At 66.2% G+C, this 56,333-nt stretch carries 55 protein-coding genes (1 of these 55 running past the window's edge); 22 read left to right on the forward strand and 33 right to left on the reverse strand.

Translation table 11 applies throughout. From position 1 onward, the window contains the following. The 5 genes from GZ67_RS0110475 to GZ67_RS0110495 all read right to left on the reverse strand — a co-directional run. Positions 1–795, reverse strand: a 795-nt coding sequence (locus tag GZ67_RS0110475) for an ROK family protein (RefSeq protein ID WP_029273882.1), incomplete at its 3' end; no start/stop codon positions are given. After that, positions 792–1,475 (reverse strand): N-acetylmannosamine-6-phosphate 2-epimerase, encoded by a 684-nt coding sequence (locus GZ67_RS0110480; RefSeq protein ID WP_029264016.1) that lies wholly within the window; start codon positions 1,473–1,475, stop codon positions 792–794. The genes GZ67_RS0110475 and GZ67_RS0110480, both read right to left, overlap by 4 nt. Continuing rightward, a complete protein-coding gene (locus GZ67_RS0110485) occupies positions 1,472–2,338 on the reverse strand; it encodes a carbohydrate ABC transporter permease (RefSeq protein ID WP_051662473.1) in 867 nt (288 codons plus the stop codon). Before GZ67_RS0110485 ends, GZ67_RS0110480 begins: the two co-directional genes overlap by 4 nt. Then, positions 2,325–3,296 carry a carbohydrate ABC transporter permease gene (locus GZ67_RS0110490; RefSeq protein WP_231481774.1) on the reverse strand — a complete coding sequence of 324 codons (972 nt, stop codon included), beginning with the start codon at positions 3,294–3,296 and terminating at the stop codon, positions 2,325–2,327. The genes GZ67_RS0110485 and GZ67_RS0110490 overlap by 14 nt, the downstream gene beginning before the upstream one ends. Before the next feature lie 10 nt (positions 3,297–3,306). Continuing rightward, positions 3,307–4,596, reverse strand: coding sequence for an ABC transporter substrate-binding protein (locus GZ67_RS0110495; protein WP_029264013.1), 1,290 nt, complete (start codon positions 4,594–4,596; stop codon positions 3,307–3,309). 138 nt (positions 4,597–4,734) lie between these two features. On the opposite strand from GZ67_RS0110495, the gene GZ67_RS20560 reads away from it, so the two are divergent. Both GZ67_RS20560 and GZ67_RS0110505 read left to right on the forward strand, forming a co-directional pair. Continuing rightward, positions 4,735–5,451, forward strand: a complete 717-nt coding sequence (locus GZ67_RS20560) for a GntR family transcriptional regulator (protein ID WP_029273885.1) — start codon at positions 4,735–4,737, stop codon at positions 5,449–5,451. Between the two features lie 59 nt (positions 5,452–5,510). Further along, positions 5,511–7,013, forward strand: a complete 1,503-nt coding sequence (locus GZ67_RS0110505) for a DUF4127 family protein (protein WP_051662474.1) — start codon at positions 5,511–5,513, stop codon at positions 7,011–7,013. 52 nt (positions 7,014–7,065) lie between these two features. Here the strand turns inward: GZ67_RS0110505 and map are convergent, their stop codons facing one another. Beyond that, the gene (map, locus tag GZ67_RS0110510; protein ID WP_029264010.1) at positions 7,066–7,839 is read right to left on the reverse strand and encodes a type I methionyl aminopeptidase; all 774 of its coding nucleotides are present in this window, start codon (positions 7,837–7,839) and stop codon (positions 7,066–7,068) included. 68 nt (positions 7,840–7,907) lie between these two features. Between map and GZ67_RS0110515 the strand changes: the two genes are divergently transcribed. From GZ67_RS0110515 to GZ67_RS0110530, 4 genes are all read left to right on the forward strand, one after another. Continuing rightward, positions 7,908–8,186, forward strand: coding sequence for a helix-turn-helix domain-containing protein (locus GZ67_RS0110515; protein WP_029264009.1), 279 nt, complete (start codon positions 7,908–7,910; stop codon positions 8,184–8,186). A gap of 135 nt (positions 8,187–8,321) precedes the next feature. Then, the gene (locus GZ67_RS20155) at positions 8,322–10,028 is read left to right on the forward strand and encodes a glycosyltransferase family A protein (RefSeq protein WP_051662475.1); all 1,707 of its coding nucleotides are present in this window, start codon (positions 8,322–8,324) and stop codon (positions 10,026–10,028) included. Between the two features lie 65 nt (positions 10,029–10,093). Then, positions 10,094–10,582: a DUF2975 domain-containing protein gene (locus GZ67_RS0110525; RefSeq protein ID WP_029273887.1), complete on the forward strand. Its 489-nt coding sequence runs from the start codon at positions 10,094–10,096 to the stop codon at positions 10,580–10,582. After that, positions 10,582–10,794 carry a helix-turn-helix domain-containing protein gene (locus GZ67_RS0110530; protein WP_029264006.1) on the forward strand — a complete coding sequence of 71 codons (213 nt, stop codon included), beginning with the start codon at positions 10,582–10,584 and terminating at the stop codon, positions 10,792–10,794. Before GZ67_RS0110525 ends, GZ67_RS0110530 begins: the two co-directional genes overlap by 1 nt. A 109-nt stretch (positions 10,795–10,903) precedes the next feature. Here the strand turns inward: GZ67_RS0110530 and panB are convergent, their stop codons facing one another. From panB to GZ67_RS0110570, 8 genes are all read right to left on the reverse strand, one after another. Next, the gene (gene panB, locus GZ67_RS0110535; protein WP_029264005.1) at positions 10,904–11,773 is read right to left on the reverse strand and encodes a 3-methyl-2-oxobutanoate hydroxymethyltransferase; all 870 of its coding nucleotides are present in this window, start codon (positions 11,771–11,773) and stop codon (positions 10,904–10,906) included. Next, a complete protein-coding gene (gene panD / locus GZ67_RS0110540; RefSeq protein ID WP_029264004.1) occupies positions 11,770–12,162 on the reverse strand; it encodes an aspartate 1-decarboxylase in 393 nt (130 codons plus the stop codon). Before panD ends, panB begins: the two co-directional genes overlap by 4 nt. Continuing rightward, positions 12,162–13,088, reverse strand: coding sequence for a pantoate--beta-alanine ligase (gene panC, locus GZ67_RS0110545; protein ID WP_051662476.1), 927 nt, complete (start codon positions 13,086–13,088; stop codon positions 12,162–12,164). Before panC ends, panD begins: the two co-directional genes overlap by 1 nt. Continuing rightward, positions 13,085–13,972 (reverse strand): DUF2520 domain-containing protein, encoded by an 888-nt coding sequence (locus tag GZ67_RS0110550; RefSeq protein ID WP_081859966.1) that lies wholly within the window; start codon positions 13,970–13,972, stop codon positions 13,085–13,087. The genes panC and GZ67_RS0110550 overlap by 4 nt, the downstream gene beginning before the upstream one ends. Positions 13,973–14,161: 189 nt before the next feature. Further along, positions 14,162–15,580 (reverse strand): MFS transporter, encoded by a 1,419-nt coding sequence (locus GZ67_RS0110555; RefSeq protein WP_029264001.1) that lies wholly within the window; start codon positions 15,578–15,580, stop codon positions 14,162–14,164. Positions 15,581–15,691: 111 nt separating this feature from the next. Then, positions 15,692–16,258, reverse strand: coding sequence for a TetR/AcrR family transcriptional regulator (locus GZ67_RS0110560; protein WP_029264000.1), 567 nt, complete (start codon positions 16,256–16,258; stop codon positions 15,692–15,694). 49 nt (positions 16,259–16,307) lie between these two features. Next, positions 16,308–16,706, reverse strand: coding sequence for a hypothetical protein (locus GZ67_RS0110565; protein ID WP_029263999.1), 399 nt, complete (start codon positions 16,704–16,706; stop codon positions 16,308–16,310). A gap of 137 nt (positions 16,707–16,843) precedes the next feature. Continuing rightward, positions 16,844–17,146 (reverse strand): ArsR/SmtB family transcription factor, encoded by a 303-nt coding sequence (locus tag GZ67_RS0110570; protein WP_029263998.1) that lies wholly within the window; start codon positions 17,144–17,146, stop codon positions 16,844–16,846. Between the two features lie 82 nt (positions 17,147–17,228). On the opposite strand from GZ67_RS0110570, the gene GZ67_RS0110575 reads away from it, so the two are divergent. After that, positions 17,229–18,470, forward strand: a complete 1,242-nt coding sequence (locus GZ67_RS0110575) for an MFS transporter (protein ID WP_029263997.1) — start codon at positions 17,229–17,231, stop codon at positions 18,468–18,470. A 40-nt stretch (positions 18,471–18,510) separates the two neighbouring features. On the opposite strand, the gene GZ67_RS0110580 is transcribed toward GZ67_RS0110575, so the two are convergent. The 3 genes from GZ67_RS0110580 to GZ67_RS0110590 all read right to left on the reverse strand — a co-directional run bounded on the left by GZ67_RS0110580 (position 18,511) and on the right by GZ67_RS0110590 (position 20,173). Next, the gene (locus GZ67_RS0110580; protein ID WP_029263996.1) at positions 18,511–18,924 is read right to left on the reverse strand and encodes a hypothetical protein; all 414 of its coding nucleotides are present in this window, start codon (positions 18,922–18,924) and stop codon (positions 18,511–18,513) included. 105 nt (positions 18,925–19,029) lie between these two features. Continuing rightward, positions 19,030–19,536 (reverse strand): hypothetical protein, encoded by a 507-nt coding sequence (locus GZ67_RS0110585; protein WP_029263995.1) that lies wholly within the window; start codon positions 19,534–19,536, stop codon positions 19,030–19,032. A gap of 121 nt (positions 19,537–19,657) precedes the next feature. Next, positions 19,658–20,173, reverse strand: a complete 516-nt coding sequence (locus GZ67_RS0110590) for a hypothetical protein (RefSeq protein WP_029263994.1) — start codon at positions 20,171–20,173, stop codon at positions 19,658–19,660. Between the two features lie 141 nt (positions 20,174–20,314). On the opposite strand from GZ67_RS0110590, the gene GZ67_RS0110595 reads away from it, so the two are divergent. The 4 genes from GZ67_RS0110595 to tcmP all read left to right on the forward strand — a co-directional run bounded on the left by GZ67_RS0110595 (position 20,315) and on the right by tcmP (position 26,651). Beyond that, positions 20,315–21,817: a SulP family inorganic anion transporter gene (locus GZ67_RS0110595; protein ID WP_029263993.1), complete on the forward strand. Its 1,503-nt coding sequence runs from the start codon at positions 20,315–20,317 to the stop codon at positions 21,815–21,817. An 89-nt stretch (positions 21,818–21,906) separates the two neighbouring features. After that, complete coding sequence (locus tag GZ67_RS0110600; protein ID WP_168380853.1) at positions 21,907–23,859, forward strand: SIR2 family protein; 1,953 nt, start codon at positions 21,907–21,909, stop codon at positions 23,857–23,859. A 523-nt stretch (positions 23,860–24,382) separates the two neighbouring features. Further along, positions 24,383–25,237 (forward strand): bacteriophage abortive infection AbiH family protein, encoded by an 855-nt coding sequence (locus tag GZ67_RS20160; RefSeq protein ID WP_029263991.1) that lies wholly within the window; start codon positions 24,383–24,385, stop codon positions 25,235–25,237. 181 nt (positions 25,238–25,418) lie between these two features. Next, positions 25,419–26,651 carry a three-Cys-motif partner protein TcmP gene (gene tcmP / locus GZ67_RS0110615; RefSeq protein WP_029263990.1) on the forward strand — a complete coding sequence of 411 codons (1,233 nt, stop codon included), beginning with the start codon at positions 25,419–25,421 and terminating at the stop codon, positions 26,649–26,651. Here the strand turns inward: tcmP and GZ67_RS0110620 are convergent. Then, entirely contained in the window at positions 26,648–27,406 is a 759-nt protein-coding gene (locus GZ67_RS0110620; protein ID WP_029263989.1) for a DUF5131 family protein, read from the reverse strand. The two genes, tcmP and GZ67_RS0110620, sit on opposite strands and share 4 nt — an antisense overlap. Before the next feature lie 69 nt (positions 27,407–27,475). Between GZ67_RS0110620 and GZ67_RS19775 the strand changes: the two genes are divergently transcribed. Further along, entirely contained in the window at positions 27,476–27,796 is a 321-nt protein-coding gene (locus GZ67_RS19775) for a hypothetical protein (protein ID WP_197021085.1), read from the forward strand. Positions 27,797–27,924: 128 nt separating this feature from the next. On the opposite strand, the gene GZ67_RS0110630 is transcribed toward GZ67_RS19775, so the two are convergent. The 5 genes from GZ67_RS0110630 to GZ67_RS0110650 are packed head-to-tail and all read right to left on the reverse strand — an operon-like array spanning position 27,925 to position 41,534. After that, the gene (locus GZ67_RS0110630; RefSeq protein WP_029263987.1) at positions 27,925–30,888 is read right to left on the reverse strand and encodes a DEAD/DEAH box helicase; all 2,964 of its coding nucleotides are present in this window, start codon (positions 30,886–30,888) and stop codon (positions 27,925–27,927) included. After that, a complete protein-coding gene (locus GZ67_RS0110635; RefSeq protein WP_051662479.1) occupies positions 30,885–31,688 on the reverse strand; it encodes a Hachiman antiphage defense system protein HamA in 804 nt (267 codons plus the stop codon). Before GZ67_RS0110635 ends, GZ67_RS0110630 begins: the two co-directional genes overlap by 4 nt. A gap of 41 nt (positions 31,689–31,729) precedes the next feature. Then, positions 31,730–35,116 carry a DUF499 domain-containing protein gene (locus GZ67_RS0110640; protein ID WP_029263985.1) on the reverse strand — a complete coding sequence of 1,129 codons (3,387 nt, stop codon included), beginning with the start codon at positions 35,114–35,116 and terminating at the stop codon, positions 31,730–31,732. Between the two features lie 3 nt (positions 35,117–35,119). Beyond that, positions 35,120–37,903, reverse strand: coding sequence for a DUF1156 domain-containing protein (locus tag GZ67_RS0110645; protein ID WP_029273891.1), 2,784 nt, complete (start codon positions 37,901–37,903; stop codon positions 35,120–35,122). A 43-nt stretch (positions 37,904–37,946) separates the two neighbouring features. After that, positions 37,947–41,534 carry a helicase-related protein gene (locus tag GZ67_RS0110650; protein WP_231481775.1) on the reverse strand — a complete coding sequence of 1,196 codons (3,588 nt, stop codon included), beginning with the start codon at positions 41,532–41,534 and terminating at the stop codon, positions 37,947–37,949. Positions 41,535–41,923: 389 nt separating this feature from the next. Here GZ67_RS0110650 and GZ67_RS0110655 point away from each other — a divergent pair, with 389 nt between their 5' ends. Continuing rightward, positions 41,924–42,241 carry a hypothetical protein gene (locus GZ67_RS0110655; RefSeq protein WP_136025680.1) on the forward strand — a complete coding sequence of 106 codons (318 nt, stop codon included), beginning with the start codon at positions 41,924–41,926 and terminating at the stop codon, positions 42,239–42,241. 38 nt (positions 42,242–42,279) lie between these two features. On the opposite strand, the gene GZ67_RS0110660 is transcribed toward GZ67_RS0110655, so the two are convergent. Further along, entirely contained in the window at positions 42,280–42,894 is a 615-nt protein-coding gene (locus GZ67_RS0110660; protein WP_029263981.1) for a MerR family transcriptional regulator, read from the reverse strand. A 71-nt stretch (positions 42,895–42,965) separates the two neighbouring features. Here GZ67_RS0110660 and GZ67_RS0110665 point away from each other — a divergent pair, with 71 nt between their 5' ends. The 5 genes from GZ67_RS0110665 (at position 42,966) to GZ67_RS0110685 (ending at position 45,740) form a co-directional block, all read left to right on the forward strand. Continuing rightward, positions 42,966–43,472, forward strand: coding sequence for a DUF4188 domain-containing protein (locus GZ67_RS0110665; RefSeq protein ID WP_029263980.1), 507 nt, complete (start codon positions 42,966–42,968; stop codon positions 43,470–43,472). Between the two features lie 142 nt (positions 43,473–43,614). After that, positions 43,615–44,148 (forward strand): DUF5067 domain-containing protein, encoded by a 534-nt coding sequence (locus GZ67_RS0110670; protein ID WP_197021084.1) that lies wholly within the window; start codon positions 43,615–43,617, stop codon positions 44,146–44,148. 120 nt (positions 44,149–44,268) lie between these two features. Next, a complete protein-coding gene (locus GZ67_RS0110675) occupies positions 44,269–44,697 on the forward strand; it encodes a phosphatase domain-containing protein (RefSeq protein ID WP_029263978.1) in 429 nt (142 codons plus the stop codon). A 570-nt stretch (positions 44,698–45,267) separates the two neighbouring features. Continuing rightward, positions 45,268–45,480: a hypothetical protein gene (locus GZ67_RS0110680; protein ID WP_136025682.1), complete on the forward strand. Its 213-nt coding sequence runs from the start codon at positions 45,268–45,270 to the stop codon at positions 45,478–45,480. Between the two features lie 74 nt (positions 45,481–45,554). Further along, a complete protein-coding gene (locus GZ67_RS0110685) occupies positions 45,555–45,740 on the forward strand; it encodes a hypothetical protein (protein WP_029263976.1) in 186 nt (61 codons plus the stop codon). Positions 45,741–45,773: 33 nt separating this feature from the next. Here the strand turns inward: GZ67_RS0110685 and GZ67_RS0110690 are convergent, their stop codons facing one another. Further along, positions 45,774–46,343, reverse strand: a complete 570-nt coding sequence (locus GZ67_RS0110690) for a TetR/AcrR family transcriptional regulator (protein WP_029263975.1) — start codon at positions 46,341–46,343, stop codon at positions 45,774–45,776. A gap of 75 nt (positions 46,344–46,418) precedes the next feature. Here GZ67_RS0110690 and GZ67_RS0110695 point away from each other — a divergent pair, with 75 nt between their 5' ends. Beyond that, positions 46,419–47,420, forward strand: coding sequence for an SDR family NAD(P)-dependent oxidoreductase (locus GZ67_RS0110695; protein WP_029263974.1), 1,002 nt, complete (start codon positions 46,419–46,421; stop codon positions 47,418–47,420). A gap of 120 nt (positions 47,421–47,540) precedes the next feature. Here GZ67_RS0110695 and GZ67_RS0110700 read toward each other — a convergent pair whose 3' ends face one another. Both GZ67_RS0110700 and GZ67_RS0110705 read right to left on the reverse strand, forming a co-directional pair. After that, on the reverse strand, positions 47,541–47,834 hold the full coding sequence (locus GZ67_RS0110700; protein WP_136025684.1) for a hypothetical protein: 294 nt from the start codon (positions 47,832–47,834) through the stop codon (positions 47,541–47,543). Positions 47,835–47,955: 121 nt separating this feature from the next. Then, on the reverse strand, positions 47,956–48,276 hold the full coding sequence (locus tag GZ67_RS0110705) for a hypothetical protein (protein ID WP_136025686.1): 321 nt from the start codon (positions 48,274–48,276) through the stop codon (positions 47,956–47,958). A 68-nt stretch (positions 48,277–48,344) separates the two neighbouring features. Between GZ67_RS0110705 and GZ67_RS0110710 the strand changes: the two genes are divergently transcribed. Next, on the forward strand, positions 48,345–48,728 hold the full coding sequence (locus GZ67_RS0110710; protein ID WP_029263971.1) for a VOC family protein: 384 nt from the start codon (positions 48,345–48,347) through the stop codon (positions 48,726–48,728). A 15-nt stretch (positions 48,729–48,743) separates the two neighbouring features. On the opposite strand, the gene GZ67_RS0110715 is transcribed toward GZ67_RS0110710, so the two are convergent. After that, positions 48,744–51,392 carry a hypothetical protein gene (locus GZ67_RS0110715; RefSeq protein ID WP_029263970.1) on the reverse strand — a complete coding sequence of 883 codons (2,649 nt, stop codon included), beginning with the start codon at positions 51,390–51,392 and terminating at the stop codon, positions 48,744–48,746. Between the two features lie 75 nt (positions 51,393–51,467). Here GZ67_RS0110715 and GZ67_RS0110720 point away from each other — a divergent pair, with 75 nt between their 5' ends. Further along, positions 51,468–52,298 carry an alpha/beta fold hydrolase gene (locus GZ67_RS0110720; protein WP_051662481.1) on the forward strand — a complete coding sequence of 277 codons (831 nt, stop codon included), beginning with the start codon at positions 51,468–51,470 and terminating at the stop codon, positions 52,296–52,298. On the opposite strand, the gene GZ67_RS0110725 is transcribed toward GZ67_RS0110720, so the two are convergent. The 5 genes from GZ67_RS0110725 to GZ67_RS0110745 all read right to left on the reverse strand — a co-directional run bounded on the left by GZ67_RS0110725 (position 52,281) and on the right by GZ67_RS0110745 (position 55,772). Continuing rightward, a complete protein-coding gene (locus tag GZ67_RS0110725) occupies positions 52,281–53,204 on the reverse strand; it encodes a hypothetical protein (RefSeq protein WP_051662482.1) in 924 nt (307 codons plus the stop codon). The two genes, GZ67_RS0110720 and GZ67_RS0110725, sit on opposite strands and share 18 nt — an antisense overlap. A 96-nt stretch (positions 53,205–53,300) precedes the next feature. Continuing rightward, a complete protein-coding gene (locus tag GZ67_RS20565; RefSeq protein WP_156027153.1) occupies positions 53,301–53,459 on the reverse strand; it encodes a hypothetical protein in 159 nt (52 codons plus the stop codon). A gap of 35 nt (positions 53,460–53,494) precedes the next feature. Next, a complete protein-coding gene (locus GZ67_RS0110735) occupies positions 53,495–54,265 on the reverse strand; it encodes a 3-keto-5-aminohexanoate cleavage protein (protein ID WP_231481776.1) in 771 nt (256 codons plus the stop codon). Further along, entirely contained in the window at positions 54,262–54,489 is a 228-nt protein-coding gene (locus GZ67_RS0110740; RefSeq protein WP_029263966.1) for a DUF2188 domain-containing protein, read from the reverse strand. The genes GZ67_RS0110735 and GZ67_RS0110740 overlap by 4 nt, the downstream gene beginning before the upstream one ends. 95 nt (positions 54,490–54,584) lie before the next feature. After that, on the reverse strand, positions 54,585–55,772 hold the full coding sequence (locus tag GZ67_RS0110745) for a MalY/PatB family protein (protein WP_029263965.1): 1,188 nt from the start codon (positions 55,770–55,772) through the stop codon (positions 54,585–54,587). A 242-nt stretch (positions 55,773–56,014) separates the two neighbouring features. On the opposite strand from GZ67_RS0110745, the gene GZ67_RS0110750 reads away from it, so the two are divergent. After that, positions 56,015–56,333, forward strand: partial view of a LacI family DNA-binding transcriptional regulator gene (locus GZ67_RS0110750; RefSeq protein WP_029263964.1) — the 5' portion only. The gene runs 704 nt beyond the window's last position; 319 of the gene's 1,023 nt are visible here — the first part of the coding sequence; it begins with the start codon at positions 56,015–56,017; its stop codon lies off the right edge, out of view.

A 56,333-nucleotide genomic window follows, 5' to 3' on the forward strand; every position in this document is an offset into this window, starting at 1 on the left:
CACCTCGGCCAGATAGGTCTCGCCGATCTCGGCGACCCCGCCGCCGACCACGATCACCTCGAGGTCGAGGGCGGCATTGGCGCTCGCGAGGGCGCGCCCGAGATGGTGCGCACCGTCGCGGATCACCCGTTCCGCCCGGGCGTCTCCGCGCAGAGCCGACGCGTGCACCTCGCGCAGCGGGAGGCGCACCCCGGTCTCCTCGAAGAACGTCTGCTCCAGAGCGGGGCCGGAGGCCACGGCCTCCACGTGGCCGAAGCCACCGCAGGGGCAGCGGCGCTCGGCGAGGTTCGGGGGCAGCGAGATCTCCATGTGTCCGATCGACCCCGCGGTGCCGGTGACCCCGCGACGCAGTCCGTCCGCGAGAACGACGGCGCCCCCGATCCCGGTGCCGACCGCGACCATCAGCATCGCGTCCGCGCCCGCTCCGGCGCCCCGCTCGGCCTCGGCCACCGCGGCGGCATGCACGTCGTTGACCACCGCGACCGGGGCGCCGACCGCATCTGCGAGGGCACTCCGCAGCGGGAATCCGACCCAGCCGCTGATCGCATCCGTGGCCGAGGTGATCGTGCCGTCCGGCCCGACCACACCCGCGGTGCCGACTCCGACCGCGTCCACCGGATCGCCACCGCGCACCGCGCGCACGGCATCCGCCGCCGCCTGCACGATGGTGGGACCACCCGCGCGAGACGGTGTCGCGAGGGTGCGCACCTCGGTGGCCCTCTCGAGCCGATCGCCGTCGCGCGCGAACCCGGCGACCGCGATCTTCGTGCCGCCGATGTCGACGCCGATGATCATGCCGGGCTCCGCACCGCCGGCGTCACCGCGACGAAGCGCCGGGTGATCGCGATCGGGTCGGTGATCGCCCCGCCGACCACCACGGCGAGCGCGCCGGCATCGAACGCCTGACGGACCTGCTCGGTGGTCTGGTACCGCCCCTCGGCGATGGTGGGGATGCCGGCGGCGACGAGATCCGCGACCAGCTGCAGATCCGGCCCCTCGCCCCGCGCCGAGTGCGGCGTGTATCCCGAGAGGGTCGTGCCGACCACGGCCGCTCCGGCTTCCCGAGCGCGCATCCCCTCGTCGAGGGTGGAGACGTCGGCCATCACCGGACGCCCGGTCGCCTCCGCGATCTCGCGCAGCAGGTCGAACCTGTCGCCCAGCTGCTCCACGGTGGCATCCACCGCGATGATGTCGGCTCCCGCCTCCGCGAGGCCGAGCGCCAGCGCGACGTCGGGGGTGATCACGTTGCGGACCCCGTTGTGCACCTTGTGTAGGCCGATGATCGGAGCATCCGTCGCCGCCCGCATCCGGCGGATGTCGTCGGGACCGTTCAGGCGCAGGCCGCTGGCGCCTCCGAGCAGCGCGGATTCGGCGAGCGCGGCGATCACCTCCGTGTCGCGCACCGGGCTTCCCGACTGTGCCTGCACCGAGGCGATCAGGCGTCCGGTGAGGAGTTCGAGGGGGTCGTGGATCATTTGAGAGCTCCTGCGCTGGCGCCACCGATGAAGAACTTCTGACCGATCAGGAAGATCACCACGGCCGGAAGTGTGAACATGACGCAGGCGGCCATCAGCGGCCCCCACGCCACGTCATTCTCACCGAAGAAGGCGTACAGACCGATCGAAAGCGTATAGGTGGACTCGTCGTTCAGATAGATGAGCGGGTTGAGGAAGTCGGTCCACGCCCACACGAACTGGAAGATCGCCGCCGTCACGATGGCGGGCCGCGCCAACGGCAGCACGATCGTCGCGTAGGTGCGGAACTCGGAGGCGCCGTCCAGGCGGGCGGCCTCGATCAGCTCGTCCGGCACCGCGAGCAGGAACTGCCGGATCATGAAGATGAAGAACGGCGTGCCGAGGAACGCGGGGACGATCAGCGGCAGATACGTGTTGGTCGCCTCCAGCCCGTTCCACACCAGGAACAGCGGGATGAGGGTGACCTGCGGCGGGAGCATCATGGTGGCCAGCACCAGGATGAGCAGCGGGCGGGAGCCGCGCCAGCGCACCTTGGCCAGCGCATAGGCCACGAGCGGGCACGAGATGACCGTGCCGAGGATGCTCATCCCCGACACGAACAGGGTGTTCCCGAGATAACGCCACACCGGGATCTGCTCGAACGCCTCGGCGAAGTTGTCCATCGTCCAGTCGGTCGGCAGCAACGACGGCGGCGAGGAGAACACGTCGCCCGGCGTCTTGAACGCGGTCGACAGCATCACGAGCAGCGGAAAAAGGAACAGCAGCGCGAGCAGCGCGACCGAGACCTGCTGCCGGACACGGCGCATCGTCCGGCGCACCCGCCGGGGACGCTTGCGGATGACGGCGACGTCAGCGTGTGCCATCGTGCACCCACTTCCTCGAGGTCGCGAGCACGATCAGGCTCACGACCAGCGTGATGATGAACAGGGTCCAGGCCATGGCCGACGCGTAGCCCATCTTCAGGAACACGAACGCGTTCTGATACAGGTACATCGCGTACGACAGCATCGACTGCCCCGGCCCGGAGCCGGCCTGATTCAGCCGCTCCTGGGAGAGGATGTACGGCTGCGTGAAGATCTGCAGGAATCCGATGATGCTCACGATCACCTGGAACAGGGTCACCGGCGAGACGGTGGGCCAGGTCACACTGGTGAAGCGGCGCCACATGCCCGCGCCATCCAGTTCGGCCGCCTCGTACAGCTCCTTCGGGACCTCCTGGAGGGCGGCGAGGTAGATGATCATCGTTCCGCCGACGGTCCACAGCGACATCAGGATGATGGCGGGCTTGGTCCATTCGGGCTCCTGCAGCCAGGCCGGTCCCTCGATGCCGAACCAGGACAGGAAGTAGTTCACGAAGCCGTACTGGGCGTTGAGCAGCCAGCGCCACAGGTAGCCGCCGACGACGACGGGCACGATCGAGGGCAGGTAGACGAGCGCGCGGTAGAGCGGCTGACCCCGCACCGGGGTGTTCAGCAGGTGCGCACCCGCGAGGGCGATGCCGATCGCGAGCGGAACACCGAAGACGGTGAGGACGGCGGTGTTCGCGAGCGACTTCCAGAAGACGCCGTCGTTGAACATCTGCACGTAGTTCGCCAGCCCCACCCACTCCGGGGACTGGAACAGGTTGAAGTCGGTGAAGCTGTAGTACGCGGACGCCGCGATCGGGTAGGCGAAGAGGAACAGGAACCCGACGATGAACGGCGACGCGAACGCGAGGCCGATCAGGGTCGACCGGCGGGTGCGACGCCGCCGCGGGGCGCGCCCGCCGGGCCCGGCAGGAGCATTCTCCTGCCGGACCCGGCGCGCTGTTGCAGTGGTCACGGAGCCTCGATCACTTCGTGGAGTAGTTGGCCATGCGCTCCTCGACCGTCGCGATCGCCTCTTCGGGGGTCGCCGTGAGACGGACGACCTCATCGAAGGCGGTGGCGAGGTCGGTGGCGTACTCGGCGCTGTACGGAAGGCTCGCGAGCGCCTTCGCGTTCGGGGAGGATGCCGCGTCGGCCCACACGCCGAAGTCCTGCAGGCTGTCGAAGGCGGCGCTGCCGGCGAGCGACGTGCGTCCGGGCAGGTTGCCGAGCGCGACGGCGAACTTCTCCATCGGCTCCTCGCTGACGAGGTAGGCGAGGAACGTGGCCGCCTCCTCCTTGTGCTTCGAGTTCGCGGGGATGAAGAGCGTGCTGGCGGTGACCTGCGTGCTGTTCTCGAGCTCCGGCGAAGCGGCCGGGATCGCCGTGACACCCCACTCGAAGTCCGGGGCGATCTTGGCCGCGGAGGCCGAACGCCATTCACCGTCGATGATCATCGCGACCTTGCCGCTGAAGAACGGGTCCTGCGCCGAGAGGTACTCTCCCTGGCCCGAGACGAAGGTCGCCATGGCCTGGGCGCCGACCGGCTCGATCACGTTGTCCTGGTACCACTGCAGGGCTTCGAGGTTGCCGTCTTCGGCGGGGGTGGGGCCGTCCTCGCCGTCCCAGCTGCCGCCGAACGCGTAGCCGAGGGTGGTCAGGGTCGTGCTGTCGTTGGCCGAGCCGAGGCCGAGCTGCGTGATCTTCCCGGATCCGTCGACCACGGTGAGCTTCTCGATCGCGGCCGCGAGCTCGTCCATGGTGGTCGGCGGCGTGACGCCGGCTTCCTCCAGCAGCTGCGTGTTGTAGAGCAGCTGGAAGCTGTGGGTGGCGATCGGCAGCGAGTAGATCTTGCCGTCGTACGTCATCTGCTCCATGGCGCTGGGGATGAAGTCGTCGATCTCGATGCCCTCGGCCGCGATCGCGTCGTCAAGAGGGGCGAGGATGCCCTTCGAGGCCCAGGCGCCGACCGTGTTGCCGAAGTTGTCGGAGATGTCGAACGATCCGTTCGATGACGACATCGAGGTCAGCTGCTTCTGGGTGTCGGGGCTGGAGACGCCCTTGACCACGATCTCGTCCTGGCTGCCGTTGAAGTCGGCGATGATCTCTTCGAGCGCCTTCGCCTCTTCACCGCCCCAGAGGTACGAGAACGTGATCTCGGTCGGGCCGTCGGCGTCGCCGCCGCCTGCACCGCATCCGGTGAGGGCGACGACAGTGGCTGTGGTCAGGGCACCGGCGATCAGGGCGCGCCGGCGCATGTGCTGCTTCGTGTGCATGGGAGTTCTCCGCTCATCATTGACCTTGCAAAAGGATTGGAATAGACCAATTCGGAACCGCTGAGAACAGACATTGACACATCCGCGGGTGATCGTCAAGATTGGGTTAGTCCAAATGGGCAGACCGGAGGGGTGGGCATGTCGTCGATCGAAGGCGTGACGAAGCACGAGCGGGTGCGACGGCATCTGGAAGAGGTCATCCAGCAGGGGCTCGCCCCGCACGAGAAGCTGCCGACCGAGCGCGACCTCGCCGAGTCGCTCGAGGTGAACCGGCAGACCGTGCGGCGTGCCCTCGACGAGCTGGAGCGCGACGGCCTGGTCTACCGCCTGCAGGGGGCCGGCACGTTCGTGAGCGCCTCGCGCATCAGCAAGACCTTCGAGCTCACCTCGTTCTCGGAAGACATGCACACGCGCAACATGCGGCCCGGTTCGCTGTCGGTCGACGTCGGCACGGCATCCGCAGGGCAGACCGCCGGGTACGCGCTGAACCTCAGCCCGCAGTCACCCGTCGTCCGCATCCGCCGGGTGCGCACGGCCGACGACATCCCGATCTGCCTCGAGGTCTGCTCGATCGCCGCCGACGCGGTGCCGGGCCTCGAAGACGGCATCGTCGGAGACTCGCTGTACGAGGATCTGCGCTCGCGGTTCGGTATCTCCGCGGTCCGCGCCGACCAGGAGATCCATGCGGTCGTGCTCGACGAGGAGCAGGCCGACGCACTGCAGACGCCGCCGTTCTCGCCCGCCTTCCTCGTCAAGCGCACCACCTACGACGCGCGCAGCCGCCCGATCGAGTACGCCGAGTCGGTGTACCGGGGCGACCGCTACTCGTATCTGGTCTCGATCTCGCGCCCCTGAACCCTTTCCCGAATCGCCACCCGAACTCCCCGAAGTCCCCCGACGAAAGGCACTCCCCCGTGTCCGACACGACTCTGCGCCCGCGCATCGCTCTGCTCCCGCTCGACGACCGACCGGTGAACGTGCGGCTTCCCGGCGACGTCGCCGCGGTCGCCGGAGTGATCCTCGACGTGCCGCCGGCCGAGATCCTGCCCTCGTACCGCGTCGCCGGAGACGCGACCGCGCTCGGCGCCTGGCTGCTCGACCGCGTCGCCGACCCGGCCACGGTGCATGTGGTGGTGTCGGTCGACATGCTGCTCTACGGCGGGCTGATCGCCAGCCGCACGAGCGCCGACACGACGCGCGAGGTGCTGGAGCGTCTCGACGTGCTGCGCGAGGTGCGCCGCCGTCGGCCGGAGCTGCCGATCTCGGCCGTCTCGCTCGTGACGCGGGCGAGCAACTCATACTCGGCGGCCGAGGAGCCGGAGTACTGGCGGGAGCACGGCAAGGAGATCCATGCGCTCGGCGGCGACGCGCACCGGCTGCTCTACGAGGCCGACGTGCTGCCGCTGTCGGAGCTGACGCCGGTGCCGGCCGAGATCGTGTCCGACTACTCGGCACGGCGGCTGCGCAATCACATCGTGAACCTGTCGACGCTCGCGCTCGTCGAGGATGCGACGCTCGACTTCCTGGCGATCACCGCCGATGACACCGCGCCGTTCGCCGCGGGCAGTGCCGAACAGGTGTGGCTGCGGCACTGGATGCGGATGCTGCCGTCGGGCCGCGATGTGCTGATGTACCCGGGTGCCGACGAGGTGGGCGCGGCGCTGGTTGCCCGGGCGCTGGCCGCGAACGCCGGCGTGACCGCCTCGTTCTCGGTCGCGTGCGCGGACGCCGAGGGCATGACCCGCATCCCGCCGTACGAGAACATGTCGCTCGCGGCTTCCGCGAGCCGGCAGATCCGCGCGGCCGGGGCCGCGGAGGTCTCCGAAGGCGGCGACGTGACCCTGGTGCTGCACGCGCCCGATCCCGACCGACACGACATGTTCCGCGGCCGGCCGGATCAGGTGGACGAGGATGCCGTGGCCGGCACGGTCGCGTTGATCGGGGAGCGGCTGGACGCGGGCGAGCACGTGGCCCTCGCCGACGTCCGCTACCCCAACGGCGCCGACGAGGCACTCGTGCGGGCGCTCGCCGAGGCGGGGCTGCTCGGGCGACTCGAGGCTTTCGGCGGATGGAACACGGCCGGCAACACACTCGGCAGCGTGGTCGCCGTCGCGGCGGCCGGAGTGGTGGGCCGGGCGACGGGCACGTTCGATGACCGCGCCGCCCGCATCGCCCTGCTCACGCGACTCCTCGACGACTTCGCGTACCAGGCGGTCGTGCGCACCGACTCCGGGCCCGCGCTGTTCCCCGACGTCTACCCGATGGCCGACGACGGCCGGGTCGCGACGGCGGAGCGGGTCATCCGCGAGGAGTTGACGGCGCTGCTGGAGTCGACGCTCCCCGCGGAGGACGTGCGCATCCAGGAGCTGACCCTGCCGTGGCGACGATCGTTCGAGATCGGGCTCGTGCTGAGCTAGCCCGGCGCGTCATGCGGCGCGATCCGTCGGCAGCGTCAGGATCTCGGCCGCGTCACGATCTCGGCAGCGTCAAGATCTCCGCCCCGTCCGCGGTGATCGCGATCGTGTGCTCGGTGTGCGCGGAGCGGCATCCGGTGGCGCTCCGCAGGGTCCAGCCGTCGTCGTCGGTGCGCAGCACGTCGGTGTCGGCCATGACCCAGGGCTCGAGCGCGAGCAGGAGTCCGGGGCGCAGCGTATAGCCACGGCCCGGCCGCCCGTCGTTCGCGATATGAGGATCCTGGTGCATGGTCGAGCCGATGCCGTGGCCGCCGAATTCGAGGTTGATGGGGTAGCCGGCGTCGTGCAGGACTGTGCCGATCGCGTGCGAAAGGTCGCCGATGCGGGCCCCGGGTCGAGCGGCGGCGATGCCCGCGGCGAGCGCCCGCTCGGTCGCCTCGATCATCGCGAGGTCTTCCACCGCCGGGGTGCCGCCGACCACGAAGCTGATGGCCGCGTCGGCCGAGATGCCGCGCAGGGTCACGGCCAGGTCGAGCGTGAGCAGGTCTCCTGGCCGAAGGGCGTAGTCGTGGGGCATGCCGTGCAGCACGGCGTCGTTCACGGCCGTGCACAGGTAGTGGCCAAACGGGCCGCTGCCGAACGAGGGGGCGTAGTCGACGTAGCAGGATTCGGCCCCGGCATCCTCGATCAGCCGCTTCGCCCACCGGTCGAGGTCGAGCAGATTCACACCGACTGCGGCGCGGGCTTTCAACGCCTGCAGGATGTCGCCGACGAGCGCGCCGGTCGCCCGCGCCCGCGTGAGCTCGTCGGCGTTCAGGATCTCGATCATGGGTCCTCTTCCGTCGTGACCAATAACTATCCCGGTAATACTATCCCGGTATTAGTATGGGCATCATGATGGTCCGGATGCCGCTCACCCCCGCCGAGCTCGAGCGCGGCGAGCGCCTCGGCGCCCTGCTGCGGCGCGCGCGCGGGGAACGGTCGATGCTGAGCGTCGCACTGGATGCCGGCATCTCCCCCGAGACCCTGCGCAAGATCGAGTCGGGACGCGTCGCCACCCCCGCGTTCTCGACGATCGCGGCGATCGCCGGCGTGCTCGAGCTCTCGCTGGATGCGGTGTGGGCCGAGGTCGACCCGCGCACGGCCGAGACCACGGCTCGACGCATCGCCTCCTGAATTCGAGGAGCGTCTCGCCCCGCTCTGCCTGCGCGCCGCGCGAACTTCTGCACACGCCCGGCCGAAACGCAAGCCTGGTGCCCCCCACAGGAAGGCGTGTTTAGCTCGAGGAACAGTCGACGTGGGGGAGACGTTTTGTCGCAGAGCATTCAGCCGGAGAGCAACAGCAGCGGGAACAGCATCCGCGTGAGCGTGGTGGTTCCGGTGTTCCGGCCGGGCGCATCGTTCGATGACCTCATCGCATCGCTCGATCACCAGACCCTCGACCCCGCCGCGTTCGAGGTGCTGCTGTGCGACGACGGCTCGGGCGAGCCGACCGGTGAACGCTTGGCCGCCATCGCGCGCACGCGCCCGAACGTGCGGGTGCTGTCACTGGAGCACTCCGGATGGCCGGGGATGCCGCGCAACCACGGCGTCGATGCCGCCCGCGGCACGTACGTGCAGTTCGTCGACCAGGACGACTACCTGTTCGACGGCGCGCTCGAGAAGCTGTGCGACTACGCGGATGCGAACGCGTCCGACGTCGTCGTCGGCAAGGAGGTGGGGATCGGCCGCCCGCTTCCGAGCAAGATCTTCCGCCGCGACATCCCCCGGGCGACGCTGGGCACCGATCCGCTGCTCGAGATGCTCACGCCGCACAAGATGTTCCGCACGGCATTCCTGCGGGCGAACGGCATCCGCTTCCCGGAGGGGCGCGTGCGGCTGGAGGATCACCTGTTCGTGATGCAGGCCTACTTCGCCGCGTCGACCATCTCAATCCTCGCGAGCGTGCCCTGCTACGCGTGGGTGAAGCAGCCGGGCAGCGCCAGTTCCGCCCGGATCGAGCCGGAGACGTACTTCCCGCATTTGGAGACCGTGCTCGACATCGTCGAGGCGCACACCGAGCCGGGACGACTGCGCGACCGGCTCCTGCGGCACTGGTTCCGCGGGAAGATCCTCAAGCGCATCGCGGGGCGCCGCATGGTCAAGTACCCCGACGATTATCGCGACCGCCTGCTGGACGTGGTCGTCCCCCTGACGCAGAGGCGGTTCGGCCCTGGTGTGGATGCCGGCCTCAGCTTCGCGCACCGCATCCGCGCGGCGTTGCTCCGCGCCGATCGCCGTGACGACCTGGTGCGTCTGGCCGCGTTCGAGTCGGGACTGCAGTGCCGCGCCACGGTCACCGCCGCGCACTGGTCGCGGGGCGGCGGGCTGCACCTCACCGTTCGCGTCGACATCACGCAGGACGGGAAGGATGCGCTGGTGTTCGAGACGTTCGCCGCGGATCCGTCGGCCCCCGCCGCACAGGATGCCGCCGGGCCTGCGACCGGCGCGAAGTCTTCCGGCGCCAAGAAGTCGATTCGGCTGACGTCACTGCCGCTGTCGTCTCTCGACGGGTTGCCGGCGAATCTCCTGGCGGTGGATCGCGAGCTGCGCAACGATCGCATCGAGCTGATCCTCCGCGACGGCACCGACACCGGCACCCGCACCGGCACCGGCACCGGCACCGGCACGGACACCGGGACCGAGCGCATCCTCTCCGGCCGCCGACCACGTGACCTCTCCGCCGTCGCCGTCTCGATCGATCCGGTTCGCGCGTTCGAGCGGACGGACGATTCCCGAGGCGGCCCGCTCAGCGTCAAGGTCCGCCGGGCGGGGTGGACATTCGACGTTCCCCTGGAGGCCGATGCCGCGGTGCTCGCTCGCATCGGCCGTTCGCCGATCCTCGCGGGGCGCGCCTGCACGCTCACGGCAGGCGAGGGCGGCACGGTGGAGCTGCATCGCGAGTGGCCGGGCGGCGGACTCAAGGACGCCGCGGGCCGCACGGTGCGCAGCATCCGTCGCACCCTCCGGCGGCATTGACCGCCGTATTGCCCCATCGAACGAATAACGATAGATTCCTGTTGTTCTTCGATGAAGGAGTGGGCATGGGGAAGACGACGATCGTCGTTCTGCGCATCGTGATCGCGGTGGCGCTGCTGGGTTCGCTGGTGGTGCAGGCACTCATCGTGCCGCTGCTGTGGCTCGACCTCGCCGAGGATGAGCTGTGGGGCCGGATCGTGCTGGTGTCGATCGTGGTGCTGGGCGTGGGAACACTGCAGGTGTTCGGGGTGTGCGTGTGGATGCTGCTCACGCGGGTGCGGCGCGGATCGATCTTCGCGGAGTCGTCGTTCCGGTACGTGAACGTCATCATCGGGGTGATCCTGGTGGCCGCCGCCCTCACGTGGATCTTGGCCGCGCTGCTCGCGCCGGGGTCGACGGCGCCGGGCGTCGTGGCGCTGATCGGCGGCGCCGGGGTCGTGCTCGCCGGGATGGCGCTGCTCGTGGTCGTCATGAAGGCGCTGCTGCGGCAGGCGATCGACCGCGAGGCCGAGGCGCGAGCGCTGCGCTCCGAACTCGACGACGAGGTGATCTGATGCCCGTGGTGGTCGACATCGACGTGATGATGGCGCGGAGGAAGATGAGCGTCGGGGAGCTGGCCGAGCGCATCGGCATCACGCCGACCAACCTCGCCGTCTTGAAGAACGGCCGCGCGAAGGCGGTGCGCTTCACGACGCTGGACGCGCTCTGCGCGGTCCTGGAGTGCCAGCCAGGCGATCTGCTGCGCTGGGAGCCCGACGCGGGTTGACGCACTTCGCATCGGTGGCGTTGAGCGAAAACGGAGACGCATCGCGCTACACGCGGCGCGCCGCGGACCGACACGCCGTCGGATGCCGTGAGCGTCTCCGTTTCGGCCGTCAGCGCCCCGCGAGCAGCTCCCCCAGCCGCGCCGCTTCCCCCTCCGGCATCCCGTACCCGTGCTCGACCGCGGGATACGAGCCGCCGCGCACCTCCGTCGCATAGGCCTCGACACCCGCGACCGCGGCCGCCCGCAACTCCGCGTAGCGCTTGACGAACTTGGCCGCGCCGCCGTCGTAGAGCCCGAGCAGGTCATGGAACACGAGCACCTGCCCGTCGGCATCCGCTCCGGCTCCGATCCCGATCACGGGGATGTCGAGCAGAGGCACGAGTGCGGCGGTGACCTCCGACGGCACCGCCTCGACCACGAGCATCGAGCACCCCGCCGCCTGCAGGGCGAGGGCGTCGTCGATCACGGCGAGCGCCGCCTCGGCCGTGCGGCCCTGTGCGCGGTAGCCGCCGAGCGCCGTGGCCGTCTGCGGAGTGAGCCCGACGTGTCCGACCACCGGGATACCCGCCTGCACGAGAGCCCGCGCCCGATCGACGGTCGTGCCGCCGCGCTCGATCTTCACCAGGTCGCAGCCGGCTTCCTTGATGAAGCGCTGCGCGGTGGCGATCGCGAGCTCGTCCGAGGCCTCGTATGACCCGAACGGCAGGTCGCCGACCAGCAGCGGAACGGTCAGCCCGCGGCGCACGGCCTTCGTCAGCATCAGCATCTCGTCGACCGTGACCGGCACGGTGCTGTCGTAGCCGAGCACGGTCATCGCGGCGGAATCCCCCACGAGCACGATGTCGACGCCGGCAGCCTCGACGATCTGCGCACTCGGGTGGTCGTAGGCGGTGACCATGACGATCGGCTCGCCGGCATCCTTCTTGGCAGCCAGCGAGGCGAGCGTGACGCGCTTGCGCGGGGCGGCGTGGGCATTCATGCGCGAGCCTCCGTCAACAGTCGGTCGACGGCGCCATCGACCTGGATGATCGCGTTGTCCCGGTCGACGTGCACCACCACCGGCTCGTAGCTCTCGAGGTCTTCACGCGAGTAGTCGGCGTAGGAGATGACGATGATCGTGTCGCCCGTGTGCACGAGGCGGGCCGCAGCCCCGTTGACCTGGATGACGCCTGATCCGCGCTCACCGGTCAGCGTGTACGTCTCGAAGCGAGCGCCATTATCGACGTCGACGACCTGCACCTGCTCGTGCGGAAGGATGTCGGCGGCCTCGAGCAGGAGGGGGTCGATCGTGATCGAGCCCACGTAGTGCAGATCGCTGGCGGTGACGGTCGCGCGGTGGATCTTCGACTTCAGCATCGTGCGTCGCATCAGGCGTCGCCCTTCGGTTCGGTGGCCTGCGGTCCGACGGCACCCGGATCAGCGGCATCCGGGTCGGCGGCATCCGAATCGGGGGCGGACAGCACATGGTTGTCGATCAGCCGCGCCGCGCCGACGTGCGCAGCGACCGCGAGCAGCGCATCCCGCTCGACACGCATGACCGGCTCCAGAGTCTCGGCATCGCGGAGCTCCAGGTATTCGGGCGAGATCCCGGCGGCATCGAGCACATGCCGGGCGGCGGCCAGGATCAACGGGGCCCCGCGCTCCCCCGCCGCGAACGCCGCGGCCGCCGCATCCAGTGCCCGGTTCAACGCGGTCGCCTGCAGCCGTGCGGCATCGTCGAGGTACACGTTGCGCGAGCTCATGGCGAGTCCGTCGGCCTCTCGCACGATCGGACACGCGACGATCCGCACGTCCAGGTCGAGATCGCGCACGACGCGGCGGACGACGAGCACCTGCTGCGCATCCTTCTGCCCGAAGTACGCGGCATCCGGTCGGACGATCCCGAACAGCTTCGCGACGACCGTGGCGACGCCGTCGAAGTGGTGCGCTCCGCGGCTCGCGCCGTCGAGCACGTCGGTGAGGCCCGCGACGTGGATGTTCGTCGCGAACCCCTCGGGGTAGATCTCGGATGCCGCGGGGGCGAAGAGGATGTCGACGTCCTCAGCCTCGGCCAGCCCAGCGTCGCGGGCCTCATCGCGCGGGTAGGAGCTGAGGTCTTCGTTCGCGCCGAACTGGGTCGGGTTGACGAAGAGCGAGACGACCACGAGGTCGGATGCCGCGCGCGCGGCCCGCATGAGAGAGAGGTGTCCGTCGTGGAACGCACCCATCGTGGGGACGAGCCCGACCGTGCCGTTCGCGAGCCGAGCCTCACGGACGGCCGCACGCACCTCGGGGATCGTGCGGAGGATTCTCATGCGGAAGGCTCCTTCGGGGCGGCGGTCGTTTCGCTGGCCGGCTCACCGGTCGGCTCACCGGTCATTTGTCGGGAGAAAGAACGGATGTCGGGTGAAACAGCCGCGTTTCTCCCTGCATCCGTACTTCCTCCCGACATCCGTACCGGGTCGTCGGCGCGAGAGGCGATCGCCTGAGTCGCGGCGGCGAGGGCGTCGAACAGTTCCTGAAGGTCGAGCTCTCCGGCGGCCGACCTCTGCCGGGCGACCGTCTCCCCGTCGCCGCGGGCGATCGGTCCGGTGAGGGCTTCCTGCGCGCCGGCATCCGTCCAGTTCTCGACCGTCTGCCGGACGAGCGGGGCGAAGAGTTCGCGAGCTTCGCCCGAGAGGATGCCGGCGGCCGCGGCGAGCTGCTCCGCCGCATCGAGCACCGTGAGCACGAAGTTCGAGGCGAACGAGGCGGCCGCGTGATAAGCCGGGCGGTCGGCGTCGGCAACGGCGAACGGCCGCGCCCCGAGCGCGCGGGCCAGCTGTTCGGCGACCGCGCGGGCGTCGTCGGTGCGGCCGTCGACTGCGGCGCCGATGCCGTGGAACACGTCGGGCGTCTCTGCTCCGGTGAAGGTCTGCAGGGGGTGGAGGCTGAAGTCGACGTCGTCGAGCGAGGTGGCACCGGAGACGTGTCCGACGAGGCGCGCGTGCGGTCGAGCGACGAACGCGACGGCCGGGATCGCGGAGTCGGGAACGCAGAGCAGGGCGATGTCGGCGTTCGGCATCGACTGATCGCGGCGGAGGGGGCCGAGGACGTCGAACCCCGCCGTGCGCAGGGAGCGCGCGAGCACGCGTCCGAGACGACCGGCGCCGACGATGGCGATGGTCGTTCCTGGCGCGAGGGTGGTGGGGGTCTGCATGTCGATTCTCCGGCCCAATGGGGCGGTCCGGATGCCAGAAGTATCCGCCCATCGCGGCATCCGCTCCAAATCTGGGAGCAGAATGACAATTCGATTGCGGTGTTTACTTGTCATTCTCGGGATGATCTGCCGCTACGACGTGGCACATCGCTCTCGCGCCAATACGGGTGGGCCCGCACATCCGGGACCTCAGTCGCGACGCCAGACCGCGACGATCCCCGCGCCGACGACCGCCAGTCCCGCTGCCCCGAGGAAGAGCCAGGAGAATCCGCCAGTGACCGCCTCCGCAGACGACGCACCCTCTGCCGACAGCGCGGCGGTGCGCAGGCCGGCGACCGTGCCGAGCACGGCCAGTCCGATCGCGCCGCCGATCTGCTGGCTGGTGTTGACGAGTCCGCCGGCGAGTCCGGCCTCTGCACCTTCGACGCCGTCGACCGCGAGCTGGGTGGTCGCCACGACCGCGCCGCCGAGTCCGACCCCGATCAGGATGGTCGGGCCGAGCAGGTGCGTGAGGAACGCGGCATCCGCCGGGGATGCGGCGAGCCAGAGGAGCCCCGCGGCCAGGACGAGCAGGGCCCCGATCAGCACCGGCCGTGTGCCGACGCGGGCGATCACGGCGGGCACACCGCCGGCGACGATCACGAGCACACCGGCGAGGGGCAGCTGCGTGAGGCCTGCGGTGAGGGCGTCGTAGCCGAGCACGGCCTGCATGTAGACCGAGAGGGCGAAGAAGAGGGCGACCATGGTGGCGCCGCCGAGCAGCATGACGATGTTGCCGAGGGCGAGATTGCGGTTGCGGAACACGCGGAGCGGGACGAGGGGCTCGGCAGCGCGACGCTCGATCGCCACGAAGGCGACGCCGAGGATCAGCGCGAGGGCGAGCAGGCCCAGCGGGAGCGGGTGCACGAAGCCGACCTGCTCGACTGCGCTGAGAGCGCCGACAAGGGCGACCAGTGATGCGGTGACCGTCACGGCGCCGGCGGCATCCAGGCGTCCGGGAGTTCGGATGCCGTCACGGGTGATGAGCAGCGGGATGGCGATGAGCACGAGCGCACCGACGGGCACGTTCACGAAGAACACCGACTGCCAGCCGAGGGTCGCCGTGAGCACTCCGCCGAGCAGCACCCCCGCGGCCGACCCGATGCCGGCGACCGCTCCCCACACTCCCAGCGCCGTGGTGCGCTCGGCGTCGTCCGGGAACAGCTGGGTCAGCAGCGCGAGGGCGGCGGGGGCGAGGAGCGCAGCCGAGACGCCCTGCAGGGCGCGGGCGGCGAGGAGCATCTCGCTCGAGACGGAGAGCCCGGCGAGGGCGGATGCCGCCACGAATCCGGCCGTTCCGATCAGGAACACCCGGCGGTGTCCGTAGCGGTCGGCGAGGCGTCCGCCGAGGAGGAGCAGTCCACCGAACGCGAGCACATAGGCGGTGATGACCCAGGCGAGGGCGGCGGTGTCCATGCCGAGCTGCCGGCCGAGGACGGGGAGGGCGATGTTCACGATCGAGGCGTCGAGCACCACGAGGAACTGCGCGAGCGCGAGGACGCTGAGGGCCAGCCACCGGCGCGTACTGCGCGGCGCGGCGAGCGCCGGGAGGGAAGTGAGGGTGGTCATGACGTGCTCCGTTTCTGGTTTCTTGTCCGTGCTGTTTCGAGGCCGGTTGGATGAGTGACTACTCACTCACTCTTGCGGGCATGAAGAAGGGCTGACGCCCCGTGGGGTGGATCAATCGGGGTGCGTGATCCCCTTGGTCAACAGGGCGACCCAGTCCCCCGGGCGTCCGTCGAGCTGCGTCATGACGATCAGATGGCAGAGCTGCCCGTAGGCGATGAAGCGCTGCACGTCGTCGTCGCTCGCCCGCGAGCGGGTCTTCGCGAACGTGGTGACGCGTTCGAGTCCCGCGCGCAGCGCCTCCCCGATCGCGGGGATCTCGGCGACCGACTGCGCGTGCACCTGCAGCATCAGCAGCTTCCGGTCGGAGATGAGGTGCCCGTAGGCGTCGCCCATCGCGTCGAGCACGCCTTCGGGCGAGGTGTCGGCGGCAGCATCCGCTCCCTCTTCGAGAGCGGAGACGATCGCGTCGAAGCAGGCCTCGAGCGCCACGACGAACAGCGCCTCCTTGCCGGAGTACAGCTTGAAGACGTAGGCCGGGGAGATCTTGGCCTCGCGGGCCACGTCGGCGACGGTCGTGCCGTGGTAGCCGCTGCGCGCGAACGCCGCCAGCGCCGCCGCGGCCACGAGGGGCCGGCGAGCGTCGGCCGTGGAGAGGATCGAACTGCGGGTCGCGGACATATGAGTGACTGTACACTCACTCTGCCGAGAGCCACAAGGGGCGGGCCAGTCAGGTCGATGCCGGGACCGGTCGAGTCCTGATCACCGAGTTCAGGGAGAAGGCCGACAGCGTCAGCGCCACGAGAGCGCCGACGAGCGCGAGTGGCGGGTTCGACACGGTGAAGACGCCGACGGACGTGGTGACGCCCTGAATGAAGAACAGCACGGCGAGGAGGATTCCGCCCCCTCGTGTGCTCGTCATCTTCCACCAGGGTCGAGGAGCGTCGGATTCTCCTGCGCCGCGGAAGGTTCGAGCCGCCACCACGACAGCTGCCACGAGGGCCAGGACTCCCCACGCGAACCCGAGGTCGAGGTTGACGGCCGCGAGCGGAATGGTCGTGAGCGTGAGCCCGATGGCGACGACGAGCACATACCCGAGCTTGGCGGACGGTTCCTTGATACGCATCATGCCCCTCCTGGTCTGCTCATCCCCAGACACCAACGTACTAACGCTCTACCTTGCGCTGCCAGAGATGGACCGAAGTCGGCGCCGAGGTCGGAGGAAGGGCTGATCGCGTGCGGCACTGAGGTCCCGGAGCGCGCCGGTCAGCGCAGCACGGAGTCCAACAGCCCGGGGAAGAGCGCGTCGAGGTCGTCGCGACGCAGCGTCAGCATCCGTCGCCGGCCGTTGGGCTCGTTGCGGATGACGCCGGCGTCGCGCAGCACCTTCATGAAGTGCGACTTTGTCGACTTCGGGAGGTTCGGGTCGGTGGCGTGGCAGGTGGCCATGTCGAGGGGGCCGTCGGCGAGCTGGCGCGTGATGGCGAGGCGCTCGGGGTCGCTGAGCGCGAAGAGCACGTCGGTGAGTTGGATCTCGGAGCGCTCCGGGTGCGGAAGATCGCCAGGCATGGTTCGAGAATAGTTGAACAATCGACGGATGGCGAGTACGCTCCGATAGTTCGATGATTCTCGAACCATAAGAGGAGTCGCCATGACCAGCACCGAGCCGATCGTCCGCCCGTCGGTCGCTGAGCGAGCGAAGCGAGACGAAGCGCCCGGGGCCGTCCCCCGTGCACGGTTCGGGTTCGTGCTCGCGATCGTGGCGCAGATCCTGATGATGGTCGGGGCGAGCGCGCCGTCGCCGTTCTACCCGGTGCTCGCGCAGGACATCGGGTTCGAGGCGATCGTGATCAGCGCCGTGTTCGCGGTCTACGCGGTGGCGCTGCTGCTGACCCTCCTCACCGCCGGGTCGCTCTCGGACCACGTCGGCCGTCGTCCGGTCGTCATCGCCGGGTTCCTGCTGCTGGCGGGGAGCATGTTCCTGTTCTGGCACGCGGATGCCGTCGCGATGCTGTTCCTCGCGCGCATCCTGCAGGGTGTCGCGAGTGGCCTGCTGATCTCGGCGCTGTCGGCGACGGTGCTCGACTTCGCGCCGGGCGGGCGCGCGGGGGTCGCGGCGCTGTGGAACGCGCTGAGCCCGGGGATCGGACTCGCGCTCGGAGCGCTCCTGTCGGCCGTGGTGCTCGACGTCAGCGGCGAGGCGCTGCTCGATGTGTTCGCGCCGTTGAGCTCGGCGTACGTCCTGCTCGCGGCGCTGTTCTTCCTCGTGCCCGAGACGGCTTCGCGCAAGCCCGGGGTGTGGGCGTCGCTGAGCTTCCGGCTGTCGATCCCGCCCGCGATTCGGGCCGACTTCTGGCGCGGGGCTCCGGCCGTGATCGCGGGGTGGGCGACCGGCGGGCTGTTCCTGTCGCTGGGTGCGAACATCGTGCGGGGTGAGCTCGGCGGCGAGGCGCACGTGTGGCAGGGGCTCGGGGTCGTGCTGCTCGCCGGCGTCGGCGCCGTGACGGCGTTCGTGCTGCGGAAGATCGCGGCGTCGTCGATGGTGCTGTTCGGCACGTCGGCGCTCGCGGTCGGCACTCTGCTGTCACTGATCGCGCTGGGGGTCGGGTCGCTGCCGTTCTACCTCGTCGCGGCCGCGGTCACCGGAATGGGCTTCGGCACCGCGTTCTCGGGAGTGGTCGCCTCACTCGCCCCACGGATCCCGGCGACGCAGCGCGCCGACACCTTCGCCGTGATCTACCTGCTGGCGTACCTGGCGTTCGGGGTGCCGGCCGTGATCGCCGGAGCGCTGGTCGGTGTGGTCGGGCTCGAGGCCGTGTGCGTCGGATACGGGGTCGTGGTGATCGCGCTGGCGGGGGTCGCGTTCGGGCTGCGAGTGCGGGCGGGGCGGTAGGTGAGATGGCGGTCAACCCGAGGTGATCGATTGGCTCCCGTCACCGGGCGTTGAGCTCCGCTTCATACTCGGCAGCGGATTCAAGAATCTCCCACTCCTCGACGAAGCTGTCCCACTCACGCAGGTACGGGCGGTCGACTGCAGAACCGTTTCGGCAGAGGACGTCGTCGTGCCAGTCATCGTTATAGGTGACCGAGATCGTGCAGGACCAAGCGTCCAGCCCTAGCTCTTCTCGAACCTGCTCATAGGACTCCTCAGCAGCCTGGTCTACCTCTGACTGGCTGGGCTCTTCCGAGCCTCCGTAGCGCTGGTCTTCGACGAGCTGTTCGTAGCCTGGCTGGGCGTCCTCCTCGAATCCCCCGAAACGTGGATTCCCATCCGCCGAGCAGCCCACCATCACCAGCGACGCCCCGAGCATCGCGAACACCGCAAACAACTTCTTCGAAATCGACATGGAACTCCCCAGCCCAGTGCGCGTACCCCTAACGCTGACAGTAGCGGGTGCCGTCCTATCGGGATAGCGTATTCGCACGATCAACCCGGGTTGATCGCTCTCCCGCTATGCGCGGGCGAGCAGTCCTTCGGCGTCGCGAACCCAGGCGACGTTCGAACTGTCGCGGAACGACATCCCGACGACGCGGCGCTTCCTCGACTTCGTCACCGGGCGGATCTCCTCGTCGAACGAGCGCAATCGTGAGGCGAACGTCCAGCCATAGGCCTGCGGACTCTCCTCGAGGTAGTAGGCACCGGGCGGCAGAATCGTGAGCCGCACCGGAGTCCGCTCCACCTCGTCGGCGCCCGTCACGCGGACGACGACGTCGTAGATCGCCTGCTCGGAGGAGTTCACGATGACGACCCCGTAGAACTCTCGTTTACTGATCCGGGTCGCCACCCATGCGAACACCTTGCTCGCCTGCGATTGCACCTCGCGCGCTGCCGCGGCGGCGTCCCGCTTCGCTTCGATGCCGAACAGACGGGCTGCATTCTTCGCGCCGAAGACGGCGGCGATGAGGGCTCCGATGGCGGTGAGTGCGGTGACGACGTCTGCGACGGATCCGAGCTGCATGCCGTCACTGTATGGACAGCTTCCGGCGACGTAACGACGACGGGCGGGCTCCCCTCAAGGGAATACCGGTGTACTCGTCCGGCCGTCGGGTGGACAGGCCACGAGGTGCTGGATGCCGCCGTCAGGGCCCCGTCATCGGGTTGGTCGAGATGTCGATGACCCCGAGCGGGAACGGACTGAAGTACGTCCACGAGCCGGAGGAGAAGTGCTCGAGCGGGGTCAGCTGGAACCACACGTGCGACACGACGAGTGCGATGGCGACGAGCAGGCCGGCTCCCTGGATCGCGCGTTCCATCGTCCGCAGGGCCGCGCGCGCGTCGACTGCCTTGGTGACGCGGCCGAGCGCGATCAGGACGATCAGTGCGATGCCGACGTAGACGAACACGCTGGGGTGGAGCGACAACGAGACGCAGAGCGGAGCCTGCTCGACCGACCGGCCGTCGGCGTCGATGAACCCGCCGTTGGCGTCGATGCCGCCCGGGCAGATGCCCTTGCTGCCGCTCATGAAGACCGAGTACACGACTCCGGCGACGACGGCCCAGATGAGCATCTTGCGGATGCCCGCGATCACCACGGCGCCGGGCAGCCCGGAGACGGCGGTGTCGGCCAGCGGGGCCGGAGGCGGTGTGAGTGACACGGAGGGCTCCTTCGAGGTCGGTCCTCTTCATCATGTCGGAGGAGTCCGCGGGAAGGAAGGGCGGAGGAGCCCCGCATCCGCAGCATCCGCTCTACGCTGGAACGTCTGCCTCATCTCGAGGCGCCTTCCCCTGGAGCATCCATGTCTGCAACGACGATCGACGATCGTGCCCGGTACCGGGCGAATCCCACGGTGCTTCAGGCGCTGAAGAATCCGCGAATGCTGACTCGCGAGGTGCTAGCCGGGCTCGTCGTGGGGCTCGCGCTGATCCCCGAGGCGATCGCGTTCTCGGTGATCGCGGGGGTCGACCCGAAGGTGGGGCTGTTCTCGTCGTTCATCATGGCGGTGTCCATCGCGTTCCTCGGCGGGCGTCCCGCGATGGTGACCGCTGCGACCGGAGCCGTGGCGCTCGTGATTGCGCCCGTCGCGCCGACATATGGGCTCGACTACTTCATCGCGACGGTCATCCTCGCCGGCATCTTCCAGGTGATCCTCGGGGTGATCGGCGTCGCGAAGCTCATGCGCTTCATCCCCCGCAGCGTCATGGTCGGGTTCGTGAACGCGCTGGCGATCTTCGTGTTCAGCTCGCAGTATCCGCAGCTGGTCGACGTGCCGTGGCTGGTGTATCCGCTGGTCGCGCTCGGGATCGTCGTGATGATCCTGATGCCGAAGATCACCAAGATCGTGCCGGCACCGCTCGTGTCGGTGGTCATCGTGACGGGCGTCGTGCTCGCATTCGGCATCACCGTGCCCACGGTCGGCGACCAGGGCGAGCTGCCGAAGAGCCTGCCGGAGCTGTTCATCCCGAACGTTCCGCTCACGTGGGAGACGTTCACGATCATCGCGCCGTTCGCGCTCGGGGTCGCGCTGGTCGGGCTAATGGAGTCGCTGCTCACCGCGAAGCTCGTCGACGAGATCACCGACACCCACTCGCGCAAGAGTCGCGAGGCGTGGGGGCAGGGCGTCTCGAACGTGCTGTCGGGGATCTTCGGCGGCATGGGCGGCTGCGCCGTGATCGGTCAGACCATGATCAACGTGAAGGCCTCGGGTGCGCGGACCCGCATCTCGACGTTCTGCGCCGGCATCTTCCTGTTCCTGCTGGTGGTCGTGTTCGGAGATTTCGTCGGGACGATCCCGATGGCAGCTCTCGTGGCCGTGATGATCATGGTCGCGATCGGGGCGTTCGACTGGCACAGCGTGCGTCCGTCGACTTTGAAGCGGATGCCGAAGAGCGAGACCTTCGTGATGGTGGCGACGGTTGTTCTTGTCTTGCTGACGCACAACCTGGCGGTCGGAGTGGTCGGCGGGGTGCTGGTCGCGTCGGTGCTGTTCGTGCGGCGGGTGGCGCACTTCGTGACAGTGACGCGCGTGCTCGGTGAGGCGGGTGACGTCGTGACGTACGTCGTGGAGGGGGAGCTGTTCTTCGCGTCAAGCAACGACCTGACGACGCTGTTCTCGTACTCCGACGATCCGGAGCGGGTTGTGGTGGATCTGTCGGGGTCGCATATCTGGGATGCGTCGACCGTTGCCGCGTTGGATGCGATCGAGACGAAGTATCAGGCGTCGGGGAAGACGGTGGAGATCGTCGGGATGAATGAGAGCAGTTCGCGGATGCGCGGGCGGTTGACGGGTGGGTTCGATTAATGATCAGACCCGCCGTGATGCGCCGGTCGCCCCAGGGAGTGACCAACACGTATCGAACAAGACATCTCGCGAGCTGCCAAGATCGCATCATGACAACGAGCGTCGATACCGCTGCCCACGTCTTCGTCATTAAGGGAGACACGCGCCGCTTCGAGTGCGACGCTTACCTTTGGTCATCTGACAAACGCCTCCGACCTGGCGGGAACTGGATCAATGCAGGGGCAGACGTCGAAGCGCGACTCGATCCGATCGTCAGAGCGGACTACCAGGCTGAGAAGCGATTCACCCTCCCAGTGAATCTTCTCGACGAGGACTCGCGCGAGCCCCGTCTCGTACTGACGGCTGTGCCGTTCGAAGGAGTAAAAAACCCGGCAGACATCATCCCGAGGGTGAGAGAGTACTTCAAAGTGGCGTCCCACGATGCGAGAAAGCGTCGCCGCGCCGGCGGAAAACGACCCAGCGATGTTCCGCTACTCGCAGTGCCTCTTTTCGGCGCCGGAGGCGGTGGTGGAGGATCCGTTCGGGGTGAGCTGTTCAAGGTGCTCCATTCTGAAAGCATTATCGCGTCGGAGCAGTACTGCGTAGATGTCGCGATTGTTCTCCGCGACGTTCGGGACTACGACCTTGCGCAGTCGATCAGGCGCGGCCATGGTCGCGCCTGGCCCTCACTGGACGACGATCATCTGGTAGCGGCTCAACGTTTAGGGAGGGAAGCGCTGGCTCAGAGGTTGGTGCCATTCATGGGTTCCGGCATTAGCGTGACGGCAGGCGCTCCGATGTGGAAGGAACTCATTGAAGAGATCGCTCGTCGAGCCGGGTTAGATCCGGAGACCGCCGCCGACCTGGCCAGGAATCATGATGTCCTCGACCAAGCCGCGTACTTGCGACACATCTTCGAACAGAAGTTCCCGACTGACCCGAAGGCATTCACGCAAAGCGTCATCGATGCCGTGGACATGCCTCGCTACGGATTGGCCCCGGCATTGCTGGCATCGATCGACAGCGAGCAAGCGGTGACTCTCAACTACGATCGTCTGTTCGAAATGGCCGCCGAGGATGGTCAGGTACCTCGACGAGTAATTCCAGGGACCGGTACAGAACCCGAACGTTGGTTACTGAAGCTACACGGCTCGGTCACGGACCCCGACTCCATTGTGCTCACGCGAGATGACTATCTGAGTTTCAACGCCGAGCGCACGGCCTTGAGTTCCCTGGTAAAGGCGACGCTCATGACGCGTCGATTGCTCTTCGTCGGCTTCGGAGTCAACGATCCGCATTTTCATGAGATCGTCCATGATGTACGACGTTCCTTGCCCGGACGTTCCGAGCCGTTCGGCACAGTACTCACGCTGACCGACAGCTCGACGACACAGCGTCTCTGGCAGGGAGATCTTGAATTCATCGTGATGCCGTCTCCTCGCATCCTCGACGTATTCTTGGATGCCCTCTTAGCCTATGCCGCTTCCACGCACTCCTATCTGTTGGCGAGCGGGTACGCGGAGGTGCTTTCGCCTGCGGATACCGCACTCCGGCAGGCTCTGTTCGAGTTCCTATCCCGGCTGCCGAGCGAGGCTACGACGAGCAGCGCCTGGTCTCTGATCGGAGAACAACTATCAAGGTTGGGTTCCCCGTCAGTAGCGTCATCTTCTACGCTTTCTCTGGAAGCACGACAACTGGCCAAGAATATTCACGTGGAGGACGTACCCGAAGCTCCAGGTCTCAACGTGTGGTTTCGGGACGGCGAATGCGTGTATATCGGGGCGTCTGGAAACCTTCGAGCACGCATCAACGAGCACCTGTCTCGCAGCCGCGATTTGAGCCGCAGCACGTTGCGCTCGTGGGTCGCCGTTGAGATCCTTGGCCTCGAACGCGCATTCACGCGACAACGCCCCAGCCCGATCACTCCAGAGCAGGCGAATTGCGTCGCTGATTGGTTGATGCAGTGCGAGGTCGGCTGGGTTACTACAGACAGACGCCCGACTGCCACGCGGCTCAAGGACAGACTGCTCAGCGAGATGCGACCGCGGTTCAATCGAGGTTGACGTCGAGGTTGAACCGCGGCCGCGTTCTACCGATTGGTCCGACCTCAGCCCAGCGCAGCCTGGATCTGTCCGGCGAGCCTCGCGACGGCCCCCTTGCTCTTACCGCCGTCCTTGCACGACGTACGCACGGCCGAGAAGCTCCCAGCCGAGCAGCGTCTTCTTGGTCTGAAAGTCGATTTGGGTGCCGTCGGGGCTCTGCCCGAGGACCTTGCTCTTGTTTTCGGCGGGTACGCGCTGCACGCCAGCCGCGCGGTGGTCGCTGCGTCAGCATTCGAATGGAAAGGCCATCAGTAAAAGCCTCGCCGAAGATAGCGATGCGGAATGCCGGGACCTCAGGCGCTGACCTCGTGCTGGTTTCGTGGGGCGGCCGTCAGCGGCTAACAGGATGGGGTGCGACCAACCGCGGGTTGCGAGCATTCCGCTCGCGCAGCCCCGCGCGGTGATCGCCAGTTTGGGATGGAGCCTGAACTGGTTGATGCCGGCTGGACCGATACGTTTGCATGGTCAAGTGAGAGGTGGTCGTGTGTCCACGTTGTACGTCCTGGGCAATGGGTTCGATTTGAACCATGAGCTGCCAACCCGGTACGACCCGGACCTGAAGAACCTGGCGATCCAGGTAGAGCGGTTCCCCGGTGAATGGGAGAGCTACAGCTTCGATGCCGACCTGTGGTCTTCCGTCGAACAGCTGCTCGCCCACCCGGACGTGGACATCATCCTCGACCACTTGGGCAACTACTCGCCGGATCTCTCGTCTGATCGTGAGAGCGACCGCGACAGCGTCATCCACGAGGCGGAGCAGCTTCTCGAGTTCCCACTAGAGGAATTCGCTGAGAAAGCGGATCAGAAGCTCGAGACGACTAAACCCGAGGCTAAGTTCGTCCGCCTGTTCCGCCCAGACGACTACTTTCTTACGTTCAACTACACCCACACGCTTGAGTGGCTGTATGGCGTTCCCTCTTCGCATATCCTGCATCTGCACGGTGAGGTCGGCGTGAGCCAGCTCATCATCGGGTACGAACCCGGTGCCTTGCAGGGAATCGCGTCACTTGACCAGTGGGATGACGAGGCGAACTACGAGCATTATCGGTCACGAGCATACGACGCGGTCAAGAGGCGCTTGGCTGAATTCGAGAAGGTGTACCAGCACGAGGCGCTGAATGACTTCGTGGATCGGATCCCTCACGCACCGGAGCGGATCGTGGTTTTCGGTCACTCGCTCGGAAGCGTCGACAGGCCCTACTTCAAGAGCCTGGCGGGGCTGTTCCCGGACGCCCAGTGGACTATCTACGCGCATAGGGAGGGCGCGTTTGAAATCATACGCGCGGCCATGGACGACTACGGGTTGGATGTCCCGTACGACATTCATGTCCTTCGATAATCCATCAGACCCGCCATGATCTCGTACCCTCAGAGGCGGAAGTGCCCGGCAACCCTTTTGGCATGCCGCGACGAGGATAGTCGCGGCCACCGGAACTCGCCCGCCCTGTGTCGTGGATCCGCGCATGTGAAGTGGGATGCTTCTCGGTAAGGCAGTCTGCGGATGCTTGGGGGGAGGCGCGGTGACGGATCACGATGATTTCTGGACGAGCAAGCAATCGGCTGCGGTGCTGAAGCACGGGGTGTTGTCGAGCTACATCTATCCGTTCGCGACTATGACAGGCAGCCACGGGCGCACAGTTTGGTTCATTGATGCGTACGCTGGGCCAGGTCGTTACGCTCACCTCGATGGGCAGGGCGAGGGGGAGCCGGGCTCGCCGCTGATTGCGATGAACGCGATGCGAGACCTCGCCCAGATGTCATTACCTCGTACGTTGAAGTGTGCCTTCATCGAGCGTGACAAAGCCCATGTAGCGTCGTTGAGGGCTGTCGCAGCGGAACGCGCCCTCCCGAGCGAGCCTCTTATCGTTCACGGCGACGCCCGCGAAGAGCTCCCCGCACTCATCGCGAATGCGGCGGCAGACCCTGTGCTGACCTTCCTAGACCCCTACGGCACAGCGCTTCCATACGAGCTCTTGACGAACATCTTGCTTAAACGCCCTGTCAACGGGATGAACGAGGTCCTGTTGAACCTGCACATCACTTCTCTTGCCCGCATTGGAGCCTTGCTCGGACGTCAGGAGGTGTTGGCGACGGCCGACGCGAAAACTCTCGAGCGTCTGGATATGTTCTTGGGACACGATGAATGGCGTAGCATCTTCGCCCAGACCTATCGACGTAACGTCGAAGGGTCTGCGACGGCCGCAGCGCTCGAGGTGGCCGCCGACTATCGCGAGCGCGTCCGTCGTGACACGGGATACGACTCGTTTCCGATCGAGATTCGCCGCGCTGAAGCGCACGTACCCCTGTTCCAGCTCACGCTCTTCTACCGAAACGGTGTCGCAGCCTACAAGTTTGCGGACGCAGCCAGTATTGGTCACGCGCGATGGCGTGAATTCAACATGCGCGCAGAAGCCCGAGCAAACGGTATCCAGTACCAGGACGCTCTCTTGGCTGAGGACTACAGTGACGAGGTGTTCCAGGCTCGCTTCGACATCAGTGAGAAAGAGCTCCTGCAGCGACTCTGTAGTGAAGTTGAAAGAAACATCACCGGCCTGCTTGGGCAGCGCGCAACTCTCGTCCTCGACCAGGATGAGGACCTAAAGGCGATCTTCGGGGACACGCTCGGAATCGCAGGCGAAAAGCACCTACGTATCGCGTGGGACCAGGCTGCTGCGGGTGGGGTGGCGAAACCTCGGGACAAGCGCGCGAAGCTCTATGGCGCGCGAATCGAGCGGGCGGTGTTCAGCGCCTAGGCAGAGGCCCTGGGTGCGGGCGTCTGCGGCATCTCACTCCAGATCAGGCCGTCGAGCTCACGGCCACCCGCCTTCGGCGTCCGGCCGCCCCATTGCTTGTGGAAGAACGGGACGTCGGCATTACCGCAGAGGTCCCGAATCTCCCGCACCCAGTCTGGATCGAGAGGCCGTGCATTCGGCCCTGATTCTCCCCCGGTAATCACCCAGTCGATGCCGTCGAGGTTCAATGAGGCAAGCGATCCGATCAAGGGCTCGCAGGACAGGAAGCGCACGGCTGCAGGAACTTGTCGCAGGTGGTCCACGCGCGATAGATGATCCTCGTTCTCAACGCTCACGCCCAACCAAAGGTTGCTCGGCCAGTCCAGCTTGTCCGCGATCCGCGGCAACCGGGAAGCTCGCTTGGTGAGCACCTGATAGGTGTGCTGAGGTGTGTCCGCGATAACATCAAACACTCGTCGAACAAAGTCCAACGGAACCTTCGCGTGGAACAAGTCGCTCATAGAGTTTACGAACACAACCCGCCGGCCGCTCCACGTGTACGGCTGCACAAGCGCCGATTCGTGGACGGTAAGCGCGAAACCTGGGCCCGAAGTTCGGGGATCGCCATCGTTCTGATACTTCGCTGACCCCATCGCCTTCAGGCGCTTCGCCAAAGTCAACGCGTAGCAGTTGTCGCAGCCAGGGGACACTCGATCGCAACCGGTCGTCGGATTCCAGGTCACCTCGGTCCACTCGATGCCCGTCTTCTTCACCATCCGGCCACTCCTCTCGTACGAGATGTACGTTACGTGACTCGCGTTACGTAGATTACGTATAATCGTATCGTGGACGGTGTGGAACGCAAGACCCTGCGCGAGCTCTCTCGTGTCGTCTTCGGGCAGGACTACCGGCTTGAGCTCATGCTGGCGATATCTTCCGGTGAGGACCAGATCGTCACTCTCGGCGACCTAGCCAAGCAGTTGGGGCTGCCGCCGAGCAGCATCCAAGTGCCCTTTCGAGCTCTCATCACGGCGAACCTGCTATCGCCGTTGCCATCAGATGATTCGCGTCGGAAGTTCTACCAAGCCAACAGAAGCGCGGCATGGGAATGGGCTCGCGAACTTGAAACTCAGGCGTTGGCACGCGTTTCACTTCACCGTACGTAAGCGATTCTCTGCCTGCCGGATTCGACAGGTCCAGCACTCGATTGGTCAGACCGCGAGCTCGGATACCCACGAATGGAGATCCCACGCGGTGTAATAATCTGCCTGATCCTCACTGCTCAACCGCGTCATCACGCCGATCTTGGACTCCGCAGTCGGACATCAGCAGCTGTTCTCGCATAGACGAGGTCGCCCAACCTGGGTCGCCACGTAGCCTCGTTGCCGAGGAGCCTCCGTGCGGCCGCAACGGTCGAGGTCATGATGTCTACGGGGCCGTTGTCAATCTCTTCGCCGAGCTCAACTGCCGCACGGCGATGCCGGACTCCACGAGCCATCAGCTCGCGACCTGGCGTGGTACTAACTCCGAAGCGCAGGAAGTCCGGAAAGGCGACGACTGCGGGTGCCAGCGAGCCGCCCGTCTCCTCGAGCATCCGGCGAAGAATCGAGACCGCCTGCTCGATTAGCGTGAGCAGGTCGAACAGCACGACCTGCGCGTGCACGCGCAGGAGGACGTCTATGTCCAGCTCAGTCGCGGCTGCGATTTGAGTGAAGGAGCGGCCGGCGATCCAAGCAAGCACGATCCTGACGAGTGTGCCCTCGAGGTCCGGTTGCGTGGTTCCACGGAACGCTGTCTCCGCTTGCCGGGCGAAGCCGGGCTGGTCGAGCGACCATGAAACGAGCGCCTTGACGAGGTGCTCGTCGAGCGGCGAATCGATCTCGGTCCAGTTCTGAACCCGCGGGAATAGGTCGTCAACCACAGAGTCCACGAGTCGAGGCTTCGCTGCACTCTCTCGCACCCAGTCCAACCGGCCGGATGTGCGCATGGCAACGAGCTTCTCGGCACGTTGCTTAAACACTTCGACCAGGAGCGCCTTTTCAGTTTCGTTGCCTCTGGCAGCAGCAAATGTCTGTACGGCGAACTGCTGAGCGATCTGGATGAACTCGTCCGCACCAAGTTCGTCACGGATGAGCTCGATTAGCGAAGCGTCGACTCCGTCTGTCAACGATGAGAGCGCAGGAGATCGATCGAGGAGTTCATTGGAGAGCGCGATCTGTCTCTGGTTGAGCGCTGCTCGTAGCTGTTGAATGAGGTCGAGCAGAGCGCCAGCCAGAGGCTCACCAGCCTGTCCTTCGGCAACGGACTTCACTGACTCCCAGTCACCCGAGTTTGCGCAGATGACGAGTCCTCTGGTAGATGCTCCGGCGCGTCCCGCACGGCCAACCAAGTTCTTGATGTCGCGGGCGAGCATCGGCGTGGACGCGCCACCATCTGTGCTCCTGCGAACCGAGTACAGAACCATTGTGCGGATCGGCAGATTTACCCCTTCGGCCAACGTGCTCGTGCACATCACAAGCGGGACGTCACGCGCAGCAACCAACTCCTCGAGGACTTCACGCGTCTCTTGCGGCACATCGCCGTGATGGAGTACCGCGCCCACCTCGAGGGACCGGGACCCGACCCACGTGGGGCCGTACTCCGATGAGAGATAGGCAATCGCTTGGATACGCTTCTCGGAGTCACCCGCGTGGCTGAGAGGGGCGGGTAAGGGAAGCCCTGCGTCGAGTTGCTTGAGCAGTTCGTGCGCCAGCCCCATCACTCCGCGATTGCCGCCCTTCTCAGTGGCGAAGATCGCAACCGAGCCGAAGGTGAGCGCTTTGCGAGCGGCGGCGACGGCTTGGGTTTTGGTCGAATCGAACTTAAACGTGTTGAGGCGTCCTGTTGATCTGTTCAGGAACTGGAAGTCGGAGAGGCTGAGGAAGGAGGGGAGAACGTGCGCTGGTACGGACGTTGAGGGTTCGTAGAGCTCCATGCTGACGTCCCGATGCTGACCAGCCCCAGTTTGTCGTAGAGTGGCGTACTCGGCGATTGATGGTCGATACTCACTCCGCACGACCGTCGAATCATTCCCGCCAAGCCACGAGTTGATCTCTTCGACATTCGGCACGATGGCTGACAGGAAGATAACTCGCGGGGCCGGTGCTTGCGCGTTGAACCGGGAGAGCAAGAGTTCCAGACCGATTCCGCGGGATTCGCTGCCGAGGAGGTGGCCCTCATCGCATACAACGAGTGAGATCGTTGGCAGCAGCTCGGAGTGTGCGCCGAGAAGGCCAGTCATTGCCTCAGGTGTTGCAATGAACACCCGAACCGAGTCAAGGTCTTCGGCGTCTTCGACCCCGGGGACAGTTCCGCCGTAGATGGTACGCGTGTGCAGCCCCATACCCGATAAGTGCCTACCGACGGTGCCGCGGAGTTCCTTTGCGAGCGCCCTGTATGGGACCAGGAGCACCGCTCGACCATCTGGTGACTCGGCGAGTTGATTGAAGATCAAGGCTTCGGTGAGAGCAGTCTTACCTGCGCCGGTCGGCATTTGAAGCGAGTACGACTCATCACTGCTGAGCAGGCCAGCATCGATTGCTTCTATTTGCGAGGGGAAGAACTCCCACACTGGCAGACTCCGATCGAGGAACGACTCGACGAGTCGATCCCAGCGAGCAGCGCCACCGTCGGGGAGCACTGCTCGGAGATTCGCCGAGCGGAATCGTTCAAGCAGTGCAACGTGAAGGCGATGAGCCACCCATTCGTCGGGGCCTATCTCGAGCGCACGAGCCGTATCCTGGCGGGCTTCATCTACAGCGGCCTGCAGAACGTCAGATTGGCCTGTGCGAACAGCGGCAATCAGCGCCGCTATAGATTCGCTCGACGGGCGGACGGATCGGGTCAGCAAGTCGTATGCCGCTTGCTGAGCATCGAGGTGAAAGTGCGCGGGGTCGGCGTCGCGGGCTGTTATCGCAGCGGATGCGGGATAACCGCCGCTATAGAACGCGACCGCGGCGAAGAAGAGTGCGTCTGAGCGAGTTTCATTCCGGAGATCGCGGCTAACTGAAACAAGCCCTCGGCCTAGCGTCATCCATGCGCGGGGCTCCGCATGCCCGCTGCGCAGGACGTCGAACAGCTCGCCCACTAGCGAGTAGTACAGGTCGATGCTGCGATGACCGAGGTAGTCGAGTTGTTCGAGGTGTGCTGTAAGTGCGAAGTCCGCGATGGTATGACGCGTTTCCGCGTCAGCGATCCACCGTTCAAGAGAAGCCCTCATCCGGTGCTCACGCTTACCAGCGCTCTTTGGAAAATGTCCTCGTAGTAAGTCTTCAGATCGGGCACAGTGAGGATCACGACGGCGCGCTCCGTGCGCGACGGCAGCGCTACATCCCGCAACTCAGACTCAAGATCGAGACTGGCGCATAAGACAACTACAGCACGGAACTCTAGACTCGCCTGCGGATGGTCGATCGCCTCAATGAATCGATCGAGCATCTCAATCGTCACAGTGGTGAGGCCGGTGTCGAGCGCACGCTCCTTCAGCCACTCAAGTGTCTTGATCAGCCGTCCATCGCTGTCCTTTCTGGAATCTCTGATCGCGTCCGCCACCGGAGTTGACCCTCCGTGCGTGGACTTGGTCTTGACCTCCGAACAGATCAGTCGATCCTCAGCCGATGAGAGCGGCCAATACGGCAGCACCATCTGGACAACGTCGGACTTCGGAGCAGGCATCGTTCGATCCTGCTTGAGCCGCCACTTCTTGGGATCGAACAACTCGTTCGGATGTTCTCGAGCTGCCTGAAAGATGGAAGTAAGGATCTCACCAAAGTCGCCCGCCATGGTCGAGCCCCGGTCAGGCAGCCGTGCGGCGAGGATCTCGGCACGCGGCCGGCCGGCCGCGTGCGCCCGCGCATCAAGCACTGCGTCTGAAACATAGCAGCGGCGCACTGCGACACTGAGTTGGTCGGCGATAACTGAAGCGCTCTCCGCTGGGATCTCAAGGACCGCAACCTCTTGGTTGTCGATCGCGCGAATTAGGTTACTAAGCGCTCCATAGTCGAGGTCGAGCTCACGCACGAGGGTTCGCCGTCCATGCACGTGAACTGTGCAGCACGTCATTACACATTCTCGAAGCCGGAACTCGGATCGAACTTCAGCACGCGAGTGTTCTCGGAGATCGTGCGGACCTCGCTCTCGTCGAAGCCGGCGGCCTTGGTCGCCTGGATGTCGATCGTGATCTCGATCTTGGCCCCAGCCCCGACCAGACGGTCGATGATTTCTCGAGTCACGTTGCCGAAGTCTCTCGAGTACCGCGTGGAATCCACCTGAACCGAACCGAAGTAGCGGGCTGGCCCCCGAGCTGGGGCTGGAGCCTCAGGCGCGGGATCGTCATCCACCACATCTACCGAGACATCCGGCGTATCGAAGTCGACCGGCCCGATTGGTGTGGAGCCTTCAGCGTCACGCGCGGCGGCAGCACGTTCGGCGCTTGCTTGTTCTTCAGCCTTGCTCCAATCGACGAGGATCGTGCTGTCAGTGACCTGAAGCGCTGAGCGGTGGTCAGGAGGAACGATGAGACCGCGGTAGCGACCCGTTTCAGGATCCTTGCCTGACGCGATCGCAAAACGCTCACGATCAACCAACACAGCGCTGAGCGCGCGCTCGATGGCAGAATCGAGGACTTCTCTGCGGGTGAGGCGCGGGAGATAGACGTACCGCGTGAAGTAGCCCCAGAGTTCGCCGACGCTCATCTCTTGTGCGCTGGACCACAGCGTTCCGAGCTCTTCATGCAACGTGGCGCCGAGGATCGGTGCGCCGAGCTCAGTTACGAGCTGGTCGTCTCGCCCGAGCTTCGCTGCAACGCGCTCAGGGAGAGAACGGCCAGCTGAGTCGGGCACCTTCTCACTCACAAGCTCGAACGGCTTCGTCGGATCGAATTGCTCCGGGTACAACGCCCAAGCGAATGTCTCGCGGACTCGGTCCGATACGGTTTGGTTGAGTCGCGTCACCCACTCGTCAGTCTGCTTGCGCTGCTGCATCGAGAGGTTGAGCGAGTCGCTCGTCGCTTGTACACGCTTCCATCCGAGGTAGCTGCGGGTCGCGGCCTCCAGACTCTCCAACTCGTTCTTGTCGGCCATCAGGAAGACGAGTGTGTTGCGATGCACGCGCTGACTTGCGCCCTTCGACTCGATCGCATCGCGCACCCACTGGTGCGCCGTTGATTCCGCACCGTCCTGCTTGCGACGCGAATGTCGCGGGTGGACGATCACGAGTCGAGTGTTCTCGAGGTCAGGCACATCTGCGCTCGACTCCGGAGCAACGTGGACGCGATCGAATACGCCACGCGAGCGTTCCTCACCACGCACCCGCTGCACGATCTCGTTCCAAACAGTCTCGACGTCCTCGCGGAGTCGCTCCGCATAGTCGCTGGCGGTCTTCGTGACCGACGGCTGAGTGTCGAACCAGTAGTGGCCCTGCTCTTCGTAGAAGTACGTCGATCGCTGGGCGAGCTGGTCGACGGCGCTGCCGAAGTTGCCGAGGGTGTCACCCGGCGTGCCAGTGCCGAGCCAGACGTATTGCTTGTCGAGGCCTTTGCGGCTGGCCTTGCTGCGCGGCGCTGCTCCCATGAATATCGTGCGGGCGATGCGCTGGGTCACGTGTCTTGCTTGAAGGGCCGGACGGCTCTTGTCGATCTCGGCGGCGGTGGATCCCGGGCCGTCGATGTCGGAGTCGATGATCGGCTTCCACTGGTCTTCGAGGTATTGCGTCAGATCGGTGTTCACCGTGCTCGCATCGAGCGGTACATACCCGGGCATGATCAGGGGTGCCGCATCGTCCGAGACCCACAGTTCGTGGACAATCGAGGAGACGAGCTTCAGGACTCCGCGAGTGCGCTGGAATCGCTCGAGTGTCGACCAATCCTCATAGAGTCGGTCGAGCAACTCGGGGTGCAGCGGGTATGAGGCGCGGATTCGAGTCTCGTATTCCTCACCGGGCGTTGTCGCGTCGCGCGGGAACAGCTCCTTGTTCGTCCGGTACATCGTGACGAAGCTGCGCGCCGTCGCGGAGATGGCGGTGAGGCCTTCAGCGTTGGGCGCCTGGAACAGCCGGCGGCGGACGATCTCGAAGGATTCGTCTTTGCTCGACGGTCGCCATTGATCTGCGACACGGCGGATGACGTTCTGGAGGCGTTCCAGAGCGAGTTGGCCGTTTGCGCCGCCGATCTCGATATCGGTGCCGCTGCCGTCGGCGCCTGTGTCGGATGCCGGGATCGAGACGACCAGCATCACGCCAGGCACCGACTTCACCACCTCCGTGAGCGACTGGGCGAAGGTGAACTGAGTTTCGAAGGACCCGGCGGTGAGTTCCTTGTCTGTGACGAGTTGCCGAGCATAGGCGACCCATTCGTCGATCAGGATCAGCGCAGGGCCGTACGTCTGGAACAGCGTGAGGAGTGCGTCGCCGGGGTTGGTGCCGGCGGCGTCATCCGCTGCGATGAGGTCGTAAGCCTCGCGTCCGCCGATCTGCCAGGCGAGCTCACCCCAGAGCGTGCGGACCTCGGTACCGTCCGCTTTGATGATCGGCGATCCGGCCTTCAGGTATGTGCCGACGAGTGCGACACGCGTGACTTTCAGGTCTTCGAGTCGTTCGATCCCTGCGGCGGCGACCAGCTCCTGCAGCTCATTCGGCAGGCGCGCCGCGTCTGTGCCGCTGAAGAGGTGGTACAGCGCGAGCATCGAGTGGGTCTTGCCACCACCGAAGTTCGTCTGAAGGTTCACCACCGGGCTGGCGTTGCCATCCCCGTTCATGCGCCGGAGCGCGCGGGAAAGCAGATCCCGCAGACCTTCGGTGAGGTAAGTGCGTGTGAAGAACTCGATCGGGTCGTTGTACTCAGTGCCCAGCGCCTGACCGGTGTGCACAAGGTGCAGGTCGGCCGCGAACTCCGAAGCAGTGAACTCGCCGCGCGCGACGTCGTCATGGGGTCGGATGACCTCGCGCCACGGACGGAGCCCGGAATCCGGGGTCGTCGAAACCACGCTGCGCTTGACCTGCTTGCGGGTCTGATCCTCGAACACCGTGCGCTGAAGGTCGATGCGCAGGCTCCGTACGTCCTTTGCGGAGTCCACAGCGCCGACGGCCTGAAGCAGACGCTCCATCGTGTCGAGCGCGCGGGCGGTGTCATCGGAACTGAGCTTGCCCGCCTGGCCGTGCATGACCGCGTTGCGGACCTCGCGAAGTTCCGATGCGTAGCCCTGCTGCGCCCGTGACAGTACGTCTTTGAAGTAGTAGCTCTTCTCCGTCAGAGCTCGAAGCAGGACCTGGACGTCGTCCTTGTCCAGCTGCTGGGGGGCTCGGCCGTTCTTCGCGGCATCGTCCGCGGCCCACTTCGTGGTCCAAGCCGACGTGCCGAACCCCTTCATCATGACGTCGTCAACGACATCTTCAAGGCCTTCGGCGAGCAGCCCGAAGGCCTTGAACAGTCGCTCCTGGTTGTTGATCGCCATCGCTCAACCCTCCATGTCGTCGAAGTCGAATGTCTGCTGAGAGCCCAAGAGTGGTGCCGCAGCAGCGAACTTGCGAGCCTGCTCATTAAGGTCACCCCAAGCGCCCACCAAGCCGTTAAAGAGACCCGCGTCCTTCGAGTCCCGCTTCTTCTCAGCCTCGTGGAATAGCAGGAAGCCAAGTTCCTTGACTGCATCGAGGTCGACGCGGGTTTGCACAATCGGCATCAACTCCGCGACTTTGTCGGCACCGTGCTTCGCCATCACCGCGGCTAGGCGCACGGTCGCCTCCCACACGCTGACACGGTCGTCGGCGGCCGCATCCCAGGCGCCATTTAGCGCTGATGGCGCAAGAAGCCGCGCCTTACCACCCTTGGCCTCAAAGATGCCACCACGCTCCAGGTCACCGATGGAGGTGTCGGAAGAGCGGGCAAGTTGATCGGCGACGCCGGAGTTCTCTTGCGCCCACCCGTACTGTCGGTACCATTTCACTGCAAATCGCGTATCGGGATCGAAGTCGGATTCTTGCTCCCCGATCACTTCGTCGAGCGTCGCGTTCACCAGGAGGAGAGCATCCTTCACATTCATGTCAGACCCATCCGCCTCGCGCACACGCGAGTATCTGGAGAAGACGGAGATGCCGGGGCCGATGGCGGCCTGTGCCAAGTCCACGGGGGCGATCGTTCCTTGCATGAGCGTTCGCAGAGCTCCTGGTAGCTCTGATTTCAATGCCGCGACGAACGCTCTGCGAGTGGTGGTCGCCGCATCCTCTGGCCTCGGCCGGCAAGCTAGAACAATGGAAGACGCAAGCGCGTTCGAACCGCTTGCGATGAGCCGGTTCCCGGTCTCAGTTCGCATCGGCCAGGTCGCGGTAATCTCCCATCCACCTTCGATCAGACCGTCGAGCAGCGTGTGCCACCCAGTGGAAGAGGTACCGTCTGCGCTCGAATCCTGTTGCTTGTACGCATAGTAGACCGTAAGTGGCACCGTCTGGTTGGCTCCGGCTCGCACTTGCGCAAAGACTGAGTTGAAGCCGTCGATGAAGAATCTCTCGGCTCCAGCTTTGCCGTCGTGGCGATACGGGTTCGCTACGAGCTCTTCCGACTTGGGCGTAAGCATGGTGCCCACAGTCCTCGACTGAATCTTGGACAGCGATCGGCGGAGCCATACGTAGAAGAAGTCAGACAGGTCGGAGTATCCGATGTTGTCGTAGTACGGCGGGTCCGTTGACACTACGAGAGAGGAGTAGTCGCGCGAAGCGGCGTCCGCCTGGCTGACGTGTGCCATGCCCTTCGCGGGCAGTCGAACTAGCGCTCTGAGCAGGCTTCCGAGACTGACCATGAAACCGCCTGCTGCAGTACCGAACGGCATTGTCTCGGCGAAGTCCCAGACCATCGGGATGGCCTGACGTCCGAAGAGGTTCCGAACCTGCGTCTTGGACACTTCCCAGCGGCAGAGCGAGTTCGAGATGTCAGTGAGCCGGCTGACGCCAAACGCAAGGTAGGTCGCGACCGCATCTGCGTACGCCTCGGCACCTCTCCCGCCTTCTTGTAGCGTGGCTCCACGGTCGAGACCGGCGTCAAGGGCATCTTGTAGCGCCCGCCCACGCGCTACACCCACCAGGTCACTAAGAGTAGTGAGGGTCACGAGCTGGCGATTCGTGAAGAGATCGGCCCATTCGGTCATTCCGTACCGATACACATTGATACGTCCGGGCCAATCGAAAACGTCGCCGAGAGGCGCGTCGGTCGGGCGCGCCACATCCGCTGCATCACGCTGCTCAGACGACGGCGAAAGAAACAGCCTGCCGCGATCTCCGTCTGCTACTACGGCCATGAGGTGTGTGCCCATGCGCCCGGCGCGTGCTTCCGCCCGGATGTAGTTCAAGTCGATCGGCGTCCCATCGGCGATCGAAATTGCTCCTTGGCGGTTTACAGTGCCATCCTGATCAGGAGTCGGTCCATGAGGATCGTGCCTGACCTCGTAGCGAATCTCTCCGTTCACTGCGTTTGCGCTGATCCAAGCTTCGTTACCCTTTTTCCTGCTCAGCCACCAAGAGCGCACGAGCGGCACGTCGATCGGGTTCGCCGGATTCGGGCTCTTGACCGTGCGCGCCCAAATCCATGCGATGACATTGTGCTTCGTGCCGTCGGCACCGATCGCTTTCGGGTAGATGTGACCGATGCAACGCTCGGCTTCATCCCGCATCCACTCACCGTAAGCTCGGATATCTTCGGCGAGTCCTTCCACGCGGCTCCAGCCGTTACGGGTTTCCGCGCGGCCCGGAAACACCGGCGCTTGGCCAGCAAACTTTGGTGGGATCTCGATGAGTGCTTTATTGATTAGCACGGCGAGGGGATTGAGGTCGCTCGCGTGGGCTTCAAGTCCAAGCCGCTGCGCTTCCAGGGGGATCGCGCCACCGCCGGCAAACGGATCGAGCACGGCCGGGAGATTGCCGTTGTTGCTCTTGCGGATCTCTTCCCGGGCCTGGCTTAGGAGCGTTTCATCATTGCTGTTCTCCCAGACGACCAGGCGCTCGAGGAGTCTGTGAAGTCGAGCACGCTCGACATCCTGCTCCTCGACGGTCGGAAACTCCTCTGGGCGCGAAGCCGGGTCGTCGACGAGTTGTGCGAAGAGCACAGCGCGCGCGGCCGCGAGCGGGCGTCGTGCCCAGTACAGATGGAGGGTCGAAGGATGTCCGTACCGGATCGACTTTTCGCGCGAGGCCTCCGCGTTGATCGCTTCGAGCGGGAGCGAGGTCTCGATTAGCTTCTTCTTGAACTTCGTCATTTGATGTCTTTCGGCAGGGCTGTGCGAATCGTGGCGGTCTCGGTCATCGCGGCTCCTCGCCACGATCCCAGTAGTCGCGCCACTCCTCGTTGAGGGAGCGTGTGGTGTCTGAAGGCTCCATGTGGCCGAACGCATCAGTCACATAGCGGATCTGGTCATGTGCAGGTCCAGCGGGCGAGATGCTGACGAGTGAGAGCCTGTGCCGCTCGCCCTGGGTCTGCGCGAAGGTGACCTCGTTCGTGGTGATTGTGAACGTGTCAGAGCCTTCGATGCGCCCCTTGACCTCGATATAGAACATGCGGCCAGTGGCATCCGTTGACTGGATGTCGTAACCGGGGTTGTTGCGAGCCATCTCGAGTGGTCTGCGACCTAGCGCTCGCTCAGCTGAGAGCGTTGCCTCGACTGCACGGCGCTCCACCTCCTCGGTGTTCCGGGCAAACAATGCTGGATGCTCCTCCTCCGAGGCGAGCATGCTGCTGGGCACCACGAGAGCCATGCCGAGGACCACGGACGGGAGGGCGACGACATTGGTGGCTTCGTCGAGCTCGCGCATCCGATGCTCGAGTCGGTCATCGAGCTGGCGCGAGCGGACGAGCGCAGTCTCAGCCCGAAGACGCCCGACCGTCCCGCCACGTTCAAGCGCGTCTAGACGGTTGTGCTCTCGATCCCAGTGGTTGATCTCGGCGAGGAGCCGCTCTTGCACCTGGGCGCGAGTTCGAGCGGTCTCAATCTCCAACCGTGCCCTCACCTCGTCGATCCGAGGCTGGAGGCCGTGTCGGAACGCCTGGGCACGGATGAGTTTCTCGTGGTTCGCCTTTGCCCAGTCGCTCGCCACGATCTCGTGGAGCTGCGAAGCTTCCTCGGGCTGGGGCCGGTCGTAGTCGAGGTACGGCGGAGCCGGCGAGACGGTGACTGTGCCGTCGCTCGAGTACTGCGGATAGTCAAAGTGGTGCGAGATTGTATCGGGCTCGGACGCTGTGTTCTGGATCCGCTGCTCGACCGCGTACATCAGGGCTGGCTCAGTTGCTTGCTTGTCTCTTCGGTCGACGAGGACGGTGCCGCGCTTAAGGACGCTACCGAGGTCGTCGATCGTCGTTTCGATCACCGCGTGAAGTAGCGGGTGGCCCGGGGCGATAAGAGCCGCCTCCGCCTTGCCGTCGACGCGCTTCTTGTCGAGTTCGAAGGTGATCCGCTCGTATTGCTCTGTGACCGGCGCCCACCTGTTCAACCGCCGCGCGAAGTCGACGACGCGGCTGGGGACGCGGGTGATCTCGTAGCGACCCTTTTCTCGGCGGCGGATCCTGCCGCCGAGTCGTTCGAGGGCTGGGATGAAGAACGCGGCAATGTAGCCGGGCTGGAGTTTGCGTTCGCGCGCTTTCTCCATGCGGGCTCGGACTTCTTCGAGGTTCAGGGCACTGAACATTTCGGGGTGAAGGGCGCGCTCTTCGAGCATGTCGTCGAGCCCGTGCGAGACGCTGGCGTCAATGATGTGGTCGAGTTTCGCCTTGGTTTCGGGGCGGTCGCCGTATCGGATCGCCTCGATCAACAGGTCTCTCAGGGAGCGCTCCTGGAAGGCGTCAGCGTCGCCGAGGACGTTGAACAGGCTTCCGTTGTAGGCGATCGACATTTGGTCGATCTTCGAGAGCAGCCGAGTGAAGACATCGCCTTCGCGGGTGTCTTTCGCGACCATGTTCCAGAGGTGGCAGACCTCCCGCTGACCGATGCGGTGGATACGCCCGAAGCGCTGCTCGATACGGTTCGGGTTCCAGGGCAGGTCGTAGTTCACCATCAGGTGCGCACGCTGAAGATTGAGCCCCTCGCCCGCCGCATCAGTGGCGAGCATGACGACGGTGTCCGGATCATGGGTGAACTGCTCGCGTGCTACCTTGCGATCCTCGCGTCTGGTCCCGCCATGGATCGTGATCACTGCATCGGCACGCCCGAGAAGCGAGGAAATCTTCGCCTGGAGGTAGTCGAGTGTGTCTCGATGCTCCGTGAAGATGATGATCTTCCGCGGTTCGCCCGAGCTTGCGTGCGTGAGCAGCTGTTCATCGAGGATCGCGCGCAGCTCGACCCACTTCTTGTCGTCGTCTTGGAGACGCACGCGACGCGCTGTGCGAATGAGGTCTTCAAGTATCGCGATCTCGGCGCGCAGCTCCGGGATTGTCTGGGCTGCCGTCGCGAGGTCGACGACCGCCTCAACTTGCTCCTCGAACCGGGCGCGTTCGTCTTCGGTGGTCTCGTCGTCGAGCTCTTCGAAGTCGTCGATAGACAGGTTCGGGAGCGCTGTCTCGGTGAAGTCCAGCTCTGTGCGACCAGTAGTCCACTGATCGATGTGCGAGGAGATGCTGGAGCCGTTTCGGGCTGTGTCGGTTGCTCGCTGCATATCCCGAAGCTTCGTCTCGAGTCGCTGCTGGCGGCGTTCGAGAGAGCGCAGGATTGCCTCGGGGCTGGATGCAAGTCGGCGTTGGAGCACGGTGAGAGCGAACCCGACGTTGTTGCCGCGTTTCTTGTCGCCTTCGGCTGCGATGCGCTCGGCGCGTCCCATTTCGGTACGGACGTAGTTCGTGACCTGCTCATAGAGGTCTCGTTCGGCGGGGCTGAGCTCGTACTCGACCGTGTAGGCACGGCGCTCGGGGAACAGCGGCTTACCCTCGAAGGTGAGGAGATCCTCCTTCACCATGCGCCGCATCAGTCCGTTGGTATCGGTGCGGTGCACGCCTTGGCGGAACTGGCCCTCGAACCTGTCTCGGTCGAGAAGCGACATGAACAGCTGGAAGTCCTCTTCCTTGCCGGCATGCGGGGTCGCCGTCATGAGCAGGAAGTTGTGTGCGGTCTCAGACAACAGGCGGCCGAGACGAAATCGCTTGGTCTCGTCGACTTCTCCGGCCCACGACGAGTAGTGGGCCGACATCCGGTGGGCCTCGTCGACGATCGCGACATCCCATCTCACGTCCGACAACTGCTCCATGAGATCTTCGCTGCGCGAGGCCTGATCCATTCGCACGATCAGATAGGGGTGCTGGTCGAAGACGTTGCGGCCTTCCGCATCATCGACCATCTGGCGATTGAAGACCTCGAAATGCAAGTCGAACTTCTGTGAAAGCTCTTCGCGCCACTGCTCAACGAGGCCCCCGGGGGCGACGATGATTGCACGGTCGCAGTCGGATCGCAGGATCAGCTCTTTAAGGTAGAGGCCGGCCATGATTGTCTTGCCTGCGCCTGGGTCATCGGCCAGGAGAAACCGAAGGGGTATTCGTGGCAGTAGTTCTTCGTAGACGGCACGAATCTGGTGCGGCAGCGGGTCGACGTCTGAGCTGTTGACCGCCGCCATCGGGTCGTAGAGCGCTGCATACTTGATCCGCAGCGCTTCGGCGGCCAGACGGAATTCGTCGGGGTCTCCATCGAAGGGGGGAGCTTCGTCGTGGTCGCGCGCAAGTTCGAGCCGAGCGATATCGACGTCGGTCATAGTCCGTGCGCCACTGCGACCAGAGTCTTCCCGGTAGAAGATCTCGAAGAGGGCATCATCGATGGCGTCTACTGCGATCAGTGTGACTGCGCCACCGGGGACGAGCCCGCGGATGCGCTGGCCTGCATTCAACGCCGCTGGCGTCATTGTGGCTTCATCCACTTCGCTCCTCCTCCGAATCTGGGCAAGTCGATCAGGATATGTCTGGCCACCGACATCGCGCTCAGCATGGCCGGCTACTGGGTCGGCCCACAACCTCCGCTGTGCAAATCTTCGGCCTCGCGTCGCCGCATGGGTCTTCTCGTCGACCTACCAGAGCCATACGCGACGGCATCGCTGTTAAGCCACGATGTAGGCACGCTTTTCTCCCCGCGGTGGTACCGGATCTCCCCGGATATCTCCGAGACTATCGGGTCTAGTCGCCCGCGCCGCCTTGCGACTCAAGCGATCGCTTCCGTCGCGGAAGAGCTGGCCCTCCGGCGTCATTGGACTACTTGACAGGTCGCTTCGAGGCTTGATCGAGAGTCCGTCGCCCGGAAGAATGGTCGACGATGTCAGAGCTCTTCGATCTATCCTCCCTGTCTACTGAAACACCCGTTGCAGGCCCGACAAATCGGCCAATGACGCCTGAGCAGCGAGAAGAGATCCGCACGATGTTCGCTGCACTCGGCATCGGGACCGCACGAGAGCAGTTCGACCTTGTTGATGTGCTCATCGGCGTGCGGCTTCAGTCCGTGACCGAGCTAACTTCGAAGCACGCGTTCACTCTCATACCCCGATTGCGGAGCCGGATCGAGTCTCGATCGAAGAAGTCCACCGGGAACTCATGGGACGATCGCGACGAAGATACCTGGATCGACAACCTGTAGAGCGCGAACTCAGGTAGCCAGCGGCACCCAACTGGCTGTTATCCCTCGCTCCCCCCAAACCGCTCCCCCGAGCTCACCTGCTGCGCCACCCGCCGCAACGCCAACAACAACGGCTCCACCAACACCGACCCCAACACCACGTACCGCACCGCGGCTTCCGCGGACTCCTCCGGCACCCCCGCGATCTCTGCATCCGCAATCCGCCGCATGCTCGCGAGGTACTCCTTCATCGCCGCATCCGGAACGGTGAACCCGACGCGCTCCAACCCCTGCAGCGCCCGCGCGACCGCGTACAGCACCGCCTCGTCGCACATCCCAGGCTTCCACCCGAGCCCCGCGACAAGAGCCTCTGCCTCTGTCAGATCCAAAGACTCATCCACCGGCGGAGTGATCGCCGCATGCGCCATCCCGAGCAGGTTGTGCGCGTTCTCCGGAGGCTCATCGAGCGCGGCCAGCACCCGCCGCGTCTCGGCGATGCTCACCCCCGCGTCGAGCAGCGCCCGGATCACCCGCAGCCGCTCCACGTGCTTCTCGCCGTACGCGGCTTGAGTCGGCGCGCTGCGCTCACCCTCGGGCAGCAGCCCCTCGCGCAGGTAGTACTTGATCGTCGGCACGGTCACGCCGGTCTGGGCTGACAGTTCGGAAATTCTCATGGCCACCTCTTGACTTCGATAGTAGTGCTATCCATTATGGATAGTGAAGCTATCCAATTCAGGGAGACATCATGGCGAAAGTCATCACGGGCCGCATGACCCACCGCCACGAGGGCGAGCTCGTCGTGTTCCACATCGGGATGCAGATCAACCACTGGTGGCGCCCCGACCTATGGATGCCGGCCTTCTTCGCCATGCCGGGGATGCTGCGCGAACTCAGCACCGACCACGACTCGGGCATGCTCGGCTACCACCTGCTCTTCGGCTCGGGCGGACCCTACGTCGTGCAGTACTGGTCCTCCGTCGACAAGCTCTACGCCTACGCATCCAGCCCGAACCAGGAACACCGCCCCGCCTGGACCGCCTTCAACCGCGCAGCCCGCAAGGCTCCGGGAGCGGTCGGCGTCTGGCACGAGACCTTCCGCGTCGACACCGCCGAGAGCGTGTACGTCTCGACGAAGCCGATGGGGCTACCGAAGGCGACGGAGCTCGTCGAGGTGCCGCGCCGTCAGGACAGGGCGCAGGCGCGGTTCGCGGAGGGGCGGACGGTCGCCGAACGAGAGCACGCCGAGCCCTAGAAAACCGCCACTTGCCGTGGCGCAGCCGGGTCCAGCGGAGCCGATACAGTGAGCCTCAAACGAACAATTGCTGAGCAACCAGGGCGGTCGCTCGCCATCCGGAGGGGACCGACCAATGCGTCGACACAGACTGAAGCTTGCCGTGATCACGTGCACCATCGCCATGCTGGCCCTGAGCGGGTGCTCCGCGCCAGAAGCTTCGGCGCCCGCACCCCAGTCCACGACCGAGGTCAAGTCGGACCCGGTGGCGGAAGAGACCGCGACCGAGTCCTTCGTCGACAACGTGCTCACTCTTCCCGAGTACACGATCAAGATCACCGAAGTGAAGAAGATCGGCGTCGGCGAACCGGGGAACGAGTACGGCGAGAAGCCCGTGATCGCCTTCTGGTACGAGGTCACGAACACCTCCGACGACCTCATCGATCCCACGACGAGCTGGATCGGCACCTTCACCGCCTTCCAGGACAACGACCCCGACACCGTCAACGAACTCAACGTGGGCATGCTCCCGGACCAGCAGTTCCTCGACACTCAGCTGCAGGACATCAAGCAGGGCGGAACGGTCGCGAACGCCGTGGCGTATGAGCTCGACGATGAAACCACGCCGGTCGAGCTGTCTGCATCGAACGACCTCGGCATGAGCGAGATCGGCCGCGCAACCTTCACGCTGAACTGACTAGCTGCGCCTCGATCGAAGTCGCTCCCCGCCGATGCGTGGGGGGCGGCTTCGTGCGCGGCAGGGCAAAGCGGTGGACGAGAGACGAGCGACACCACCCCGACCCAGTACCCTCGCACCATGCCCACCGATCGCCCTCGCGTCTGGATCTTCGACGTCGACGGCACCCTCGCCCTCATCGGCGATCGCTCGCCGTATGACATGCGCAACGTGGCGATCGACACCCCGCACCACCCGGTCGTCATGGTCGCGCAGGCTCTCGTCGCACACCCGGATGTCGATGCCCTCATCATCGTCTCGGGTCGCGATCAGACCGCCCGCCGCGCGACCGAAGCCTGGCTGACCTTCAACGAGATCCCATTCGACCGGCTGCTCCTCCGACGCACCGGCGACCAGCGCGCCGACAACATCGTCAAGGCCGAGATCTATGACTCGCACATCGAGCCGTACTTCACGGTCATCGGCGTGGTCGACGACCGCCGCAGCGTGGTCGAGATGTGGCGCTCGCGCGGATTGATCTGTTTCCAGGTGGCCGAAGGGGACTTCTAGTCCGATTCGGGAGCACGCCTCCGCGAAGCCACGGACCGACTGGTCAGGTTCAAGCCGATGCCGAAGGCGACTAGCCCGATCACGAGGTACGCGGGAAGCGCATCTTCGGCTGGGCTATCAAGGCTGTCTGTCCAACAGAACCACGCCGAGAAGCCCAGCCATACCGCAACGGGGATGAGTGCGAGAACAGTGCCGACCGTTCGACCCGCTCGTCCAACCAACGCTCCCCAGAAGAGAAGAGCTACTCCTACCGCGACGTAGAGCATGGCTTCGGGCTCAGCAGTTCCGCACCCGACCAACCAACCGAGGCCGACCGCGCGATGGATCGAGATGCATGCGCTGGTCCCTAGATTGCCCGCTCGGTGTCATGCAGGATATGAAAGCATACATATGAGGACATACCGATATACATCGACCGCGGCGGATCCAGGCAACTCACCGTCGCTTCGCTCAGCGCCCTGGACACCGATAGCGTCTTATCTGGCGGGCGGGGTCGATCAACGAAGGAGCAACAATGACGATCTTCGAACCTTCCGCCGCTGGGGAATGCGTGGCAAAGGTGATGATCTCGTGACGACTCAACGTGTCCGCGGCACTGCGCTCGAGCGCGCGATCGTCGTGGCAATGATCCTCGTCGGCGGATCGCTCCCTGTCGCCGCCAATCTGCCCCTGTTCCAGGACGTCGTGTGGGTCTTCTGGCTCGCAAGCCTCGCACTCATCGTCGGCGCGTTGATTCTGGTGGTGAGCATTAACTGGCGCGGACGACGCTCCAGCGAATCCTGATCCCGGATCCAGAACTGATTCGCGATCGCTGCTGCTGCCGCTGCCGTCATGCTCGCCCGTTGGAGGATGTAGGCATGAGCTCTGTGTGGATCGTGTTCGATGATGAGGATGACGCTGGCATCTACGGCGTCTTCGACAACGCTGAGGATGCGGCGGCGTTCGCCGAAGAGATCAAGCACATGTCCTCGAATGGCATGAAGTATGCGGAGTACTCGGTACCGTGGCGCCTGACGGACGGGGCGACCCGCGTAGAGATGTGACGACAGAGCGCTGGGCCGGAATTCACCGTTCGCCTACTTCGCAATCCCCCGCAGCAACCGCACCACCGTCTCCTCCACCCGCTCCACGCTCAACGGCTGCCCGATCAACGCGAAGTACGACGCCATCGCGATGAACTGGTCCGCGATCGCGGCAGCATCCACATCCACCCGCACGTCCCCGTCGGCACGCCCGCGCGACACCCGCTCGGCGACCCACTCGCGGATCGGCGCCGCCAGCCGCTCGTTCAACACCAAGCCCAACTGGGGATCGGCCGCCGTCACCTCGATCAACGCCCGCGCCAGCGCCACGCCTTCGGGCCGAGCCAACCCGGCGGACATGGCCGAGAACCACGCGCGCAGATCCGCCCCGAGGTCGGCCGTCATCGGCACCGACACGTCTGCACCTGGCAGCGTCCCCTCGAGCAGCGCCTCACCGAGGATCGCCGCCTTCGACGGCCACCACCGGTAGATCGTCTGCTTCGACACCTCCGCCGACTCAGCGAGACCCTCGATCGTCACGGCCTCATACCCGTCGGCGGCGAGCGCGCGCCGCATCGCCTCCAGCACGGATTGGCGGGCTTTTTCACTACGAGGACGGGGCACCTTTCGAGCGTACTCAGGCGTACACTGGAATATAAGTAGACGCACCGTTGCGAAACTCGAACAAGGAGAAAGAGCATGGCCCTCACCGCACACTCCACCATCGGCGACTGGATGAACGACCCGACCGGCGGGCCCCTCATCCGCGCACTCTTCGAGCAGACCGGCGCCGACCCCGAACTCCTCACCCCCGTGCTGGGCCTGCCCCTGCAGCAGCTCGTCGCGATGAGCCAGGGCCAGCTCCCCCAGTCGGTCGTCGACGACCTGGTGCGCGCAGCCAACGGCGGCGAGATCCCCGAAGACGACGCCTCCGAGGGCTGGAACGAGAAGGTCACCTCCGGCCGCTTCGCCGGCAAGACCGTGATCGTCACGGGCGCCGCCTCGGGCATCGGCAAGGCCACCGCCTCGCGCATCGCCCGCGAAGGCGGACGCGTGATCGCCAGCGACATCGCTGCCGAGAAGCTCGACGCCCTCAAGGCCGAGCTGCCGGATGCCGACATCGTCACGGTCGCCGGCGACCTCACGAAGCAGGACGCGATCGACGCCGTCATCGCCGCCGCGGGTGACCGCATCGACGGCCTCGCGAATGTCGCCGGCATCAACGACGACTTCTCCCCCGCGGGCGAGACCCCGGATGCCGTCTGGGACCGCGTCATCGCGATCAACCTCACCGCTCCGTTCAAGCTCATGCGCGCGGTCATCCCCGTCATGGAGGCCGCCGGTCGCGGCGCCATCCTCAACGTCTCGAGCGAAGCCGGCCTGCGCGGCAACGCCTCGGGCAACGCCTACACGGCCAGCAAGCACGGCATCATCGGCGTCACCAAGTCGGCAGCCTTCATGTACGGGCCGAAGGGCATCCGCGTGAACTCCGTCGCCCCGGGCGGCGTCGCCACCGGCATCCCCATGCCCCCGAACATGTCCGAGTACGGCTCCGGCCGCCTCGCCCCGTTCCAGCAGGCGATCCCCACGGTCGCGACGGCCGAGCATCTCGCGGCATCCATCACGTTCCTGCTGTCGGACGACGCCGTGAACATCAACGGCGCCATCCTCGCCTCCGACGGCGGATGGTCCGTGCAGTAAGCCGCACCCGCGAAACCAACGCCCCCGCCGACCCGAACGGCGGGGGCGTTTCGTGTTCCGAGGCAGACCCTTTCGGCACGCCACGACGACTGCCGTGCCCGCCCCACGGCGGAGCGATGTCTACGAGTAGGTCAGGCCGAAGAAGGTGGACCCGAGCATGAGGGTCAGGACGGCGACGATCGCGCTGACGGCTCTCACCCACGCCGTTCCGCGGCGCACGGCGACCACACCGGAGAGGACCGCAGCGATCATCGTCGCGAAACTCAGGTAGCGGATGGTGAGATCCGGCAGTACCGCCGCTGTCGCGATGCCCGCAAGAAGTGCGAGAACGGCGGCGACCGCAGGGACCACGAGGCGACTCACCACGTGCGGTCGGGTGCGGATGACCCCACTCCTCTGCTCCGAGACACTCATGCTCTCTCCCCCATCAGCCTGACAATCGACGCGGCCAGGATCCCATGTCGTCGGCGTGGTGGCAACAGTTTCGGGAAGGCCCCCACACAGCAGGGCGTTTCGCGTGTCCCAGACCCGGGGCTCAGCGTCTGGTCGTGAGGACCGCCGCTGTCAACGCAGCTGCGGTCAGCCCCAGGGCCCCCACCGCGAGCAGAACCAGCCCGGCGGGCCACACCGCGAGCATGATGACGTCGTACATCTCATCGCCCGCCGGCGTCCACTGCTCGATCGCACCGGTGTTCGTGAGCGCGATACCGACGATCAGCGCCACCAGCGGGAGCCCCCAGGCGAGCATCCACGACAGGCGCCGCACTGTCGTCCGCTGGGTGTCCTCCTGTGATGTGCGAGGAGCCTGAGCACTCTCGACCGAACGCTCTTCCGCCGAACCCTGTTTCGCATCCATGCCTGCACCCTACCGACACGGATGCAAGGGGGCTGAGGCCCGCACTCGTCGCCCCTACACTCGACCGCATGCTGAAGCTCGCATCGATCGTGATCCGCGTGAACGATCTCCCCGCACAGGCCCGCTTCTGGAAAGCCGCCCTCGACTACGTCGAACGCGACCCGGCGGAAGACGACTGGGTCGTGCTGAAACCCCGCGACGCCGACACCCCATGCATCTCCCTCGACGCGCACCACTCCGAACGCGTGCTGCCGCCGCGCATCCACCTCGACATCTACGCCGAGGACCAGACCGCCGAAGTGCGCCGACTCACCGAGCTGGGTGCCCGCGAGGTGCACTGGGACAACCGCCCGGCCGACGCCGACTACGTGATCATGGAAGACCCCGAAGGCAACCGGTTCTGCATCGTCGACCGCCCCGACTGGTCGGGGTGGGAACGCGAGAGCGACTGACAGCCGCTCACTGCCTCACACCCGGACGAGCGTCTCCGCCATCTCGACCAACTCGTCCATCTCGCAGAGCAGCCCCGAGGCATACGCCCGCCGCCACTCCTCCGCCGTGAGTCCCTCGCGCACCCGGCGGCGATACAGCTCGAAGTCGGCAGGCTCGTTGGCCCGAGGGTCGAATCCGTAGCGCCTGCCGATCGCATCGACGGCTCCGATGATCCGCGCCCCCGTCGCATCCGCACCGAGCGCGGCCGCCGCACCCGCAGCAACCGAGACGGCGATCAGGAGCGACACCGGATCACCGCCGGCAGCGCTCCGCCGCACCGCGGGCAATAGCGTGGCCATCACCGCCGGCCCCTGACGCAGGTCGAGCTGAACCTTCGCCGCCACCACCGGCGCCATGAGCATCACCCACTCGTGACCGCACCGCGACGCGAGCGCCCCGGCACGGCCCAGCAGCTCAATCGCCTCCCGCGATCGCCCCGACGCCCGATGCACCTGACCGGTGATGAGCAGGATCATCGCCGCCGCCGCATCCGGCATCTCATCGACGTCGGCGAGCGCGACCGCCACCTCCGTTACCGGGTCACCCGCTGGCTCCGGACTGAGCGTGAAGAGGTAGGCGGAGAACGCCGCGGCGAGTCCCCGCAGCGCACGATCTCCGGAAGCTTCCGCCGGGATCCGCGCAGCCGAGATCCACGTCGCCGCCTCGGACATCTGACCCAGTTGATACGCGAGGAACCCCCTCGTGAGACTCAGCGCCGCCTCGAGGGAAGGAGCGGCTGATAGCGCCGACGCCCGGCGCACCATCTCGAGCAGCTCCTGCTGCCTCCCCGCTCGCACGCCGAACCAGAGCAGACCCCCGGCGATGGTCGCCGCGGTCTCCCCGTCGTCGGCGAGCACCGCGGAGTCGAACGCGGCCACGACATCCGGCCACTCGATCCGCAGCCGAGAGATCACCACCCCGGATCCCTCGGCCGTCAGAGCGACGGATGCCTCCGCAGCCTGCGACGCGAACCATGCGCGATGCCGCCGATACCACTGCTCATCCAGAGTCTCACCGCCCGCGGCGGCCCGCCGGATGAGCGGAGACACGCGGAAGACCGGCTCCGCCTCTCCCTCCTCCGCTGAGACGAGCGAGAACGACACGAGCTGATCGAGGTCGCGATCACGCGGCCTCTCCCCGCACACGGCCGCGGCGGCACCGCGGGTGAACGGCGCCGCGAACCCGGCGAGGCAGCGCAGAGTGTCGTGCTGCTCGCTCGTCAGGAGCGCCAGTGACGACCGCAGGGCCGCGGCCAACCGCGGTTCGCCGGCCTCCTCCGACCGGTCGATCTCGCGCAGCATCGAATCGCCGACCTCGGCGAGCGGCATCACGGCGGTCCGCGCGGCCGCCAGCTCGATCGCCAGCGGCAGCCGGCCCAGCATGTCGACGAGCCGGCCGATCGTGACGGCATCCGCCGCGCGCGCCGCCGGAGGGAGCCTCGTCTCGAACAGCTCGTGCGCGTCCGCCGCGGGCAGAGGATCGACCCGCAACACACTCTCGCCGGGAACGCCGAGTGTCCGCCGCGACGTCGACAGCACGGCGAGTCCGCGCGCTCGCGCGAGTACGGCCACAGCGACGGCTGCCACCTCGGCGGTTGCCCCCTCCGCCCCGTCGATCACGAGGATGCCGCGCCGGTCGGCCAGATGCTCCGCGATCGCTTCCGGCGCCGCATCCGGGGCACCGACGGCAGACGCGATCACCGGCGCGACGGTGCCATCGACCTCGTCTCCGACGTTCACGAACCAGATGTAGTCCTCGCCGGCGACCGCGTCACTGCCCAGCCAATCGACCGCGAGCCTCGTCTTGCCCACCCCCGCGGCGCCCGTCAGTGTGACGAGGCGCGCGACATCGAGCGCGGCCGTCAGCGCCGCACGCTCCTCCCGACGCCCCACCATCGGGGCGATCGGCGCCGGCACACCGAACATGCGCCCCGCGTGCGCCGCGAGGTTCGATACCGAGTGAGCGCCCGGGCTGCGGTCACGCTCCGACACCGCACCACCGCCCAGGCGCGCCAGCGCTCGATCCCCCGCGTCGGCCCGCGCCCGCGCCGTGTGCAGCAACGCCAGAACGTCGTCGTCATCGGGATGCGCCGCGCGCAGACCCTGCAGCGTCACCAGCGCACGCGCGTTGTCGCCGGCAGCCAGGTCGGCACGAACACCGAGCAGCCGAACCCTGTCGACGACACTCCGCACCCGCGCGCGAGCGAGAGCGGCGAAGGGCGGATCGCCGATCCCCTGCAGCGGCGCGTCCCGCCACCGCAGCAGCAGCGATCGCACCTCTTCGGAGTCGGGCGGGGAGGCCCCGGCCAGGACATCCCCCAACGCCCAGAGGTCGACATCCATCCCAAGATCGTCGACGAGACGATAGCCGCCCCGCCCGCCCTCGAGCCACAGGCCGAGAGGCGTCGAACGCAGGCGCGACATGTACGCCCTCGCGGTCGTCCGCGCCTGCGCGGGCGGCTCGGCCCACAGGTCATCGATCAGGTCGTCCAGAGCGACCGGCGCGCCGCGCTCGAGAGCGAGCCGAGCGATCAGGCCGCGAGGAAGCGGCCCCCCAATCTCGATTCGGGTGCCGTCGACGGATACGTCGATCCGGTCGAGAAGCTGCACGCGCGCGGTGGCCACAGCCGATCATTGCACGAACGTTGCAATCGGTCGAGACCCCGGATCGCGGACGGGTGCGACCCCCAGGCTGGAGACATGAATCACACAGATGCCCCTGTTCAGACCCGGTTCCGCACCTCGCTCGGCGACATCGCAGCGACCGTCATGGGCAGTGGCCCCTACGCGGTTCTGTGGCACGGCATGTTCGTCGACGGCGACTCCTGGGGTTCAGTCGTCGAGGCACTCGCCCTGCACCGGACGCTCGTCGTGCTCGACGGCCCCGGTTACGGCGCGAGCACACCGCTGTCGCGGGTGAGTTCGATCGAGGAGTGCGCGGAAGCCGGCGCGCAGATCATCGAGCAACTCGGGGGAGACGGACGAGTCGACTGGGTGGGTGCGGCCTGGGGTGGTCACGTGGGGATGACCATGGCCGCGCTCTTCCCGGACACCGTCCGCTCCCTGGTCGCGGTGAGCTCGCCCGTCGAGCCGATCGACCCGGTGTTCCGGATCAAGCTCATCATCGCCAACCAGATCCTCGCCCACTTCGGGCCCATCGCCCACCTCCGGCACGTGATCCACGATGCCCAGCTGATCCCGCCGCACGCGAAGGACCGATCGATGACTGCCGTCATCGATCACGCCCTGAACCGCGCCCCGCGTCGCAGCATCGCCGCCACCGTCACATCGTTCATCATCAACCGCGGCGACGCCTCGCACCGCCTGCCGCGGATCACCGCGCCCACCCTGCTCATCACCGGCGACGACCGCGGCGAATGGACGCCCGAGGTGATGGATGCCGCAGCCAGCCGGATCCCCGACGCCAGGACCCTCGTCATCGAAAGCGCGCGCACCCTCGTGCCGGTCGAGCAGCCCGCGGAGCTCGCGGCAGGCATCGTGGAGTTCTGGCAGTCACTGGATGCGCGCTGACTCTGCCGGCGTCCGATCCCGCTCCACGATCATCCGCACCACCGTGCCGACCACGCCGATCACGAGCGCCACGATCACCGGCTGCCACACCTCGGCGAGCACCATCGGGAACACTCCCACCGACGCCCTCATCATCTCGGGAACGTCGCCGTCGAGCACCCGCATGCCGAGTCCGTACTGGATCGCCGTGAACAGCGCCGGTACGACCCACACCGCGAGGAGACCGACCACCCAGACCACGATCCGCCAGGCCGGCCGCACTCCACACCACACCAGCGCCGCACCGACGACGATCGCCGGCAGCCAGGGCGACAGATAGGGCAGGAATACCGGCGGGAATGCGTCGCCTGTGACGGCCAGGAAACAGCGGCCCACCCAGTTGGCGAACGGCACCGCCGCGAGCACGACACCGAGAGCGACAACGCCGACCGACCGCCGCGATGTCATCCAGAAGCCCAGCTGCGCGAGGAGAATCGCCGCGACCACACCGCCGAGGAGCCCGGCGAAGTAGAGCGTCACCCGACTATCGCCACCGCGACCAAGCCCGAGCCCGCCGGCCAGCACAGCGAAGCTCTGCACCACCGCGATCACGTGCACGAGCAGCACCCCGAGCGCCGCGGGCCACACGGCGATCGCACGACGGCGCGCCACGAAGTGCACCGTGAACCCGGCGAAGACCCCTCCGAGCAGCAACAACGAGAAGAGCAGCGTCACGAAGTACTGACTCAGCGGCAGCAGCACGAACGGCATGTCCTCCGGCATCGTCGCCGACGCCCAGAGGTTCTGCAGCGGAAGGATGCCGCCGCCGATCAACCACGGCAGAATCCCCAGCACACCCCCGCCGACGCCGATCGCGAAGGGCAGGGCGCGAGCGCGCGCATCGACGGGTGGCGATATTTCGGTCATGGGGAGACCCTGTCAGACGGAGCCCGCCGCTCAGGGAAGGCACGACCGAATCCTCGCGCAGACGACGGCACCGCCGCCTGCCGATCCGACCGCTCGTCAGACCTGACCGGGGCGACCGTCCCGCGCCATCGCCTGCCGATGCGAGGTGAGCGCCGCACGCACGGCCGAGTAGATCACCAGCCAGGTGATGAGGACGCCGATGAGGATCACGGCCGACCAGAACAGGATGATGAGGAGGATGCTGTCGCCGAACATGGCCTCAGGATGCCGCAGCCACGCCGCCCCGGGCGTCAGACTCCCCGCATCCGCTGCACAGCCGCCCGCACCAGCGCCGCATTCCCCGGCGCACTGCTGCCGTCGGGGAGCAGCAGAGTGTCTTCCAAGCCGATCCGCGAGTCCAGGCCGAGCTCGACCGCGAGGTCGAACACCGGCCACGTCGAACCCTCCTCACCGTGCAGCAGGACGGGCAGGTCGGGCTCCTCGAGCGACACGTGCGCGATCATCCCCTCGGCGTGCTCGCGAACGGTCTCGGCCGGTTCGTCCGGCAACTCGATCAGCACCCGCAGGCACCGGTAGCGCACGGGCGAGCGCTTCCACACTTCGAAGCCCGCCGCATCCCACAACCCCGCCTCGACCGCCACCCCGCGCCGCAGCAGCAGGGCCGCCACCTCGTCGGCACCGGATTCATGCCAGTTGACGGATGCGTGGTCGGGCAGCTCCGTCCACGACTCGATCGCGGCCAGACGACGCTCGACGTCGGGCTCGGCCCACTCCCCGGTCGTCACTCCGACCGGCACGCCCGGCGCGGCTTGACGGACAGCCCACACCCACCGGGCCACATCGTCGGCGGTCAGGCTGTCGCGCCCCGCCGCGTCCTTCGGGTGCACATGCACCTCGCGGGCACCGGCCGCCACGGCCCGTGCGGCATCATCGGCCACCACGCCGGGGTCGAGGCTCAACCACGGATGCTCCGCGGGATCCCTGGCGCCGTTGACACATGCCTGCAACAGCATCCGGCCCTCGGAACCGGCTGCGCGCGCACCCTCGGACGGCAGGCTCATCCGATCAGGTCGCGCGGGTGCCGCTCGTACGCGCTCTCGTCCTTCGAGGGACCCTCTTCGGTGCGCACCGTGTGCGCGACCTGGCGCGCCATCGCCGCACCACGAGCGGCCTTCACCGCATCGGCCTCGGTCTCGAAGCTCGCGCCCAACGTCTGCGATTCACCCTCGATGCGGTTGAACCAGATGCCATTGCGATGGAAAGTCTCGATATCACCTGCGGCCATGCGGGATCCCTTCTCTCGACTCCCTTTCTACGGCACACGACCGACACCCGCAGAGCCCCTTGACACCCTCCGCAGACGTGTCCGACCCGGTCGCCTCAGCCGCCGAAGCCGGCCCGCCGCACCGCATCGCCCATCGCCGCGAACGCCTCTTCGAGGATCGGGCGCGGGGTCGCGAACACGACCCGGACGAAGCCCTCCGCACCGTGCCCGAGCAGACGACCCTCGGTGAGCACGACCCCGGCCTGTTCGCGGAAGAACTCCGCCGGCGGACCGGGGATGCCGAGCGCGCGGGTGTCGATCCAGCCGATGTACGTGGCATCGGGCACCCGGTACACGGCTCCGGGCAGATGCTCCGCCACGAGTGAGGTGAGCTCCCGTCGCGACCCATCGAGGTACTCGAGCACGTCCGACAGCCAGGGTTTGCCCTCGCGATACGCGGCCGTCGAGGCCACGACACCGAGGGTCGACGCCCCGTGCTGCACCGCGAACCCGAACCGTTTGTACAGCTGCTGATCCGCATCGTTCGAGGTGATGAGCTGCGCGGTCTTCAGCCCCGGGATGTTCCACGCCTTCGACGCGCTCGTCCCCGTCACCGTATGCGCGGCCGTCGCCTCCGACACCGACGCGTACGGGACGAAGGGCGCCCCGTCGTAGCGCAGCGGCGCGTGGATCTCATCCGCGAACACCCGCCCGCCGTGCCGCTCGACGACCTCGGCGATCGCCTCGAGCTCTTCCCGACCGACGATCGTTCCGGTCGGGTTGTGCGGGTTGCAGAGCACGAGCGTCCGCGCCCCCGCGGCGAACGCCTCGTCGATGCGCTGCAGGTCGTGCTGCCAGCGTCCGTCGACCTCGACCCCGGGAACCTCGATCACCGGATGCCCGATCGCGGGCAGATATGTCAGGAACGGCATATATGCCGGAGTCGGCACGATCACCGGCGAACCTGCCGGTGCGTACTCCTGCACCGCGACCCCGAGTGCGGCCATCACATCGGACACCGGATGCACGCGCTCCGGGTCGACAGCCCAGTCGTACTCGCTCCGCATCCACCCCGCCGTGGCCTCGCCCAGCTCCGCGGCCTGCGGCGGTGAGAGGTATCCGAGGTTCTCATCGTCGACCGCCCGGTGCAGCGCCGCGGCGATCTCGGGCGCGACGCCGAAGTCCATCTCCGCCACCCACGCCCCGATACGACCGGGGTGCAGACTCCACTTCCGGCTCTGCGGCCGGTCGAGGAACAGGCGGGTGCGTTCGTCGAACGGATGCGGGGAGGCGTGCGCGGTCATGGTCGTGGGTTCGCGCCGGCTCAGCCGACGGCATCCGTACAGGACAGGTGCGGGGCACGGATCTCGGGCACGGGGAACTCCATTCGCAGCGGGGTCCGACCAATCTACGGACGGCCCGCCGTGGTCGCACTTCGCGTTTCCGTCCGTGACGACGGGCGCGGCATCCCGCGACGGCCCCGCGGATCCCGGACCCCGCTGGTAACGTTCCCTAGATCGCAGGCATGACACCTCGGAGGGCAGTGATGAGCGAACGAGCGCGCCGCCCGACCGTGAAAGAGGTCGCGACCCGAGCGGGCGTCAGCCCCATGACCGTGTCGCGCACGCTCTCGGGCGGACTCAACGTCAAACCCGACGTGCAGCAGCGCGTTATGGAAGCCGTCGCCGAACTCGGCTACCACCGCAACGAGAACGCCCGCAGCATCCGCCCCGGGCACAGCAGCGGACTCATCGGCGTCGCGATCACGAACATCGCCAACCCGTACTACAGCACCTTCGCACTCGGCGTCGAAGAAGAGGCCGCGCTCACCGGCCGCCGCATCCTGCTCGGCAACACGTCGGAGG

Source organism: Microbacterium sp. Cr-K20 (genome assembly GCF_000708325.1).
Taxonomy (GTDB): Bacteria; Actinomycetota; Actinomycetes; order Actinomycetales; family Microbacteriaceae; genus Microbacterium.

Excerpts from the sequence above, each read along its gene's own strand:
- GZ67_RS0110480 (WP_029264016.1), bottom strand. The coding sequence starts at position 1,475 with ATGATCCACGACCCCCTCGAACTCCTCACCGGACGCCTGATCGCCTCG.
- GZ67_RS0110485 (WP_051662473.1), bottom strand. The coding sequence starts at position 2,338 with ATGGCACACGCTGACGTCGCCGTCATCCGCAAGCGTCCCCGGCGGGTG.
- GZ67_RS0110495 (WP_029264013.1), bottom strand. The coding sequence starts at position 4,596 with ATGCACACGAAGCAGCACATGCGCCGGCGCGCCCTGATCGCCGGTGCC.
- GZ67_RS20560 (WP_029273885.1), top strand. The coding sequence starts at position 4,735 with ATGTCGTCGATCGAAGGCGTGACGAAGCACGAGCGGGTGCGACGGCAT.
- map (WP_029264010.1), bottom strand. The coding sequence starts at position 7,839 with ATGATCGAGATCCTGAACGCCGACGAGCTCACGCGGGCGCGGGCGACC.
- GZ67_RS0110515 (WP_029264009.1), top strand. The coding sequence starts at position 7,908 with ATGGTCCGGATGCCGCTCACCCCCGCCGAGCTCGAGCGCGGCGAGCGC.
- GZ67_RS0110525 (WP_029273887.1), top strand. The coding sequence starts at position 10,094 with ATGGGGAAGACGACGATCGTCGTTCTGCGCATCGTGATCGCGGTGGCG.
- GZ67_RS0110530 (WP_029264006.1), top strand. The coding sequence starts at position 10,582 with ATGCCCGTGGTGGTCGACATCGACGTGATGATGGCGCGGAGGAAGATG.
- panB (WP_029264005.1), bottom strand. The coding sequence starts at position 11,773 with ATGAATGCCCACGCCGCCCCGCGCAAGCGCGTCACGCTCGCCTCGCTG.
- panD (WP_029264004.1), bottom strand. The coding sequence starts at position 12,162 with ATGCGACGCACGATGCTGAAGTCGAAGATCCACCGCGCGACCGTCACC.
- panC (WP_051662476.1), bottom strand. The coding sequence starts at position 13,088 with ATGAGAATCCTCCGCACGATCCCCGAGGTGCGTGCGGCCGTCCGTGAG.
- GZ67_RS0110550 (WP_081859966.1), bottom strand. The coding sequence starts at position 13,972 with ATGCAGACCCCCACCACCCTCGCGCCAGGAACGACCATCGCCATCGTC.
- GZ67_RS0110555 (WP_029264001.1), bottom strand. The coding sequence starts at position 15,580 with ATGACCACCCTCACTTCCCTCCCGGCGCTCGCCGCGCCGCGCAGTACG.
- GZ67_RS0110560 (WP_029264000.1), bottom strand. The coding sequence starts at position 16,258 with ATGTCCGCGACCCGCAGTTCGATCCTCTCCACGGCCGACGCTCGCCGG.
- GZ67_RS0110565 (WP_029263999.1), bottom strand. The coding sequence starts at position 16,706 with ATGATGCGTATCAAGGAACCGTCCGCCAAGCTCGGGTATGTGCTCGTC.
- GZ67_RS0110570 (WP_029263998.1), bottom strand. The coding sequence starts at position 17,146 with ATGCCTGGCGATCTTCCGCACCCGGAGCGCTCCGAGATCCAACTCACC.
- GZ67_RS0110575 (WP_029263997.1), top strand. The coding sequence starts at position 17,229 with ATGACCAGCACCGAGCCGATCGTCCGCCCGTCGGTCGCTGAGCGAGCG.
- GZ67_RS0110580 (WP_029263996.1), bottom strand. The coding sequence starts at position 18,924 with ATGTCGATTTCGAAGAAGTTGTTTGCGGTGTTCGCGATGCTCGGGGCG.
- GZ67_RS0110585 (WP_029263995.1), bottom strand. The coding sequence starts at position 19,536 with ATGCAGCTCGGATCCGTCGCAGACGTCGTCACCGCACTCACCGCCATC.
- GZ67_RS0110595 (WP_029263993.1), top strand. The coding sequence starts at position 20,315 with ATGTCTGCAACGACGATCGACGATCGTGCCCGGTACCGGGCGAATCCC.
- GZ67_RS0110600 (WP_168380853.1), top strand. The coding sequence starts at position 21,907 with ATGACAACGAGCGTCGATACCGCTGCCCACGTCTTCGTCATTAAGGGA.
- GZ67_RS0110620 (WP_029263989.1), bottom strand. The coding sequence starts at position 27,406 with ATGGTGAAGAAGACGGGCATCGAGTGGACCGAGGTGACCTGGAATCCG.
- GZ67_RS0110630 (WP_029263987.1), bottom strand. The coding sequence starts at position 30,888 with ATGAGGGCTTCTCTTGAACGGTGGATCGCTGACGCGGAAACGCGTCAT.
- GZ67_RS0110640 (WP_029263985.1), bottom strand. The coding sequence starts at position 35,116 with ATGGCGATCAACAACCAGGAGCGACTGTTCAAGGCCTTCGGGCTGCTC.
- GZ67_RS0110645 (WP_029273891.1), bottom strand. The coding sequence starts at position 37,903 with ATGACGAAGTTCAAGAAGAAGCTAATCGAGACCTCGCTCCCGCTCGAA.
- GZ67_RS0110655 (WP_136025680.1), top strand. The coding sequence starts at position 41,924 with ATGTCAGAGCTCTTCGATCTATCCTCCCTGTCTACTGAAACACCCGTT.
- GZ67_RS0110660 (WP_029263981.1), bottom strand. The coding sequence starts at position 42,894 with ATGAGAATTTCCGAACTGTCAGCCCAGACCGGCGTGACCGTGCCGACG.
- GZ67_RS0110665 (WP_029263980.1), top strand. The coding sequence starts at position 42,966 with ATGGCGAAAGTCATCACGGGCCGCATGACCCACCGCCACGAGGGCGAG.
- GZ67_RS0110675 (WP_029263978.1), top strand. The coding sequence starts at position 44,269 with ATGCCCACCGATCGCCCTCGCGTCTGGATCTTCGACGTCGACGGCACC.
- GZ67_RS0110685 (WP_029263976.1), top strand. The coding sequence starts at position 45,555 with ATGAGCTCTGTGTGGATCGTGTTCGATGATGAGGATGACGCTGGCATC.
- GZ67_RS0110695 (WP_029263974.1), top strand. The coding sequence starts at position 46,419 with ATGGCCCTCACCGCACACTCCACCATCGGCGACTGGATGAACGACCCG.
- GZ67_RS0110700 (WP_136025684.1), bottom strand. The coding sequence starts at position 47,834 with ATGAGTGTCTCGGAGCAGAGGAGTGGGGTCATCCGCACCCGACCGCAC.
- GZ67_RS0110705 (WP_136025686.1), bottom strand. The coding sequence starts at position 48,276 with ATGGATGCGAAACAGGGTTCGGCGGAAGAGCGTTCGGTCGAGAGTGCT.
- GZ67_RS0110710 (WP_029263971.1), top strand. The coding sequence starts at position 48,345 with ATGCTGAAGCTCGCATCGATCGTGATCCGCGTGAACGATCTCCCCGCA.
- GZ67_RS0110720 (WP_051662481.1), top strand. The coding sequence starts at position 51,468 with ATGAATCACACAGATGCCCCTGTTCAGACCCGGTTCCGCACCTCGCTC.
- GZ67_RS0110725 (WP_051662482.1), bottom strand. The coding sequence starts at position 53,204 with ATGACCGAAATATCGCCACCCGTCGATGCGCGCGCTCGCGCCCTGCCC.
- GZ67_RS20565 (WP_156027153.1), bottom strand. The coding sequence starts at position 53,459 with ATGTTCGGCGACAGCATCCTCCTCATCATCCTGTTCTGGTCGGCCGTG.
- GZ67_RS0110735 (WP_231481776.1), bottom strand. The coding sequence starts at position 54,265 with ATGAGCCTGCCGTCCGAGGGTGCGCGCGCAGCCGGTTCCGAGGGCCGG.
- GZ67_RS0110740 (WP_029263966.1), bottom strand. The coding sequence starts at position 54,489 with ATGGCCGCAGGTGATATCGAGACTTTCCATCGCAATGGCATCTGGTTC.
- GZ67_RS0110745 (WP_029263965.1), bottom strand. The coding sequence starts at position 55,772 with ATGACCGCGCACGCCTCCCCGCATCCGTTCGACGAACGCACCCGCCTG.